The following is a 57,671-nucleotide window of genomic DNA, read 5'->3' as shown; positions in this document are numbered from 1 at the left end:
GCATCCAGGAGGTGACCTCGGAATTGCACTTGCTGGCATTGCACGAACCGCAGCACGGGACGACGTTGGTCACGGTGTAGCGGCCGCCCCGCGAGATCGCCAGCATGCAGTCGCGCTGGAGGGCGACGCCGTCCGCGCCGCAGTACGCGCACCCACCCCAGGCCTCCTGGAGTGCGAGCCACTGGGTGTCGGTGAGGTCGTTGTCGCGGGAGGCGACGCGCTTGCGACGCCGCTTGGCATAGCGGTTGGCGCGGGTGGTGCTGCGAGTGGCCACGGGAGGAGGATACCCCCGACGCCACATGCGTCACTGCAGTCACAGCAGGTGGTTGCCGCGTGTCGTGCGGGCGGCGACGTGTCGGGGGCTTTGCCTAGACTGACACCCGTGAGTACGGCCATCCGCGACATCTCATCGACCGGGACGATCCCCACTCCTTACGAGGACCTGCTGCGCCTCGTGCTCGAGACGGGCACCCCGAAGGCGGATCGCACCGGCACGGGCACAAGAAGTCTCTTCGGGCATCAGCTGCGCTACGACCTCGCCGAGGGCTTTCCGCTGATCACCACCAAGAAGGTGCACCTCAAGTCGATCATCTACGAGCTCCTCTGGTTTCTGCGCGGCGACTCCAACGTCCGCTGGCTCCAGGAGCGCGGCGTGACGATCTGGGACGAGTGGGCCGACACGAACGGTGAGCTCGGACCGGTGTACGGCGTCCAGTGGCGCAGCTGGCCGACTCCGTCAGGGGAGCAGATCGACCAGATCTCCGCAGCTCTCGAGATGCTCAAGACCAATCCGGATTCACGACGCAACATCGTGTCGGCGTGGAACGTGGGGGAGATCCCGCAGATGGCGCTGCCGCCCTGCCACGCGTTCTTCCAGTTCTACGTCGCCGACGGCAAGCTCTCCTGCCAGCTCTACCAGCGCTCGGCCGACCTGTTCCTCGGCGTGCCGTTCAACATCGCGTCGTACGCGCTGCTGACCCACATGATGGCGCAGCAGGCGGGCCTCGAGGTCGGCGAGTTCGTGTGGACCGGCGGCGACTGCCACATCTACGACAACCACCTCGACCAGGTGAACCTGCAGCTCTCGCGCGAACCCTACCCGTATCCGAAACTCGAGCTACGCAAGCGGGATTCGATCTTCGACTACGAGTACGACGACATCGAGATCGTCGGCTACCAGTCGCATCCCGGGATCAAGGCGCCGGTGGCGGTGTGACCCGCCGAGTCCGGCTCGTCTGGGCGCAGGGCCGCGAGGTCACCGGTGAAGGGGCCGCGATCGGACGGGACAACACCATCCCCTGGCGCGTCCCCGAGGACATGGCCCGGTTCAAGGAGAAGACCCTCGGCAACCCGGTCGTCATGGGCCGCAGGACGTGGATTTCCCTGCCACCGAAGTTCCGGCCGTTGCCGGGCCGCACCAACATCGTGGTGACACGCAATCCGGACTGGTCCGCCGACGGTGCGGTGGTGGCCCGATCCGTCGAGGAGGCGTTGGCTCTCGCCGACGGCGACACCGTCGGTGTCATCGGCGGTGGCGAGATCTATCGGGCGGCAATGCAGTTCGCGACCGAACTCTGCCTCACCGAGATCGACGTCGACGTCCCCGGAGCCGACGCGTTCGCGCCGGAGATCGGGCCGGAATGGACGGTGGCCGACAAGGGGGAGTGGCGGACCTCGACCACCGGTACGCCCTACCGCTTCATCGACTACACCCGCTGATGGCGCCGGACCGGCTGTCTCCGGCTCAGGCGCGTCGAACCGCGCTGGCGGCACAGGGTTTCGCCGATCGCGCACCGTCGGGCACCCCGACCATGGCCCACCTCAAGCGCGTCGTCGGCCGGACGGGTCTGCTCCAGATGGACTCGGTCAACATCGTCGCGCGGGCGCACTTCATGCCGCTGTACAGCCGGCTCGGTCCCTATGACCCCGACCTCCTCCATCGCGCCGCGTGGCAGCCGACGAGGGGCCGACGGCTCCTCGTCGAGTACTGGGCTCACGAGGCCGCACTCATCCCGGTCGAGGACTGGCCGCTGTTCCGTTGGCGCATGTACGAATTCGCCGACGGGCGGTACCGACACACGCGTGAGGTCATGCGCCGCAACAAAAGTCTCGCCGCGGACGTCCGCAGCGTGATCGAGGAGACCGGTGCCGCGATGCCGCGGACCATCGAGGAGAAGCTCGGCATCGAACGCGAGCCGGGCACGGCGGGGAGCTGGTGGCAGCGCGGCGAGGTCAAGCACCTGTGCGAGGCGATGTTCGCCGCAGGCGACCTGTCGGCGGTGCGGAACGGCAACTTCATGCGCCACTACGACCTCACCGAACGGGTCGTGGGCGCCGACATCGCCGCGCAGCGTCCGGATCGCGCGCAGGCACACCGGGATCTTCTCGCCCGGGCCGCGCGTTCACTCGGCGTCGCGACCGTCGCCGACCTCGCCGACTACTACCGCATCAAACCTGCCGACGCCCGGCCGGCCGTTGCCGACCTGGTGGATTCGGTTGTGCTGCACGAGGTCTCGGTGGACGGATGGCGCGACCCCGCCTATCTCGCCGACGGTGCGCCGATGCCGCGAAGCATCGACACCTCGGCGATCCTCTCGCCGTTCGACCCGCTCGTGTTCTTCCGGCCGCGAGCCGAGCGCCTCTTCGACTTCCACTACCGCATCGAGATCTACGTCCCCGAGCACAAACGCATCCACGGTTATTACGTGCTGCCCTATCTGCTGGGCACCGACATCGCCGCACGCGTCGACCTCAAGGCCGACCGCAGGTCCCGAACCCTGTTGGTACTCGGTGCCTTCTGTGAGTCCGGGCACGATCGCGGCACCGTCGCCGAACGATTGGCCGCCGACCTGCGGACTTTCGCGCGGTGGCTCGACCTCGACGACGTGTCGGTCGGCACGAAGGGTGACCTCGCGCGCGATCTCCGAGTCGTGATGGGATGCTGAGCACCGGGAGAACGCGAACCAGCGGAACAAACATCCGGGGACCAGAAGGAGAGTAGCGACGATGACCGTGTCGTATGAAGGCAACGACTACCGCTTGGTGATGTTCGACCTCGACGACACACTTGCCCCCTCGAAGAGCCCGCTCGATGACCAGATGGTGGACCTGCTCCATCGAATGCTCGACGTGAGCCTCGGGTGCATCATCTCCGGCGGCAACTTCACCCAGTTCGAGAAGCAGGTCCTCGCGCGCCTCGGCACCTTCGACTCCGTCGGCAACCTCCATCTGATGCCCACCTGCGGCACCCAGTACGTCCGTTGGGCGGGCAGCGAGTGGGAGACCGTCTACGCCGAGTACCTGACCGACGATGAGAAGAAGCGCACGGTCGACGTCCTCGAGACCGGTGCCAAGGCGCTCGGCATCTGGGAGAGCGAGACCTGGGGCGAGATCCTGGAGGACCGCGGCAGCCAGATCACCTTCAGTGCGCTCGGGCAGAAGGCCCCGGTCGACGCCAAGGCCGCCTGGGACCCGGATGGCGCGAAGAAGGAGTCGCTGCGCGCCTACGCTGCCGAACGTCTGCCCGACCTCGAGGTCCGCAGCGGCGGTTCGACGTCGGTCGACGTCACCAAGAAGGGCATCGACAAGGCGTACGGCGCGCTCAAGCTGATGGACATCCTCGGCCTGACCACCTCCGACATCCTGTTCTTCGGCGACCGCCTCGACGAGGGTGGCAACGACTACCCGGTCAAGGCACTCGGCATCACCTCGATCGCCGTGCACGGCTGGCCCGACACCCACGCCAAGCTGTCGGCGATCCTGGATCAGAGCTAGACCGCGGGTCGCCCGACCGGCTGGACCCGCTGCGTTCCGCTGCGCACCCGGAAGGACTTGGCGTAATACTGCCCCGAACGCGGGTTGGTCTTGTCGTTGAGGAAATACCAGTCCATCTGGGTGGCGGACGGCGTGACGGTCAGCACCGAGTATCCATGCGAGTCCAACTCGCAGTAGCGGATGTGGTGATTGGCGGCCCCGAACGCGGCCGCGATCGTCGGACCGGCGGTGTTCTCCGGCACGTTGAACATCTCGTCGATGTTGGTCGACGTCACCGACGTCCCGACCAGTTCTGTCGCGACGGTTCCGGCGCCGGGATAGTTCGCGACGTCGACGGGGATGTCACAGGCCCACGACGAGTGGATGTCGCCGGTGATGAACACGACGTTGTCGACGCCGTTGCTCGTGATCGAGTCGAGCAGACGCCGGCGGTCGGCGGCGTAGCCGTCCCACTGATCGGCGTTGTAGGGGATGCCTTCCCGCGGAACGCCGAGCAGCTCGGTGACCGCGCCGGTGGTCTGCGGGTCGAGCGGCGGGATCAGCACCGGCGTGATCATCACCGGGTTGCCGACGATCCGCCACCGGGTCTCCGACGACGCGAGTCCGTTGGTCAGCCACGACATCTGGGCGCGGCCCATCATCGTGCGGGCGGGATCGTCGATGCGTGACGACACCGCGTCGACCTGGAGGTCGCGGTAGGAACGCAGATCCAGCATCGACAGCTCGAGCAGCTTTCCGAACCTGAGTCGGCGGTACAGATGTCGGCCCTGCGGGTCGACGCCCGGTCGGATCGGCATCCACTCGGAGTAGGCGCGCAGGGCCGCGCTGCGGCGCACGATCCACGAGCCCTCGCCGGGCTGATGGTTCTCCGCGCCGTCCCGCCAGCTGTCGTTCGACGACTCGTGGTCGTCCCAGATGCAGATGAACGGCGTCGACCGGTGCAGTGCGGTGAGGTCGGGATCGGTCTTGTACTGCCCGTGGCGGGTTCGGTAGTCGCGCAGTGTGCGGATCTCGTGGCGCGGGTCGTGGATGCGGACCGCGCCGGTCTTCCCGGTGTACCGGCCGGTTTGGTACTCGTAGTAGTAATCGCCCAGGTGCACCACGGCGTCGAGGTCCGGCTGGTTGTTCAGATGCCGGTAGGCCGAGAAGTACCCGGCCTCCCAGTTGGCGCAGGACACGACGCCGAAGCGGAGCCGCGCGACGTCGGCCCCGGTCGCGGGAGCGGTGCGGGTGTGGCCGACCGGCGAGACGGCCCCGGCGGCCGGTCCGGACGTCACGGTGAACCGGTAGTGGTAGGTCGTCCGCGGACTCAGCCCGGTGGCGTCGACCTTGACGGTGAAGTCCTTCTCGGCCGACGTCTGCTCGACCCCGGAACCGACGATCGCACCGAAACCAGCGTCCCGAGCGATCTCCCAGCGGACCGAACATGGTTGTCCCACACCGGAACCCGGTGTCGATGCGGGGGACTGGGTGATGCGGGTCCACAGGATGACCGCGTCGGGCAGCGGGTCGCCGGAGGCCACGCCGTGAGCGAAAACGTTTCGCGGGGCGGCTTGCGCCGAGCCGGATTCGGCGACGGCGGGCAAGGTGAGGGCGGCGCCGGTGACGACCGCACCGGTTCGCAGGAAAGTCCGTCGGGTGGACTCATGCCGAGTGGACACATAGGGACCTTACCCACCGCGGACCGCGACTTCAGGCCGAATCCACGCCCCGTGGAGCGGTGGGGGACAATCAGGGCACACAAACGTCGAACGGAGGGGACTGCGTGTCCGAGTTGGTGCCACTGAAGGTGCAGATGGTCGCCATGACCCAGTTCACCCCGCCCGAGGACGTGCCGTGGAGCACGGATGCCGAGGGCGGCGAGGCGCTCGTCGAGTTCGCGGGCCGCGCCTGCTACCAGAGCTGGGACAAGCCCAACCCCCGTACCGCCACCAACGCCGGCTACCTCCGACACATCCTGGAGGTCGGGCACCTGTCGCTGCTCGAGCACGCCTCGGTGACCTTCTACATCTCCGGCATCTCGCGCTCGTGCACCCACGAGCTGATCCGCCACCGGCACTTCTCCTACTCGCAGCTGTCGCAGCGGTTCGTGCCCGAACACGACTCCAACGTCGTGGCGCCGCCGGCGATCGTCGGCGACGAGCACCTCGAGGAGCTCTTCACCGCCGCCACCGACGCGAGTCGCGAGGCCTACACCGAACTCCTCGATGCGCTGGAGGCGAAGTTCGCCGACGTGCCGAACGCGATCCTGCGCCGCAAGCAGGCACGTCAGGCGGCACGATCGGTGCTGCCGAACGCCACCGAGACCAAGATCGTCGTGACCGGCAACTACCGGGCGTGGCGGCACTTCGTCGGCATGCGCGCCACCGAGCACGCCGACGTCGAGATCCGGCAGCTCGCCGTCGAATGTTTGAGGCAGTTGATGCAGGTGGCGCCCACGGTTTTCGGCGATTTCGAGATCGGCACGCTCGCCGACGGCACCGAGGTCGCGACCTCACCGTTCGTGCTGGAAGGGTGAGACCCGTCACGGATACGGAGGCGGTAGCCTTTAGCACCATGAACGCAGTCCAGGAACCGCTGCACGAGCATCCCTTCGGGACGAACGTGGTGGCGATGGTGACCCCCTTCCGTCCCGACGGAAGTCTCGATCTGGACAAGGCCGCCGTCCTGGCCGACCACCTCGTGTCGAAGGGTTGCGACGGGCTTGTCGTGTCCGGCACCACCGGCGAATCGCCGACCACCACCGTGCCCGAGAAGCTCGACCTGCTGCGCGTCGTGCTGGACGCCGTGGGCGACCGCGCCCGGATCACCCAGGGTGCCGGTAGCTACGACACCGCCGAGAGCGTGCGGTTCGCCATCGAATCGGAGAAGATCGGCGCCCACGGTCTGCTCGTGGTGACCCCGTACTACTCCAAGCCGCCCCAGGCCGGCCTCCTCGCGCACTTCCGGACCGTCGCCGACGCCACCGCACTTCCCGTGCTGCTCTACGACATCCCGCCGCGCTCGGTCGTGCCCATCGCCAACGAGACGATGCTGGCGCTGGCCGAACACCCGAACATCCGCGGCGTCAAGGACGCCAAGGGCGACCTGCACTCGGCCGCCGGCCTCATCGCCACCACCAAGCTCGAATACCTGTCGGGCGAGGACGCACTCAACCTGCCGTGGCTGTCGATCGGTGCCACCGGTTTCGTCAGCGTGATCGGGCACCTAGTTCCGGATCGCCTGCGCGAGATGCAGATCGCGGTGGAGAAGGGGGATCTCGCCACGGCGCGGACCCTCAACACGTCGATGCTTCCGCTCGTCAACGCCATGGGACGCCTCGGAGGTGTCACGATGGTGAAGGCGGCGCTGCGCATTCTCGGACTCGAGGTGGGCGATCCGCGCCTGCCCCAGGTGCCCGCCTCCGGGCCTCAGATCGAGGAGCTGATCGTGGATCTACGTGCGGCAGGTGTTCTCGCCTGATGTCTGACAACACCGGCACTGACACCAACGGTCCCGAAGCACGGACCACGCGCCCCCGACGCCGTGCCGCCTCCCGTAAGGCCGGACCGCCGAGTACGCCGCCGGTGGAAGCGGTCCCGGTCGACACGGTTCCGGCCACCACCGCGCCCGACGCGGGCCCGGCTCGCCAGGCCCCCGCGAAGACCGAGACCGCACCCAGGCATTCCGCCAAGCAGAAGTCCGGTTCGTCGTCCGGTGGCCGGCGCGGCCGGCACGAACGCGGCGGCGACTCTCGCGGTCGCCGCAACGAGCAGGCGACCCCGGCGCCGGTCGATCGCCTCGGCACCCCGCGCCGCCTGCCCAAGGGTGGACTGCGGATCGTCGCGCTCGGCGGTATCGGCGAGATCGGCCGCAACATGACCGTCTTCGAGTACGACGGACGTCTGCTGATCGTCGACTGCGGTGTGCTGTTCCCCGAGGACCAGCAGCCCGGCGTCGACCTGATCCTGCCGGACTTCCGCTACATCGAAGACCGCATGGACGACGTCGACGCGGTGATCCTCACCCACGGCCACGAGGACCACATCGGCGCGATCCCGTTCCTGCTGCGGCTGCGCAGCGACATCCCCGTCGTCGGTTCGAAATTCACGCTCGCCCTCGTCGAGGCCAAGTGCCGGGAACACCGCCTGCGGCCCAAGCTCGTCGAGGTCGCCGAGGGGGAGCGGACCGACCACGGCCCGTTCGAGTGCGAGTACTTCGCCGTCAACCACTCGATCCCAGACGCCCTCGCGGTCGCGATCCGCACCCCCGCGGGTCTCGCGCTGCACACCGGAGACATCAAGCTCGACCAGCTGCCCCTCGACGGTCGGCTCACCGACCTCGCCGGCTTCAGCCGCCTCGGCGACGAGGGTGTGGACCTGTTCCTCGTCGACTCGACCAACGCCGAGGTCCCCGGCTTCGTCACCCCCGAACGCGAGATCGGCGGCGTGCTCGACCAGGTCATCGGCAAGGCCAGGCAGCGTGTCATCGTCGCGTCCTTCGCCAGCCACGTGCACCGCATCCAGCAGATCATCGACGTCGCGCACACCCACAATCGGCGCGTCTGCTTCGTCGGCCGGTCGATGGTGCGCAACATGCAGATCGCGCAGGACCTGAACTACCTGTCGGTGCCGGACGGTGTCGTCGTCGACCTCGACACCGCCGCGACGCTTCCCGACCACCGCATCGTGCTGATCTCCACCGGTTCGCAGGGCGAGCCGTTGTCGGCGCTGTCGCGGATGGCGCGCGGCGAGCACCGCCAGATCAACATCCGCGCCGACGACCTCGTCGTGCTGGCGTCGTCGCTGATCCCGGGCAACGAGAACTCGGTCTTCGCCGTGGTCAACGGTCTGGCCAAGCGCGGTGCCACCGTGATCACGCAGCAGAGCGCGAAGGTGCACGTGTCCGGCCACGCCTCGGCCGGCGAGTTGCTCTACCTGTACAACGCGGTGCGCCCGTCGAACGTGATGCCGGTGCACGGCGAATGGCGTCATCTGCGCGCGAACGCCGCACTCGCGGTCGCGACCGGCGTGCCGGAGGACCGCGTCGTGCTGGCCGAGGACGGTGTGGTGGTCGACCTCGTCGACGGCCGCGCCGACATCGTCGGCCGCGTCCCGGTCGGACACGTCTACGTCGACGGACTGTCCGTCGGCGACGTCGGCGAGTCGACCCTGTCCGAGCGTCTCGTGCTCGGCGAGGGCGGCTTCATCGCGATCACCGTCGCCATCGATGCCACGACGGGTCGCGCGGTCAGCTCGCCGGAGGTCTCCGGCAGAGGCTTCTCCGACGACCCGGACGCGCTCAAGTCGGCCGCCGACCTGGTCAACCAGGTCCTCGACTCGCTCGCTGCCGAGGGCGTCAACGACGCGCATCGCATCGCGCAGGGAATCCGGCGCGCCGTGGGCCGCTGGGTCTCCGACGTCTACCGTCGCCGGCCGATGATCGTGCCGACGGTGCTCGCCGTGGGCGCCGACTAGTTCTCGCTACTGTGGGCTGGGTGACCGGTGCACAGGAGGAACGAGCGGCTCTCGTCGAGACCATGAAGAAGGTGGGCCCGGACGCGCCCACCCTCTGTGAAGGTTGGACCACCCGCGATCTGTTGGCTCATCTCGTCGTCCGCGAACGACGCCCCGACACCGGGCCGGGCATCCTGATCCCGGCCTTCGCCGGCTACACCGAGAAGGTGAGGACCAAGGCCGCCCGGCGGGACTTCGACGAACTTCTCGACGAACTCGCATCCGGGCCGCCGGTCTACTCGCCGTTCAAACTCGTCGACCGGTTCGCCAATCTCGCCGAGATGTTCGTCCACCACGAGGACGTGCTGCGTGGGGGAGCGGACCCGGCGGGGCGCTGGACGCCGCGGATGCTGTCGCCCGAACTCGAGGCCGAGCTGCGCGGTCCGGCCACGTCGATGGCGAAGATGACCCTCAAGAAGATCCCCGCGCGCGTCACCCTGCGCACGACCGCCGGCGAGGACCTCGTCACCGTCGGCTCCGGGAAAGAAGTCGTGGTCACGGGATCGATCGGCGAACTCGTCCTGTTCGCGTTCGGACGCGCCCCCGTCGCAGTCACCTTCGACGGCGATCCGAGCGCGATCGCCGCGGTTCGTGACAGTTCTCACGGCCTGTAGGGCGTGTCGGCGATGCAGGCGGGTAACAACTTCGACACGTCGCCGTTATCAGTGTTGCCCGTGTGACTGAAGTGAACAGAGCCGACTAGTCTGTCGGTATGGCTTCGAAGGCAAGCACGGGTACGCGCACGTCCGCGTCGAAGGCATCCGGCACACGGTCGGGTGGCACGAGCACCGGACGGTCGACCGGGTCGGCGGCACGTTCCGGCGCGAGCCGGTCAGGCAAGAGCACTGCGAACAGCCGCGGGGCGAGCAAGTCGTCGACCCGTGCCGGTTCCGCACGGTCCGGTGCGGGCAAGTCCGGGGCCTCGCGCACGTCGAGCCGATCCACGAGCACCGGGTCCCGCAGCCGGCAGTCCGCCACCGCGACACCGCGTCGCCGGAACACCTCCGCGTCGGCCGAGTCGGTCGATCTGCACCGCCGTTCGGTGGCCGCCGCCGGCGCCTCCGCGGTGGGGAAGGGGATCGGCGCAGGCTGGTCGCTGTTCGCCCGCGGTGTCGGCAGCGCGGCTCGCGTGGGTTCCGGCGTCGGCCGGGGGCCGCGCACCGAGTCGCGACCGTTCGACGACGATGATCTCGAACTGGATGCCGTCGACGCCGACTACGACGACGAGGTCGACGCCGATGGTGCGCCCGGTCCGCGTGGACCGGCTCCGCGCGGGCAGGGACACAGTCATCGCCGCGACGGTGTTGCTCTGGGACTGCTCGCGCTGGGTCTGTTGTTCGCGGCCAGTGTCTGGTTCGGGGCCGCCGGACCCGTCGGCGCATTCATCGAGGCGCTGATCCGCGCGATCGTCGGCTCGGCGGCGGTCGTGGTGCCGGTGGCGCTCGTCGTGGTCGCGATCATGCTGATGCGACGCCCCGCGGCACCCGAACGACGTGGCCGCTATCTCGGCGGCGGGTCCCTCGTCGTGCTGCCGCTGCTGGGCATCATGCATCTCATCGCCGGTGCACCGCTGGATCTGCCGGGCCGATCGTCGGCGGCGGGTTTCGTCGGTTTCGCCATCGGCACGCCGCTCACCACGGGCGTCACCGCCTGGGTGTCCGTCCCGATCCTGTTGCTGTGCATGGCCTTCGGCGTCCTGATCCTCAGTGGACGCACGGTGCGTGAGGTCGTCGACGCCGCCGCCGGATATCTCGGACTGGGTGTGCCCGGTGCCGACGACGCGCCGTGGGAGAGCGACCTCGACTGGGACGAGGACGCGGAGAACTACGAGGATCCCGACTTCGGCGATCCCGCGGCGGACGACGCCGACGATGACGCCTTCGGCTCCCGCGCGACACGTCGCTCGTACTCGTCGAACCCGTACGACAACTACCCGCCCGACGAGACCCCGTCGCGGCCGGTGAGCCGATCGCGCCGCAAGCCGGCCAAGGTCGCCGAGGAGCCGATCGAGGAAGCGGTCACCGAGAACTTCGCCGACGCCTACACCGAGCCGTTCGGCGACAACGCCGCCGACGAGCAGATGACCGAGGTCATCGAGCCACCGGCCCGCCCGGCCACTGCACGTCGTACGACGCCGGCCGCGCGTCCGGCGCCCAAGCCGGCACCCGCAGCGGAGCCGGAACCAGAGCTCGACGACGAGGCGTTCGCACCCTCGGAACCGGCAGCCGAGGGTGACTACATCCTGCCGCCCCCGCACCTGCTGCTCGAGGGCGATCCGCCGAAGGCCGGCACCAGCGCCAACGACGAGATGATCGACCGGATGACCGGCGTGCTCGAACAGTTCAAGATCGACGCGGCCGTCACCGGCTACACCCGCGGACCGACGGTCACCCGCTACGAGGTCGAGCTCGGACCGGGCGTGAAGGTCGAGAAGATCACCGCGCTCCAGCGCAACATCGCCTACGCCGCGGCGACCGACAACGTCCGCCTGCTCGCGCCGATCCCGGGCAAGTCCGCGGTCGGTATCGAGGTGCCCAACGCCGACCGCGAGATGGTCCGCCTGGCCGACGTCCTCAGCGCGCCGTCGACCCGCAAGGACAAGCATCCGCTCGTCATCGGTCTCGGCAAGGACATCGAGGGTGACTTCGTCAGCGCGAACCTGGCGAAGATGCCGCACCTGCTCGTCGCCGGTTCGACCGGCTCGGGTAAGTCGAGCTTCGTCAACTCGATGCTGGTGTCGCTGCTCAGCCGCGCCACTCCCGAGCAGGTCCGGATGATCCTCATCGACCCGAAGATGGTGGAGCTCACCCCGTACGAGGGCATCCCACACCTGATCACCCCCATCATCACGCAGCCCAAGAAGGCTGCCGCCGCCCTCGCGTGGCTGGTGGAGGAGATGGAACAGCGCTACCAGGACATGAAGGCCTCGCGGGTTCGCCACATCGACGACTTCAACACGAAGGTGCGTTCCGGCGAGATCACCACCCCGCTCGGCAGCGAGCGGGTGTACAAGCCGTACCCGTACATCCTCGCGATCGTCGACGAGCTGGCCGACCTGATGATGACCGCACCGCGCGACGTCGAAGAGGCGATCGTGCGCATCACCCAGAAGGCGCGCGCGGCCGGCATCCACCTGGTCCTCGCGACCCAGCGTCCGTCGGTCGACGTGGTCACCGGTCTGATCAAGACCAACGTGCCGTCTCGCCTCGCCTTCGCCACGTCGTCGCTGACCGACTCGCGAGTCATCCTCGACCAGCCCGGCGCCGAGAAACTCATCGGCATGGGCGACGGACTGTTCCTGCCGATGGGCGCCAACAAGCCCATCCGCATGCAGGGCGCCTACATCTCCGACGAGGAGATCGCGGCCGTCGTCGACTTCGCCAAGGAGCAGGCCGAGCCCGAGTACACCGAGGGCGTCACCGCGGCGAAGGCCGGCGAGAAGAAGGACATCGACAGCGACATCGGCAACGACCTCGACGACCTGCTGCAGGCGATCGAACTCGTCGTCTCCAGCCAGTTCGGTTCGACGTCGATGCTGCAGCGCAAGCTACGCGTCGGCTTCGCCAAGGCCGGCCGCCTGATGGATCTCATGGAAACCCGCGGCGTCGTCGGACCGAGTGAGGGCTCCAAGGCGCGCGAGGTGCTCGTGAAGCCCGACGACCTCGCCGGGGTCATCGCCTCCATCACCGGCGGCGGGGACGACGAGTCGGCCGAGAGCTGAGGAAGTGGCTGAACAGGGATTTCCGTGGCCGCCTACCGGCATCCGGTAGGCTGGCCGCCAGATCCATGAGGGGAGTATCCCCGACGCGGCGTCTCCGTCAGTACGGTGCCGATCCGCGGTGATGCCGATCATCACCGCCTCGGTGACCCGGAGCGTCGGCCCCCGAATCCCGGGTGGGAGAGACCTCTGGCTCATCAGCTGATGCTGCCTGCTGGAGGACTACTGTGGACGTTTCTTTATCCCTATGGCTGATCACCGTTGCGGTGATCCTCGGATTGTTCGTGTTCGACTTCTTCTCACACGTGCGCGTGCCCCATGCACCGTCACTCAAGGAGTCGGGCACCTGGTCGGCGGTTTACATCTCGCTCGCCATTGCCTTCGGTGTCTTCGTCTGGTGGAAGTGGGGCGGAACGTTCGGTGGCGAGTACTTCGCCGGGTACGTCACCGAGAAGGCGCTCTCGGTGGACAACCTGTTCGTCTTCGTCATCATCATGGCGAAGTTCGCGGTGCCGCCGGAGTACCAACAGAAGGTGCTGCTGCTCGGCATCGTGATGGCGCTCGGCATGCGCGCCGTCTTCATCGCCGTCGGTGCGGCCGCCATCAACGCCTACAGCTGGGTGTTCTACCTGTTCGGGGCCTTCCTGATCTTCACCGCGGTCAAGCTGCTCCGCGAGAGCGACGACCCCGTCGAACACGAGGAGCAGCGGGAGACCAGGCTCGAACGCTTCGTCAAGCGGTTCCTGCGCACGCATGACTCCTACGACCGCGACAAGCTCTTCACCCGCGTCAACGGCAAGCGGCTCGCGACGCCGATGCTGATGGTGCTCATTGTCATCGGCTTCACCGACTTGCTGTTCGCACTCGACTCGATCCCGGCGATCTACGGCCTGACCTCCGAGCCGTACCTGGTGTTCACCGCCAACGCCTTCGCGCTCATGGGCCTGCGCCAGCTGTACTTCCTGCTCGGCGGACTGCTCGACCGGCTGGTGTACCTCTCGATCGGCCTGTCGATCATCCTGGCGTTCATCGGCACCAAGCTGGTCCTGCACGCCCTGCACGAGAACACGCTGCCCTTCGTCAACGGCGGCGAGCACGTGAGCGTCCCGGAGATCTCGACGCCGCTGTCGCTGTCGGTGATCCTGGGTGTCCTCGTCGTCACCACCGTCGCGAGTCTGGTGAAGAGCAGGTCAGGGGCTGACAAGGATCAGGCGCAGACCTGACGCGACCCGTCAGAACGGTCCGAAGACCTGGTTCCACTCGTCGATCCGCACGGCGTCGACGGCCTCGTGAGCCTGGAACGGGTCGTTGGCGAGGAAGGCCTCGGCGGCCTCGAGGTCGGCCGCGCTGATGATGATCAGCGCGCCCGACCCGTCCGGGTACGGCCCGGCGAGGAGCACGTTGCCCGCCTTGTTCTCCTCGCCGAGCCACTCCCGATGCAGCGGACGGTGCTGGTCGCGGAGTGCGGCCTTGGCCGGACGGTAGGTGTACTGGACGGCGAAAAAGGGCATCTGCTCACTCCTCGGAGATGGTGGCCAGCATCCTGGTGTTCCCCAGGGTGTTGGGTTTGACGTAACTCAGGTCCAGGAACTCGGCGACACCGGTGTCGTAGGAGCGGCACATCTCCTCGAACACCTCACGCGTGACCGGGGTGCCCTGGATCTCGCTGAACCCGTGCTTGGCGAAGAAGCTCGTCTCGAAGGTCAGCACGAAGACGCGGGACAGTTCGAGTTCGCGGGCGATCTCCATCAACCGGCCGACGATCTTGTGACCGATCCCGCGACCGGAGAACGTGGGGTCGACCGCGACCGTGCGGACCTCACCGAGATCGGCCCACAGCACGTGAAGGGCCCCGCAGCCCACGACCTCCCCGTCGAGTTCGCCGACCCAGAACTCCTGCACCGACTCGTACAGGGTGACGAGGTTCTTCTCCAGGAGGATCTTGCCCGCGTACTCGTCGATCAGTTCCTTGATGCGCGGCACGTCCGAGGCACGCGCGCGTCGCACCACGACATCGCCAGTAGTCGATTCGGGCGCAACGGGATCCGCCGTGGATTCGGGTTCGGCGGGCTCCGGGGAGACGGGGGACATGGGACATCACCTTAGTCCTGTGCGGACATGCGCATCGGCCCGGTTTACCTTCTGCGCGGCGTGGGCCGATACCCTGTTGAGCGTGCGTATGAGAATTCCCGTGTATCGCGGAACCCGTCCGCGCCCGGGGGTGTGCTCATGACCGATCGCATTCGGCGGGCCGTCGACGAAAAAGGTATCGCGAATGTGGGCCGCGGGCCGGATCACATCACCGATCCGGTCGACCCGGTCCCGGTGGTCAACATCGCGAACGCACTGACTGTCTTCCGGATCCTCCTGGTCCCGGTGTTCCTGGCGGCCCTGTTCATGGAGTCCGGTGAATCCACGCTGTGGCGCACGGTGGCCACGGTCGTCTTTGCGGTCGCGGCCCTCACCGATCGGTACGACGGGCGCATCGCCCGGCAGCGCGGCCTGATCACCGACTTCGGCAAGATGGCCGACCCGATCGCCGACAAGGCCCTCATCGGCGGTGCGCTCGTCGGGCTCTCGATCCTCGGCATCCTGCCCTGGTGGGTCACCGCGGTCATCATCGCGCGCGAACTGTGGGTCACGGCGCTGCGCTTCTGGGTGCTGCGCCACAAGGTGATCCCCGCCAGCCGCGGCGGGAAACTCAAAACCCTGCTGCAGGCGGTCGCGATCGGTCTGTACCTCGCGCCGCTCGGCGGGGGATGGCAGATCGCCGCCGGGATCCTGATGGGTCTCGCGGTGGTCGTGACCATCTACACCGGGCTCGACTACACCTGGCAGGCGATCAAGGTCCGCTCCGGCGGGTCCGGCACCGGCACCCCCGATCCGGGGTCGGCGCCGCAGGCGCGACGGGCCGTCGGAGGAACCGGCGCGGGCCGCTGAGTTCGACTACTGTCGGGGGAACCGCGGCCGGGGAACGATCCGGCCGCGTGAGGCGTTGGCTGAGGAGTGAACAGGGAGAGGAGACTCGATGGCGATGCTCTTACGTGAGGCGCTCGGCGACAGCCTTCGTCGGGTCCGCACGCAGCAGGGTCGGACCCTTCGTGAGGTGTCCACCGGTGCACGCGTGAGTCTCGGTTACCTCTCCGAGGTCGAGCGCGGTCAGAAGGAGGCCTCGAGCGAACTGCTCGCGGCCATCTGCGACGCACTCGACGTGGAGATCGCCGACCTCCTCCTCGACGTCGGGCACGCGATGCGTCCCGCCGAGACGGTGGCCCCCGAGGTCGCCGAGGCCGGTCTCACCGCGACCAAGGTGGTCATCCCCGCGCCTGCCGGACGCCGCGACGCGACCGCGCTGGCCGCGGCCTGAACGCGCAGCCACTAGATTGGTCTGCACAGTCCTCAAACCCTTGAATGGAGTGACGTAGAGCATGGCGAACCCGTTCGTGAAGTTGTGGCGCTACCTGACGGCACTCGGTAACGCGAAGATCGACGAACACGCCGACCCGAAGGTCCAGATCCAGCAGGCGATCGAAGATGCTCAGCGTCAGCATCAGGCGTTGTCGCAGCAGGCCGCCTCGGTCATCGGCAACCAGCGACAGCTCGAGATGAAGCTGAACCGGCAGCTCGAGGACATCGAACGCCTGCAGGCCAACACCCGTCAGGCGCTGACGCTCGCCGATCAGGCCGCGGCCGCCGGGGACACCCACAAGGCCACCGAGTACACGAACGCCGCCGAGGCGTTCGCAGCCCAGCTGGTGACCGCGGAGCAGAGCGTCGAGGACCTCAAGTCGCTGCACGATCAGTCGCTTCAGGCTGCCGGCCAGGCCAAGAAGGCCGTCGAGCGCAATGCGATGATCCTCCAGCAGAAGCTCGCCGAGCGCTCCAAGCTGCTCAGCCAGCTCGAGCAGGCGAAGATGCAGGAGCAGGTCAGCGCGTCGCTCAACCAGATGAGCGAGCTGTCGGTGCCCGGCAACACCCCGAGCCTCGACCAGGTGCGCGACAAGATCGAGCGCCGCTACGCCAATGCCCTCGGCTCGGCCGAACTGGCGAAGAACTCGGTCCAGGGCCGGATGCAGGAGGTCGAGCAGGCCGGCATCCAGATGGCCGGTCACTCCCGCCTCGAGCAGATCCGCGCCAGCATGCGCGGCGACGCCCTGCCGTCCGCCGGAGCGACCGCACCGCCGCTGCAGAAGGGTCAGCCGGCGACGCAGGCCACCCCGCCGACCACCGAGCCGCCCGCGCAGAACTGATCCGCGGCACGTGCATGTCGCACTTGTCGCGGGTTCTGATGCAGGACATGCCTTTCCGGCCTTCGCCCTCGCCGAGCGTTTTGTCTCGGCGGGGCACCGGGCGACGGTCTACACCGGACTGAACTGGTCGGATGCCGCGCGTCGTCGCGGCATCGACATCGCCGAACTCCCGGGTCTCGCGGCCACGGATGTCGACGACGACGCCGACGCCGGGGACAAACTCGGCGCCCGTGCGGCGCGGATGGCGCAGCTGCTGGCACCCGTGCTGTCCGAGTCCGGCGCCGAACTCGTCGTCTCCGATGTCATCACCGTCTGCGGGGGATGGGCGGCGCAGCTGAACGGCCTGCCGTGGATCGAGCTCTCGCCACATCCGCTGTACCTGCCGTCCCGCGGACTACCGCCGATCGGTTCGGGTCTCGCCCCGGGAACCGGGTTTCGTGGTCGCGTCCGGGACGCGCTGATGCGTGCCGCGACCGCGACCTCCATCCGCAAGGGCGAACGGCAGCGTGCCGCTGCGCGGGTGTCGATCGGTCTGCCCGCCGCCGACGACGGCCCGAGTGCGCGGTTCGTGGCGACCCTGCCCGGCCTCGAGGTGGCACGGCCCGACTGGCCCGCCGACACCCATCTGATCGGCCCACTCCTGTGGGAACCCACCGACGACCTCTTCGACCGCCCCGCCGGTGACGAGCCGCTGGTGGTACTCGCGCCGTCCACGGCCGAGACCGGCGCCGCCGACATGGTCGGTGTGGTGCTCGAGGCGCTGTCCGAGCCGGTTCTCGGACGGCGTGTCCGGGTGGTGGTCTCCGGGCTGCACCGGCCGACGGCCGAGGACCTGGCCCGCTTCGGCGGCGGCGTACCCGCCCCGATCACCGCGGGACTGGGACGGCAGGACGAGGTGCTGGCCCATGCCCGGGTACTCATCTGCGGCTCCGGGCACGGCATCCTCGCCAAGGCGATGACCGCCGGGGTGCCGGTGGTCGCGGTACCCGGCGGCGGCGATCAGTGGGAGCTGGCGAACCGTCTCCAGCGCGCGGGTGCGGGCCGGTGGGTCCGCCCGCTCACCGTCGACGCCGTCGCCGACGCCGTCCGCGCGGTCCTCGACGACACCGGACACGCCCGCTGCGCCGAGCGGATCGGGGAGAGCGGCACCGACACCGTCGACCCGGTGGTGGTGGCCGAACGTAGGGTGGGGCTGTGCGCCTGACCGAGTTCAACGAACTGATGAGCACCGAATTCGGTGTGACACGGGCGGATTCGATCCTCGTCGACCATGTGCTCACCGAGTTCGCCGGCCGCACCGGTGCGCAGGCGATCGACGACGGGATCGACCCCCGCGATGTCTGGGTGGCGATCTGCCGCGACTTCGACGTGCCGCGACAGCGGTGGTGACACGCCCCGCGTGTCGCACTTGCCATCGAACACCTGTTCGTTCATTCTGGTGATCAGACGGAACCGAACGGGCCGCCGCCGCGTCTGAAGTATCGGGACCGAGGAGAAGAATGGGTCGCCGGGAGCGCCGCCAAGACTTGTCGGACCCACGCGATACCTTTCAGACATGAACGCCCGGACCGCACCGACCACCCGCCGGAAATCCGGCTCACAACCGAGGAGAACTCCGATGGCATCTGCGCCTCAAGACCGTGAGAAGGCCCTCGATCTGGCCCTCGCCCAGATCGACAAGAACTTCGGCAAGGGTTCGGTCATGCGTCTCGGTGAGGAGACTCGTCAGCCGATCGAGGTCATCCCGACCGGCTCGATCGCACTCGACGTCGCCCTCGGTATCGGTGGTCTGCCCCGCGGCCGCGTCGTCGAGATCTACGGTCCGGAATCCTCGGGTAAGACCACGGTGGCGCTGCACGCCGTCGCGAATGCCCAGGCCCAGGGCGGCATCGCCGCCTTCATCGACGCCGAGCACGCTCTCGACCCCGACTACGCCGCCAAGCTCGGTGTCGACACCGACGCGCTGCTGGTGTCCCAGCCCGACACCGGTGAGCAGGCTCTCGAGATCGCCGACATGCTGATCCGTTCGGGCGCTCTGGACATCCTGGTCATCGACTCGGTGGCCGCACTGGTGCCCAAGGCCGAGATCGAGGGCGAGATGGGCGACAGCCACGTCGGCCTGCAGGCCCGCCTGATGAGCCAGGCGCTGCGCAAGATGACCGGTGCGCTCAGCCAGTCCAAGACCACCGCGATCTTCATCAACCAGCTGCGTGAGAAGATCGGCGTCATGTTCGGTACGCCCGAGACCACCACGGGCGGTAAGGCTCTCAAGTTCTACTCGTCGGTGCGCCTCGACGTCCGGCGCATCGAGACCCTCAAGGACGGGACCGATGCCGTCGGTAACCGCACCCGCGTGAAGGTCGTCAAGAACAAGGTCGCGCCGCCGTTCAAGCAGGCCGAGTTCGACATCCTCTACGGTCACGGCATCAGCAAGGAGGGCTCGCTGATCGACATGGGTGTCGCCGAGGGCTTCATCCGCAAGTCCGGCTCGTGGTTCACCTACGAGGGCGATCAGCTCGGCCAGGGCAAGGAGAACGCCCGCAAGTTCCTGCTCGAGAACCTCGACATCCGCGACGAAATCGAGAAGAAGATCAAGGAGAAGCTCGGCGTCGGCGCCACCGTCGACGCCGACGACGTCGCCCCGGCGCCAGTCGAATTCTGATCGGTCCCGCCTGATCCGATATGAACGAGGCATCAAGCCCCGAACGGACGGACCCCGAGCGGACGCAGAAAAAGGGACCCAGTGCATGGGACTCCGCACTGCGGCTGCTCGGGGTCCGTGCGCGTTCACGGCACGAGATGCGGGAGAGGTTGACCCGCAAGGGATTCGACGCCGACACCGTCGACGAGGTGATGGCACGGCTCGACAAGCACCAGCTGCTCGACGACACCGATTTCGCCGCGGAGTGGGTGCGTTCCCGACACCTGAACTCGGGTAAGGGACGTGTGGCGCTCCGTCACGAACTGCGCACCAAGGGGATCTCGGAGTCGATCATCGCCGAGACCCTGGCCGACATCGATCCCGATGACGAACGCGGGGTCGCGGCGGGACTCGTCGAGCGAAAACTGACGCCGTCGGTCGTCGAACGCGTCGTCGCCGATCGTGCCGAGCGCGAGAAGACGCTGCGCCGGCTGGTCGCATTCCTTGTGCGGCGCGGTTATTCGCAGTCGCTGGCCTTCGACGTGGTGGGGGAGGCGCTCGGCGCGTTGGACGACGCCTGACGCCTCCCCGTCACGGGATCACTCGGATCAGAGCAGGTTCTCCGACGCGGCCTGCTCGGTCTTCTCCGGGTCCGCGGGCTCGGTCGCCCGACGCCCCTGACGCAGCCGTCGTTCGACGTAGGTCGCCAGGTTCGACAGCCCGAAGTTGATGAGGATCATGATGATCGCCACCACGATCAGCGCCGGGATGTAGTTGCCGTAGCGCGAGGCCGACAGCAGACCGCTGCGTACGACCTCCGAGTAGCCGATGATGTAGCCCAGCGCGCTGTCCTTCAGGGCCACCACCATCTGCGAGATCAGTGCCGGCATCATCGCGGTGATCGCCTGGGGGAGCAGCACGATCCTCATCATCTGGCTCTTCCGCAGACCCAGCGCCATCGACGCCTCGGTCTGGCCCTTCGGCAGCGAGTTGATGCCCGAGCGCAGGATCTCGGCCATCACCGACCCGTTGTAGAGCGTGAGGCCGGTGACCACGGCGGCGAACGCCAGCATCGACGACGGGAAGATGCCGTAGATGGCGAACAAGAACCAGGTGAACACCATCAGGATCAGCACCGGGATCGCGCGGAACACCTCGACGAATACGCTCGAGACGGCACGCACCCAGAGATGATCCGACAGCCGGCCGATGCCGAGGACGGCACCGAGGATCAGCGACAGCACGATCGAGACGGCGGCCGCCGCGAGCGTGCGCCACAGGCCGGGCAGGATGTAGCCGGTCCAGGTGGACCAGGTGACGAACGGGCTCCACTTCTCGCCGGTGAACTGCTCGTTGGCAGCGAGCACGGTGATCACGTAGATCGCGATCGCCGCGAGGATCGCGATGAACAGGATCGCTGTCAGGCGGTTCCGGGTTCGTGCGCGTGGGCCGGGGGCGTCGTACAGGACAGTCGATTCGGCGCTCATCGTTTCACCGCCAGTCGCTTGGCGAGGTAGCCGAAGACGGCTCCCTCGGTGAGGGTGATGATCATGAAGCCCACGGCGATGACGCCGAAGATCACGAACAGCTGGTCGGAGAAGGTCTCGATCTCGGTCTTCATGAGGGCCGCGGCCTCGGCGACGCCGATGACCGAGGCGACCGTGGTGTTCTTCGTCAGCGCGATCAGCACGCTGCCCATCGGACCGATGACGGCTCGAATGGCCTGCGGCAGCACGATGATCCCGAACACCTGGGTGAAGGGCATGCCCAGCGACCGCGCTGCCTCCGCCTGCCCGAGGGGCACGGTGTTGAAGCCGGAGCGCAGCGTCTCACAGACGAACGTCGACGTGTAGAGGACGAACGCGAGCACCGCGAGCCAGAAATTGTTGGACTTGATCGTCGGCGCGAAGGTCAGCCCCAGGTTCTGGTACAGGCCGATCGCGCAGAACAGCACGACGAGCGTCAACGGGGTGTTGCGGACGACGTTGACGTAGACCCCGGCGAAGGCGCGCATCACCGGGACGGGGGACACCCGCATCGCGGCGAGGATCGTGCCCCAGACCAGCGAGCCGATCGCCGAATAGAAGGTCAACTGGATGGTCACCCAGAAGGCGGGCCACAGCTGGGGGCCCATGCTCTCCCACAGAGAGGCGTCATTCATCGATTACTCCTCTCACTCGAGTCCGGGCGGGCACGGCGTGGACGGTGAATCGAGGAACTCGAGGTCACCGGGGTCCGGCAGGTAGGGGAACTTCGAACCGGGACGGTCCGCGCGGGCGATGATCTCGTCCACGTACTCGTTGCCGAGTGCTTCGCGGAGGTCGGCGTTCCAGGGCGACTCGATGCCCTCGGCCGGGGTCAGCATGGTGTCGAGGGCCTTGTTGATCGCCTCGACCGCGGCGGTGTCGCCGAGTGCGACACCCACGCCGTAGCGTTCGGTCGAGAACGGGCTGCCCGCCGTCTTCAGCGCGTCCTTGACGCACGCGTCCTTGAGGTACGTCATCTCGACGAGCTTGAACTCGTCCTTCCAGAAGTTGGAGTAGCCGGCGAGGATCGCCTCGTCGGTCGTCAGCGCGTCGACCTTGCCGCGGCGGAGCGCCTCGACGCAGGCCGAGTAGGAGTCGTACTCCTGCAGCTGCACGGTCGGCAGCTGCGCCTTCACGTTCTGCGCCGACGTCGAGCCGGTGACCGAACAGAGCTTCTTTCCGTTGTCGAGGTCGGCCAGCTCGGAGATCGAGTTGTCGTCGTCACGCACCATCAGGCCCTGGTAGGTCTGCAGGTAGGGGCCGCCGAACGACACCTTCTTGGAACGGCTGGCGTTGATCGAGTAGGTGGCGGCGATCAGGTCGACCTCGCCGTTGTCGATCATCGCCTCGCGGCGGGCCGACGGCGTCTCGCGCCAGGTGATCTCCGGGTGATCGACGCCGAGGTCGTCCGCGATGGAGTTGACCACGTAGGTGGCGACCGACGCGTCGAAGCCGGTGACGTTGCCGTCCGGCTCGTACAGGCCGAGGCCGGGCTGGTCGAACTTGACGCCCAGGACGACCGCTCCGTCACGGATCGAGCTGAGCAGGTTGCGGGGTTCGGTGCTGCCACATCCCGACAGCAGTCCGGCGAGCAGTGCCCCGACCGCGACGACCAGTCCGGCGCCACGCCATCGGGACACCTGCGGGCGTACTCGGTGTGTTTCCTGACTCATCCGCATCTCAGTGCCCCAGGATCTTGCCGAGGAAATCGCGTGCTCGGTCGGTCTTGGGGTCGGTGAAGAAGGTGTCGGGTTCGGCGTCCTCGATGATCGCGCCGTCGGCCATGAAGATCACCCGGTCGGCGGCCTTGCGGGCGAAGCCCATCTCGTGGGTGACCACGAGCATCGTCATGCCCTCTTTGGCCAGGGCGACCATGACGTCGAGGACCTCGTTGACCATCTCGGGGTCGAGCGCCGAGGTCGGCTCGTCGAACAACATGACCTTCGGATCCATGGCGAGGGAGCGGGCGATGGCGACGCGCTGTTGCTGGCCGCCGGACAGCTGGGCGGGGTACTTGTCCTTCTGGCTGGCGATGCCGACCCGCTCGAGCAGTTCCAGCGCCCGCTTGCCGGCGTCGGCCTTGGACTTCTTGCGCACCTTCGTCGGTGCGAGGGTGACGTTCTCGAGGATCGTCTTGTGGGAGAACAGATTGAAGGACTGGAACACCATGCCGACGTCGGCACGGAGTCGAGCGAGGTCCTTGCCCTCGGCGGGCAGGAGCTGACCCTCGACCCGGATCTCACCCTCGTCGATCGGTTCGAGGCGGTTGATCGTCCGGCAGAGAGTGGACTTGCCCGATCCGGACGGACCGAGGACCACGACCACCTGTCCGGCGGGAACCTCGAGGTCGATGTCCTTGAGGACGTGCAGCGACCCGAAGTGCTTCTGCACCCCGCGCATCGCGATCATCGGCTGGGACCCGGGGTCCGCGGACTTGCTCGGCGAAACGGTCATTGGAGAACCCTAACCAAATTCGTGCCGAGGAGCGGTACCGGTCACGCAACGTCGGCGATTTGCGTCGGCACCGTACCCTGGTAGGAGTGAGTATCGAGTTGTCGGATCGGCCTGACCAGGCTGCATCAGCCCCAGGCCCCCTCGGCGATCAAGCACCCCGCAGCTACCAGGTTCGAACCTACGGCTGCCAGATGAACGTCCACGACTCCGAACGCATCTCCGGGCTCCTCGAGGACGCGGGTTATGTGCGTGCCGGCGAGGACGACGACGCCGATCTGGTCGTGTTCAACACGTGTGCCATCCGCGAGAACGCCGACAACAAGCTCTACGGCAACCTGTCGCACCTGGCGCCGGTGAAATCCCAGCGGCCCGGCATGCAGATCGCCGTCGGCGGTTGCCTCGCGCAGAAGGACAAGGACACCGTCATCGCCAAGGCGCCGTGGGTCGACGTCGTGTTCGGCACCCACAACATCGGCTCGCTGCCGGCGCTGCTCGACCGTGCCCGTCACAACGAGGAGGCGCAGGTCGAGATCCTCGACTCCCTGGAGCGCTTCCCGTCGACGCTGCCCGCCAAGCGCGACTCGGCCTACTCCGGTTGGGTGTCGGTGTCGGTGGGCTGCAACAACACATGCACCTTCTGCATCGTGCCGTCGCTGCGCGGCAAGGAGGTCGACCGCCGACCCGGTGACGTGCTCGCCGAGGTCCGGGCACTCGTCGACCAGGGTGTCGTCGAGGTGACGCTGCTCGGTCAGAACGTCAACGCCTATGGCATGTCCTTCGCCGATCCGGACCAGCCGCGCAACCGCGGCGCCTTCGCCGAACTGCTGCGTGCCTGCGGCGACATCGAAGGACTCGAACGGGTCCGGTTCACCTCGCCGCATCCCGCCGAGTTCACCGACGACGTCATCGAGGCGATGGCCGAGACCCCCAACGTGTGCCCGCAGCTGCACATGCCGCTGCAGTCCGGCTCCGACCGCATCCTGAAGGCGATGCGACGCAGCTACCGCCAGACCAGGTTCCTCGGCATCCTCGACAAGGTCCGCGCGGCGATGCCTCATGCGGCGATCACCACCGACATCATCGTCGGGTTCCCGGGGGAGACCGAGGAGGACTTCCAAGCGACCCTCGACGTCGTGGAACGCGCCCGGTTCTCCAGCGCCTTCACCTTCCAGTACTCGCCGCGCCCGGGAACCCCGGCCGCGACGATGCCCGACCAGGTGCCCGCCGACGTCGTCGGTGAGCGCTACCAGCGACTCATCGCGCTGCAGGAACGAATCTGCCTGTCCGAGAACGAATCCCTGACCGGCACCGAGGTGGAACTGCTCGTCGTCGCCGACGAGGGACGCAAGTCCGCCGAGACCCGGCGGATGACCGGTCGCGCGCGGGACGGACGCCTGGTGCACTTCGCGCCCGGCGACACCGCGGGCATCCGACCCGGCGACGTGATCCACACCGTGGTCACCGCGGCCGCGCCGCACCACCTGATCGCCGACGCCGGGGTGCTCTCGCACCGCCGCACGCGCGCCGGCGACGCCCACGAGCAGAGCCGCACGCCCACGACCGCCCCCGTCGGAGTCGGCCTCGGCCTGCCGACGATTGGTCCCCCCGTACCCACCCCCGCCACCGCCGCTGCACCCGCGTCCGCCGGATGCGGCTCCTGCGGCTAGAGCGCGCGCCACACCAGACCCACTCGTGAGAAGAGGCGATGACATGTCCGAGAACCCGGACCGCACACCCGGCGCTTCCGACCGGGACGCGTTGAAGGAATACGAACAGGACCTGAGGAAGGCCGAGCGCAAGGTCGCCGGTGAGATCGACCCCGGCGCACGCGCGGTGGTCGTGGCCATCGCCGTATTGCTGGCCATGGTGTCGCTGGTCCTGCCGCACACCGGCTCGGTCACCGGCCTCGAGGTGCTGTCCTTCGCGCCGGAGGCCGCAGCCGAACGAGTCACCATCGTGTCGAAGATCTTCGTCTACCTGGTGGCGATCTTCGGCATCGTGGTCTCGATGCTCGCGCTGCTGACCCGCCGGTGGATTCTGGCGTGGATCGCCTTGTGCGGCTGTGCGATCGCCTGCGTGGCCGGAATGCTCGCCTGGTGGTCGCGCAACACCCCCGGCGTCGGTGGCGTGGAGCCTCCGTCGGGTGTGGGCATCGGACTGGTCCTCGGCTGGATCTCGGTCTTCGTCCTGACCTTCCACTGGTCACGCGTGGTGTGGGCGCGCTCGTCCTACCAACTGGCGATGGAGGCCGAGCGTCGCCGCCAGGCTGCCGAGCAGGAAGCCTATGCCTCGGCGCTCTACCACAAGGACCCCGAACAGCCGAAGTAGTCGGCGGCCCGGGGTCCTCGGGTCGTTGTAGCGGGTTCGCTCAGCGGTCGGTGACGGCGCTGTGGGCGGCCTCGGCCCACTCGCGCCACTGCGCGGCCTGCTCGCGCAGCGACGCCGCCTCACGGTCCTTGCCCTTCTCCACAGCCTTGCGGGCCTGCTCCTCGAACTGCGCGGCGCGGTCGGCGAACTGGGCGGCACGCGCCTGGGCCTCCGGGTCGGTGCGCTGCCACTGGGCGTCCTCGGCGTCGCGGATGCGCTTCTCGATCGCTCGTGCGCGTCCCTCCAGCGAGTGCATCTGATCGCGCGGGACCTTGCCGATCTCGTCCCACTTGTGGCGGAACGCCCGGAACTCACGACGCGCCGCGTCGAGGTCGGCGGCCGGGTCGATGGCCTTCTCGGCGGCCTCGAGCAGCGCGATCTTGGCGGTCGCGTTGGCCGCGAACTCGGCGTCGCGTTCGGAGGTCGCGGCGTTGCGGGCGTTGAAGAAGACGTCCTGAGCGGCCTTGAACCGCTGCCAGAGTGCCTCGTCGGTGTCGCGGGGCGCGCGGCCGGCGGCCTTCCACTCACCCAGGAGTTCGCGGAACCTGGCCGAGGTGGGACCCCAGTCGGTCGACGAGGACAGTTCCTCGGCGCGGGCGATCAGCGCTTCCTTGCGTTCCTTGGCCCCGGCGCGCTCGCGGTCGAGCTCGGCGAAGTGGGCACCACGGCGGCGGTTGAAGGCATCGCGTGCCTTCGCGTAGCGCTTCCACAGGGCGTCATCGGTCTTGCGATCGATACCCTTGATGGTCTTCCACTCGTCGAGGATCTCGCGGAGTCGATCGCCGGCACCCTTCCAGTTGGTGGCCTCGGCGCCGATCTGTTCGGCCTCGGTGGCAAGGGTCTCCTTGCGGGCGATGGCGGTGGCGCGGGTCTTCTCACGCTCGGCGCGCAGCGACTCGGCGACCTCGTCGGCGGAACCGACGATGGCCTCCAGTCGACGCTGTAGCGCGGCGACATCGCCGATGACGTGGGCGTCGGGCAGGTCGTCGAGCAGGTGCTTGGCGGCTGCCTGGGCCTTGCGCGGGTCACCGGACCGTGCACTGAGACGTTCCTCGAGGATCTCGACCTCGGTGGCGAGGTCGTCGAAGCGGCGCGCGAAGTGGGCCAGACCCTCTTCGACGGTGCCGGCCTGCCACTGGCCGATCTCGCGCTCGCCGTCGGCGGTCTTGAGCCACACCACACCGGAGGAGTCGATGCGACCGTATCGGTGCGGGTCGCCGGCACTGATGTGCGTGATGACGGGTTCGTGCGGACCGGGTCGTGGGCCCGGCTTGGGACGCGGACCGGGTTTGGGGCGGGGCGTCGGGACCGGAGTGCTCGTCTGCGGCGCCTCGGTGGCCGTGGAGGGATCGGTCGGGTGGGTCATCTGCACATGTCCTGCCGCTCAGTGGTGCCGCGCGTCACGGCTGCCGGTCGCTGGGTCGGTTCTCGCGGGGCATCGTAACGCCCCGTCGACAGCCGACAGTACGGATCCATTCAAGCAGTTCAGGCGCGTGCATGTGGCGTGCGCGGCGAGTTGTCGGAATCCGTGTCGGGGTTCGGGCGTCGGTCGCGATGTCTGGTTCGACTAGCGTCGTGGTGTGCTTGCGGCCGTCGTCTTCGTACCGAGTGCCCCGTTGCTGGTACCCGAATTGGCCGGTCCGTCGGCGTTCGACACCGAACCCGTGCGATCGGCGGTGCGGGATGCCCTTGCCGACGCGGCGTCGACCGGGATCGATCGCTGGGTCGTGGTCGGCGCCTCCGACGACCCGGTGACCGGACCGGTGGAGGAGTCGGGGTCGGGCGGTTTCGCCCGGTACGGGGTCGACGTCCGGGTGAGCGTGAGCGATCGGACCGGTCGTCGGATGAGTCTGTCCGCCCTGATCGGAGCCTGGCTGCGTGAGTGGGCGGCGCTGGGACCGACGAGCATGTCGATCGTCGGCCGGGCGACGACGCCCGCCGAGTGCGCGGTCATCGGTGCGGATCTCGGCGCACGGCTGAGGAAGTCGCCGGAGCGGATCGGACTCCTGGTCGTCGGCGACGGCTCGACCGCGCTGACCCCCAAGGCGCCGGGCGGTGGCCGACGGGATTCCGCGGTTGCCCTCAACGACTCGATCGTCGCGGCGATCGCCGCCGCCGACACCGCTGCCCTCCTGGACCTCGACGACGCGCCCTGCGACACGGAGGGAGTCGGCGGCCGGGTCGCATGGCAGGTCGCCGCCGCCGCGGTCGACCACTCCGGTTCCGGCGTCGTCGCGAAGACGAGGTACGCCGAAGCCCCGTTCGGGGTCGGCTACGTCGTCGGCACGTGGACCGTCACCGGTGACCGTTCATGAGCGACCAACCGGCCCTGCGGCCGATCATGGTCGTCGGCCCGACCGCGTGCGGGAAGTCCGACCTCGCCCTCGACCTGGCCGAGCGGCTGGGCGGGGAGATCGTCAACATCGACGCGATGCAGCAGTACCGCGGCATGGACATCGGCACGGCCAAGGTCCCGGTCGCCGAACGCCGCGGCATCCCGCACCACCAGATCGACGTCCTCGACGTGACCGAGGTGGCCACCGTCGCCCGGTACCAGCAGGCCGCGGCCGCCGACGTGGAGCGACTCCTCGCCGCAGGTCGCGTCCCGGTCATCGTCGGCGGTTCGATGATGTACGTCCAGGGGCTGCTCGACAACTGGCAGTTCCCGGCGACCGACCCCGAGGTCCGCGGCCGGTACGAGGAGATGCTCGCCGAACGCGGCGTCGCCGAGATGCACCGGCTGCTGGCGTCGGTCGACCCCGCCGCGGCCGCAACGATTCTCGACACCGACGGCCGGCGCATCGTCCGCGCACTGGAGGTCGTAGAACTGACCGGGCAACCGTTCGCGGCGTCGCAGCCGACGATCGGCGAACCCCGGTGGGGGACCGTGATCCTCGCGCTCGACCGGGAGACCGCCGAACTCGACGACCGGATCGCGCGTCGTACCCGGCTGATGTTCGAGACCGGGCTGCCCGACGAGGTCGAGACCCTGTGCGCCGGCGGACTGCGGGAGGGGCGCACGGCCTCGCAGGCGATCGGCTACAAGCAGGTGCTCGCCGCCCTCGACGGTGAGTACGACATGGCCCAGGCCGAGGAACTCACCTTCATCGGCACCCGCCGGTACGTGCGCAGGCAGCGGTCGTGGTTCCGCCGCGATCACCGCGCCGTCTGGCTCGACGCCGCCGCCCCCGACCTCGCCGACCGCGCCCTCGCCGCCGCCGCTGTCTGAGGTCACCGGCGCCTGACGCTCTGCGCGAGAAGTAGTCTGGTGCGCGTGAGTTCTCATCAGACGGGTCTGCGCTTCGTCAAGGGCCACGGCACCCAGAACGACTTCGTCGTGCTCGCCGATCCGGCCGCCGAGCTGTCGCTCGACGCCGAGATGGTCGCGGCACTGTGCGACCGGCAGCGGGGCATCGGTGCCGACGGTCTGCTGCGCGTGGCGCGCACGGGTGCGCTCGTCGAACGCGGCGTCCTCGACGCACTGCCGGACGGCGTCGCGGCCGACGACTGGTTCATGGACTACCGCAACGGCGACGGCTCGATCGCCGAGATGTGCGGCAACGGCGTCCGGGTCTTCGCCCACTTCGTCCGCGCGACCGGACTCACCGACACCGACACCTTCACCGTGGGCTCGCGTGCCGGAGCCCGGCCCGTGACCATCCACTCCTTCGACGACGTGCACGCCGAGGTCACCGTGGAGATGGGTGTCGCCCGCCTCGACGGCACCTCGGTCGTGCGCATCGGCGACGACATCTATCCGGGTGTCAAGGTCGACGTCGGGAACCCGCACCTGGCGTGCGTGGTCGCCGACCTCACCGCCGACGGCCTCGCGGCTGTCGACTTCACCGCCGGCGTGGTCATCGAGGCCGACGACTTCCCGAACGGGGCCAACGTCGAGCTGCTCACCCCGCCGGTCGAGGACGTCGACGGACGTCTGTACGCGCGGATGCGGGTCTTCGAACGCGGCGTCGGAGAGACGCGTAGCTGCGGAACGGGCCTGGTCGCGGCCACGCGCGCCGCCCTCGACGCGCGCGGCCAGGACACCGGCGAGCTGCGCATCGGCATCCCGGGCGGCGAGGTCACCGTGACGATCCGGACCGACGGCTCGACCCTGCGTGGCCCGTCGATGCTGGTCGCCGACGGCGTCCTGCGACCGGGCTGGGACCGCTGAGCCGATAATCACGTGCTCGGCGGGGGCGGGGCGTGAGACCATGGATCCCGTATGACCGAATCATCAGCACAGATCCTGTCCGACGCGGACCTCGACGATCGCCCCGGTGACCCCCACCGCGACGACGATCCGACCGTCGGCGAACTCCAACTCTCCGAGCGTGCGTCACTCCAGCGCGTCGCCGGGCTCTCCACCGAACTCACCGACGTCACCGAGGTCGAGTACCGGCAGCTCCGCCTCGAGAAGGTGGTCCTCGTCGGTGTCTGGACCGAGGGCAGCGCCGCGTCGGCCGAGGCCAACATGGCCGAGCTCGCCGCCCTGGCGGAGACCGCCGGTTCGCAGGTGCTCGACGCGTTGATACAGCGCCGTTCGAAGCCGGACTCGGCGACCTACATCGGTAGCGGCAAGGCCGAGGAACTCCGCGAGATCGTCCTGGCGACCGGGGCCGACACCGTCATCTGCGACGGTGAGCTCACGCCCGCCCAGCTGACCGCGCTGGAGAAGGTCGTCAAGGTCAAGGTCATCGACCGGACCGCCCTGATCCTCGACATCTTCGCCCAGCACGCCACGTCCCGAGAGGGCAAGGCGCAGGTCTCGCTGGCGCAGATGGAATACATGCTCCCGCGCCTGCGTGGTTGGGGTGAGTCGATGTCCCGGCAGGCCGGTGGCCGTGCCGGCAGCAACGGCGGTGTGGGTCTGCGTGGGCCCGGTGAGACCAAGATCGAGACCGACCGCCGGCGCATCCGTGAGCGGATGGCCAAGCTGCGCCGCGAGATCCGCGACATGAAGAAGGCGCGCACCACCAAGCGTGCGGCGCGCAACCGTTCGGCCATCCCGTCGATCACCGTCGCCGGCTACACCAACGCCGGCAAGTCGAGCCTGGTCAACGCGATGACCGGCGCCGGTGTGCTCGTCCAGGACGCGCTGTTCGCGACCCTCGACCCGACGACGCGCCGGGCCACCCTCGACGACGGGCGGGCCGTGGTCTTCACCGACACGGTCGGTTTCGTCCGCCACCTGCCGACCCAGCTCGTCGAGGCGTTCCGGTCGACGCTGGAGGAGGTCGTCGACGCCGATCTGCTCCTGCACGTGGTCGACGGATCGGATCCGTTCCCGATGGAACAGATCTCGGCGGTACGTCAGGTCATCAGCGAGGTCGTCGCCGAGGAGAAGGCGGAGGCGCCGCCGGAACTGCTGGTGATCAACAAGATCGACGCGATCGACGGTAACCGGCTCACCGAGCTGCGCGGCGCGGTCGGCGCCGACGCGGTGTTCGTCTCGGCACGCACCGGCGAGGGACTGCCCGAACTGTTCGACCGGGTCCGCGAGTTCGTGGGCCGCGAAGACGTCGAGCTCACCATCGAGGTGCCGTTCTCCCGCGGCGACATCGTCTCCCGGATCCACAGCGAGGGCGAGGTCCTCACCTCCGAGCACACCGAGTCGGGTACCACCATGAAGGTCCGCGTCCCGGCCGCTTTCGCGGGCGAGATCGCGGACCTCGAGGTCTAGCTGTCAGTCGGCATCCAGGTCGGTTTCGACGAGGGTGACGATCTTGTCGAGCGCCGCCTGGTCCTCGGCGGTCACCACGACCCGGGTGCCCTTCTCGGCGCCGAGCGTCATGATCATCAGCGCGGAACCGGCGTCGACCGGGTCGCCGCCCTCGAGTCCGAGGGTCACGGTGCTGCCGGTGTCGGCGACGGCCTCGGCGATGATCGTGGCCGGCCGGGCGTGCAGGCCGACTGCCGATCCGACGGTGACGGTGGTGCTGGGCATGGTGCCTCCTGTGTTGGCGATTGCTTGTCGGTTGGTGGTTGTGCGTGGCGATGTGGTCGCGCGTCGGGGTCTGGACTTCAGGCTGCCACGGCCTCGAGATCGGCCGCGGCGATCTCGCGGGTCCGGCCGAACTGCTTCGCCGCGATCACCACGACCGCGCTCAGGACGGTGCCGGCGAGCAGGGCCACGAGGAACAGCACCCAGCTGTTCATGGCGAAGAAGACGAAGATGCCGCCGTGCGGGGCGCGGAGCTCGACACCGAATGCCATGATCAGTGCGCCGGAAAGGGCGCCGCCGGCCATCATCGACGGGATGACTCGGAACGGGTCGGCCGCGGCGAACGGGATGGCGCCCTCGGAGATGAACGACGCCCCGAGAAGCCATGCGGCCTTGCCGTTCTCGCGTTCGGGTTCGGTGAACAGGCCGGGACGCAACACCGTTGCGAGCGCCAGGGCGAGCGGCGGGACCATGCCGGCACACATGACGGCGGCCATGATCTGGAACTGTGCGGGACCGGCGGTCGCGGCATCGGCGATACCGGCGGTGGCGAACAGGTAGGCGGTCTTGTTGACCGGGCCGCCGAGGTCGAAGCACATCATCAGACCGAGCACGATGCCCAGGACGACGGCCGATCCGCCGGACATGCTCTCGAGTCCGGAGTTCATCTGCTCGGTCAGCCAGGCGAGCGGCTTGCCGAGAACCAGGTAGAGCAGACCGCCGACGATCAGGCTGCCGAACAACGGGATGACCACGACCGGCATCAGTCCACGGGCCCACTGCGGCACGGGGAGTCGCGAGATCCACAGGCACGCGGCACCGGCGATGAGGCCGCCGATGAGTGCGCCGATGAAGCTCGCGCCGACTGCGAGGGACACGATGCCCGCGACGAAACCGGGTGCGATGCCGGGACGATCGGCGATCGCAAAGGAGATGTACCCGGCCAGGACCGGGACGGCGAGTCCCATCACCCCCGACCCGATCGCGAAACTGACCGCGCCGAGGTACTGGAGGAGACCCCCGGAGGGGAGATCCCAGAGGCTGTTGTTCAGGGCGATGAAGGCGGCGTCGTTGAGGGAACCGCCGGCATCGAGCGTACTGTTGGCGATCTCGTAGCCCGCGAGCAGGAAGCCCAGCGCGATGAGCAGACCGCCCGCCGCGACGAACGGGATCATGTAGCTGACACCGGTCATGAGTGCCTGACGGGTGCGCCCGGCCAGTCCGACGCCGGATGAACCCGCCTCGGCGGACTCGGTGCCGCCGTCGTCGGTCACGCGAGCCGCATCCGGATTCCGTCCGGCCGCAACGGCTTCGGCGATCATCGTGTCGGGTTCGTTGATGGCGCGCTTGACGCCCGAGGCGATCACCGGCTTGCCGTGGAAGCGGCCCTTGCCCTTGACCCCGATGTCGGTGGCGAAGATGACGGCGTCGGCGGACGCGATGACCTCGGGATCGAACGGTGTGGTGGCCGAGGAGCCCTGCGTCTCCACCGCGAAGTCGACCCCGGCCCGTTCGGCAGCGTACTTCAGTGCGTCCGCGGCCATGTAGGTGTGCGCGATCCCGGTGGGGCAGGCGGTGATCGCGAGGATGCGCGGCCGGTTCTCGGAGACCGTCTCGCTGCGCTTCTCGGTGGCGGCCGGGGTCTCCCTCGCCGCCGGGGCTGCCGGGGGAGTGGCGGCCTTCCCGGCGTCGGGATCGATGGCCGCGGTGACCAGTTCGATGACGCGGTCGTCGGTCTCGGCCTCGCGGAGGCTCGCCACGAAGTCGGGGCGGACGAGCGAGCGCGCCAGGGAACTCAGCAGTTTCATGTGCGCGGCCGCACCGCCCTCGGGGGCGGCGATGAGGAAGACGAGATCCGCCGGACCGTCGGGTGCGCCGAAGTCGACCTTGCGGGACAGGCGCGCCATGGCGAGGCTCGCCGACGTCACCGATGCGGTGCGGGCGTGCGGGATCGCGATGCCACCGGGTAGTCCGGTGGCGGACTTGGCCTCTCGCTCGAGTGCCGCCCGGGCCAGGTCGGCGGGATCGGTGGTCCGTCCGGCCGCGGCCAGAGCATCGGCGAGAGTGGTGATGACGGCGGCGGGGTCGGCGCCGGCGTCGACGTCGAGACTCACCGTCTGCGCGGTGATGATCTGCTCGGTCATGGGATGTCCTTCGGCAATGTGGGTCGGGGGTTTGTGGGGGTCCTGTGGGCGCGGGATCGGCTTCATCTCATCGGCCGGCCCCGGAGAGTTCCGTGATCGTGACCCCGGACAGGTCGAGATGATCGGGAGTGGGGGAGGCGGTGCCGGCGAGCGCGGCGGCCGCCGAACCGTAGGCGACGGCGGAGCGGAGACATTCCGGAGCCGACGCACCGCGCGTCTGGGCGATGAGGAAGCCGGCCAGGGACGAGTCGCCCGCGCCGACGGTGCTGCGCGGGACGATCGGCGGTGGGGTCGCGCACCAAGTGCCCGCAGCGGTGACGAGGACGGCGCCCCGCGCCCCCAGCGTCGCCAGGACGCTGCCGCCGATCTGCTCGACAAGGGCCTGCGAGGCGGTCACGACCGGCCGGAGATCGTTGCGCGACAGGGAATCACGGAGCTCGGCGGCATCGGCGCCGGTGAGTTCGGCGAGTTCGTCCTCGTTGGGTTTGATCAGGTCGACACGTCCTGCCGCGGCTGCGCGCAACGGTGCTCCCGAGGTGTCCACGGCCACGCGGCATCCGGCGGTGACCAGCGCGTCGGCGACCGTCCGGTACCAGTCCTCCGGCACGCCGGGTGGAAGTGATCCACACAGCGTGACCCACTCCGCGCCGTTCGCGTGGGTGCGGATCAGAGTGGACAGCGACTCGAGCTGAGCTGCTGTCAGGGTCACGCCCGGGGCGTTGATCTTCGTGGTGGTGCCGTCGGATTCGGCGATGGTGACGTTGGAACGGACCTCGCCGTCGACGGGGACGGCGTCGTAGGGGAGTCCGAGGTCGTCGAGCGCGGCGAGCAGGGGGTCGCCGGTGCGAGCGGGCAGCAGGGCCCGTGTCGAGAGACCGGCGGCGGCGACGGTGCGGGCGACGTTGACGCCCTTGCCGCCCGGTTCGGCGCGGACGACGCCGGCCCGCTGGACCTCGCCGCGTCGCAGCGGGGTGGCGAGTTCGAGGGTGCGGTCGACGCTGGGATTGGCGGAGACGGTGAGGATCACGCGATCACGACCTCGACGCCGCGGGCGGACAGTGCGGCCGAGAACTGCGGATCGACGCCGGAATCGGTGATGAGAACGTCGATGTCGTCGATGCCGGCGAAACCGGACAGCTCCTCGCGCTCCATCTTCGAACTGTCGGCGAGGACGACGACGCGGCGGGCTGCGGCGACCATCGCCGCCTTCACCGCCGCCTCGTCGGGATCGGGGGTGGACAGACCGTGCGCCTCGCTCAGGCCGTTGGTGCCGATGAACGCGGTCGTCACGCGGAGTCGGCCGAGCGCGGCGACCGTTTCGGCGCCGACCGTCGCCTGCGTGAGTCCGCGGACGCGACCGCCGAGGGAGTGGAGACCGTCGGCATGGCGTCCGGCGAGCAGCCCGGCGATCGGGAGGCTGTTGGTGATCAGTGTGAGATCGCGGTCGCGCGGCATGGCCTCGGCGGCCCGGAAGGTGGTGGTGCCGGCGTCGAAGAGCACCGATCCGCCGTCGGGCGGGAGGAAACGAAGCGCGGCACGGCCGATCGCGGCCTTCTCCTCGGTCTGTTCCGTCTCGCGCTCGTCGATGCCGAGTTCACCGATCACGCGCAGGACCTCGGGGCGGACGGCACCGCCGTGGACTCGCTGCAGGTGCCCGGCACGTTCGAGCACCGCGAGGTCGCGGCGGACCGTCTCACTGGTCACGTCGAACTTCGCGGCGAGCTCGGCGACCGAGGCGCGTCCTGCGACGCGTACCTCCTCGGCGATGGCCTGCTGTCTCTCCTCGGCGTACACACCGGCTCCGTTCTGATCGTTCCCGTGGCGCTGATCGGGCCGTCCAATGTGGGAACATGTGGCTTTGCGTGTTGTAGTAATTGTGTTTACGCCTGTTTATGTTGACAAGTCAAGAAGAATTTGTAACCGTGGTCACATGACGCAGATTCTGACGGGGACGCCGGTTGTCGGTGGTGTGGCTCTCGGGCCCGCACTCTGGCCGGGACGCCGACCCGACCACTCCGCAGAGGCACTGGGCGCAGGCGTCGAGATCGCCGAGGACCGTCGCGCCGACGAGGCCGAACGGTTCACCGCCGCGGCGGCCGCGGTCGCCGCGCGCCTACGTGAGCGTGCATCGCAGAACACCGGCGTCGCCGCCGAGGTGCTCACCGCAACGGCCGGACTCGCGGAGGACCGCGGCTGGATCGGTGCCGCCTCGGGTCTGATCGCCAAGGGCGCCTCGGCGCCGTCGGCCGCCGTCGCCGCCACTGAACAGTTCGCCGCCGTGTTCACCAAGCTCGGTGGGCTCATGGCCGAGCGCGTCACCGATCTCAACGACGTCCGCGACCGCGTCCTCGCCGAACTCCTGGGCCTCCCCGAGCCCGGCGTGCCCACGCCGGACGTGCCCTCGGTCCTCCTCGCCGACGACCTCGCGCCCGCCGACACCGCGGGGCTCGATCCCGCCACCACCATCGCGCTGGTCACCCGCCTGGGCGGGCCCACCAGCCACACCGCGATCATCGCCCGGCAGCTCGGCATCCCGTGTGTCGTCGCGGTCCCCGGTCTCGCCGGGATCGACTCGGGCACGGTGATACTCGTGGACGGCACGACAGGCGAGATCGTCGTGCAACCCGACAACGCCGCCGCGCGGGCCCGTGTCGACGAGTACACGCGTCAGGCCGCACGGGTCGCCGGCTGGTCGGGCCCGGGTCGCACCGCCGACGGTGTGGAGGTGGCGATCCTGGCCAACGTCGCCGACGGATCGTCGGCCCGTGCGGCCACCGATCATCCGGTGGAGGGCGTCGGACTGTTCCGCACCGAACTGGCCTTCCTCGAACGCGCCGACGAGCCGTCGGTGGAGGAACAGGCGGACATCTATCGCGAGGTGCTCGACGCGTTCGGCGGCCGCAGGGTCGTCATCCGTACGCTCGACGCCGGCTCGGACAAGCCGCTGCGCTTCGTGCACCAGCCCGAGGAGGCCAACCCGGCGCTCGGTGTGCGCGGCGACCGGATCGCCTTGGCACACCCCGAGATCCGTGCCCATCAGCTCGACGCGATCACACGCGCCGCGGAGGGTTCCGAGACGAGCCCCTGGGTCATGGCGCCGATGATCGCCTCACCGGCCGAGGCGGCCGCCTTCGCCGCTCAGGTACGGGAACGCGGACTGGTCGCCGGGGTGATGATCGAGGTCCCCGCCGCCGCGATCCTCGCGCCGGCGATCCTGGCCGAGGTCGACTTCGTCTCGATCGGCACCAACGACCTCACGCAGTACACGATGGCCGCCGACCGGATGTCGGCCGATCTCGCATCGCTGACCGATCCGTGGCAGCCGGCGGTCCTGCACCTCATCGCGACGGTCGCGCGGGCCGGACGGGATCAGGGGAAACCGGTGGGCGTGTGCGGCGAGGCCGCGGCGGACCCGATCCTCGCCTGTGTGCTCGTCGGGTTGGGTGTCACCTCGCTGTCGAGTGCTCCGGTGGCGGCCGCCGCGGTCGGTGCCCGCCTCGGCGGCGTCTCACGGTCGACCTGCGAAAACGCGGCGACAGCCGCGCTCGCCACCACCGATCCGGCTGCGGCGCGCGAGGCTGCCGCCGCGGTTCTCGAGAACGAAGAGGTCAGATACGCCGCATCACGGTGACGACCTTGCCGAGGATCACGGCCTCGTCGCCCGGGATCGGGTCGAACAGCTCGTTGTGCGGCATCAGCCAGACATGACCCTTCTGGCGTTTGAAGGTCTTGACCGTGGCCTCGCCGTCGATCATCGCGGCCACGATGTCGCCGTTGTCGGCCACGTTCTGCTGGCGGACGACCACCCAGTCGCCGTCGCAGATCGCGGCGTCGATCATCGACTCACCGACGACCTTCAGCAGGAACAGCGAACCCTCGCCGACGAGCTCGCGGGGGAGCGGGAAGACGTCCTCGACGGCTTCTTCCGCGAGGATCGGGCCGCCTGCGGCGATCCGGCCGAGCACCGGCACGAAGGTGGGCTCGGGTAGCGCACCACCGGTCGGTGAGGTGGGCGTCGGCGGCTCGCTCGGTGCGATGTTGACCGCTCGCGGACGATTCGCGTCGCGCTTGAGGAGGCCCTTGCGTTCGAGCGTCCGCAGTTGGTGGGCGACGGAGGAGGTCGACGTGAGACCCACCTCGTCACCGATCTCGCGGATGCTCGGCGGGTAACCGCGCTCGCGCACGGATTTGCGGATCACCTCGAGAACTCCGCGCTGCCGCGGCGTCAGCGAGGCCTCGGCCGCCGCCATGTCTGCCGGGGCGACGGGCTCGTCGGCGCCCCGCGCTCCGGTGCGCTTACCGCCGTCATCGCTCATGATCGGGTTCCTCTCGATTCCGAACGTGCTGGTAGATCGCTTGTCTGACGACGACCCTAGCCGAGAATGCCGACCGCATCAAACATTTGTTCGACGTGTTGCGAGACAAGTGTCGGAGTGCCGTGCTACAAATCGAACATCAGTTCATCGAACAGATGATCGACAATCGAACAGTTCGAACGCCGACGACGCAGTCGGAGCACGGACAAGCGTTCGACCGGAAACACGGAGGGCATCATGCGCACCGCCACTCTCATCGACCCCGACCGCTCCACCGATTCGGTCCGTGGTGACGTCCTGGAGCGTCCGCGCCCGATGCGCCGCGGCGACGGCCGCCGGCCCGTCGACGGGCGTCCGGTGCCGGAGTCGGCGGTCCGGGTCCGCCGGGTCGCCTCCACCCGGTGCGCCTCGCCGGTCGGTATGCGGGGTCGTGCACCGGTCGTACCCGTCTCGCGTGTTGCGCATACCGCGCCCTCGGCCGTCATCCGGCGGCGTCGGCGCACGGCGACGGCAATTCTCGCCGGCGTCGGGCTCGCTCTGGCCGTGTGGGTCATCGCGGTCGTCGGTCAGAACTACGCCGCGACGGTCACACCTTCTTCGGTCGGCACCGAGGTCGTACACGTGCGGTCGGGCGACTCGCTGAGCACCATCGCATCGCGCGTCGCCCCCGAGATGCCGCGTGAGGCGGTCGTCGACGAGATCATCCAGCTGAACGACCTCCCGTCGAGCGGGCTGCGCGTCGGTCAGCCGCTGCTCGCCCCCCGGTACCACTGAGCACGGGCGGTATCCTCGATGTCACAGGGACCGGCCGACTACCGGCCTGGCATGCGGCGCGGCTGCACCAGAGTGTCCCGTGACCTGCGTGAGGATACGATGCGCTGCCCCTTCTGCAAGAACGACGACACCAAGGTCATCGACTCGCGTGTCGCTGATGAGGGGCAGGCCATCCGGCGCCGCCGCTCCTGCGTGGAGTGCGGGCGACGCTTCTCGACCGTGGAGAGCGCGGTGCTCGCGGTGGTCAAACGCAACGGCGTCACCGAACCGTTCAGTCGCGAGAAGGTGATGAGGGGCGTCCGGCGCGCATGCCAGGGACGCCACGTCGCCGAGGACGCATTGGCGCAGCTCGCCCAGCAGGTCGAGGACACCGTACGTGCCAGTGGATCGGCCGAGATCCCCAGCAACGAGGTCGGTCTCGCGATCCTCAAGCCGCTGCGCGACCTCGACGAGGTCGCCTACCTGCGGTTCGCGTCGGTCTATCGCTCGTTCGACTCCGTCGAGGACTTCCAGCGCGAGATCGACGACCTCCGAGCCGCCTCAGCCGAGTCGGTCAAGAGTTCGTAGGACCCGCTTCTCCGACACCGGGTACGCGGTGCCGAGCCGTTCGGCGAACAATCCCACCCGCAGCTCCTCGACGAGCCACTGGGCCTCGTCGTTGACGTGCGCCTTCCGGTGGTCGGGCACCTGAGTCAGTCGTTGCGCCCACCGCTCGGTCACCCGGTCGACGACGGCTACTCCGGCCTGATCCCGGGCCGCCGATGCAGGGAGCGCCGACAGGCGGGCCTCGGCGGCCGCGAGGTAGCGCGGCACATTCTCCAGATGTCGTCGTGCGGTGGCGGCGACGAATCCGTCGAAGACGAGATTGTCCAGCTGTTCGGCGACGTCATCGGCCGCGAGTGAACCGGCATGTCGGTCGATCGCGGCACGGACCGGTGCCACCCAACCGAGGGATTCGACGGCGAGAGAGAAGTAGTCCGGTGCCGACTCGGTGATCCGTGGACGCAACTTCTCGGTGAGCACGCGGAATGTCTCGGGAGAGCGCACCGCCGACAGGGTGCCGGCGTCGAGGCCCGCCACGACATCGCGGATGGCGCGACGTGTGCAGTCGGCCAGCAACGCATCGAGATCCGGGTAGGGGCTCTGGCTCAGCGCGAGTCGACCCGCGGCCCCGAGGGAACCGGCCACGCGGCGGTGCAGGGGCGGGATCGCCAGGTCGAGGAGCGCGACGATTCCTCTCGCCGCCAATCGATCACGGGTCTGCTCCGACGCGGCGTCGATCACGACCACCCCGCGCGTGCGTCCGGCGTCGTCGGTGATCGCGTCGATGGTCGGGTAACGGGTGAGGCGTTGTCCGGCGATGTCGACGGTCCGCTGTGCGGCGAGAGTGCCGATGCCCTCGTCGGTCCAGGCGCGATACAGGGTGCGCTTCACCGTCTTCGACGCTGCCGGGGTGGCCGCGCGCTGCAGTTCGGCGATGGAATCGGCTCGCGCGGTGATCTCCCCGGCGTCGTCGGCGACCGCGAAATGCATCCGTAGGTGGGCCGGAATCCGGTCGACGTCGAAATCGCCTGCGGTGACCGTCATCTGCGTGATCGTGGTGAGCTCGCGAGCGAGCCCGACCGTGAGCGGCTCGCTCCGTGGGGTGAGGCGGGCCAGTGCCAGTTCGGCGAAACGCTGTGCCGGCGACATCGACTTGCGTAGCTGCTTCGGCAACGACTTCACCAGTGCGGTGGCCAGTTCCGTCCGCATGCCGGGCACCGACCAGTCGAAACCCGCCGGGCGCACGTGGGGGAGCAGTGCGCGCGGGATGATCACGGTGACACCGTCATCGGGGGCGCCGGGCTCGAACCGGTAGCGGAGTTCGAGTCGGGTGTCGCCCTGCTGCCAGGCGCCCGGATAGTCGGTGGGGGCGGCTTCGGTACTCGCCGCGACGTCCTCCGGCTTGAGATCGAGCAGAGCCGCATCGGAGCGTCGGGCCTTCTTCCACCACGTGTCGAAGTGCCGTGCGGAGGTGACCTCGGCGCCCACCCTCTTGTCGTAGAACTCGAACAGCTGGTCCTCGGTGATCACTAGTCCGCGTGTGCGCATACGGTTCTCGACGTCGGAGGCGGCCTCGAGCAGTGCGCGGTTGCGTTCGAAGAACGGGTGCTGCGTACGCCAGTCGCCCTCGACGAGGACATGGCGGATGAACAGTTCGCGTGAGACGACCGGGTCGATGGGGCCGTAGTCGACACGACGACGCGCGACGAGGGTGACCCCGTAGAGGGTGACCCGCTCGTAGGCCATCGCGGCACCGCGCTTGGACGACCAGTGCGGTTCGCTGTGCGTGCGCTTGACCAGATCGCCGGCCAGCTTCTCCGCCCACAGCGGGTCGATGCCGGCGACCGTGTGCGCGAACAGTCGCGAGGTCTCGAGGACCTCGGCGGCCATGATGAACGGCGGCGGCTTCTTGGCGAGCGGGGACGCCGGGAAGATCATCAGCGTCGTGTTGCGCGCCCCGGTGAACTCGCGGCCCTCGGTGTTGCGGGCGGCGATGTTGGACAGCAGTCCTGACAGGATCGCGCGATGGACGGCGTCGGCGTCGACCTCGGGCAGGTCGGAACCGGCCGGACTCACCGGCCAGTCGAGGTCCTTGACGATCTCGGTGAGCTGGCGATGCAGGTCCCGCCATTCCCGGATTCGCAGGAAGTGCAGGAACTCCCGTTCGCACATCCGACGGAACTTGCTGCTGGACAACTCCTTGCGCTGTTCGTCGAGGTAGCGCCACAGCTCGACGTAGGACAGGAAGTCCGACTGCGGCACGACGAAGCGCCGGTGCGAGGCGTCGGCGGCCTCGCGATGTTCGGCCGGACGCTCGCGGGGGTCGGGCAGGGACATCGCGGAGGCGATGACCAGCAGGTGGTCGAGGCAGCCGAGTTCGCGACCCGCGATCAGCATCCGTGCGATCCGCGGATCCACCGGGATCCGGGACATCGAGCGCCCGACGGGGGTGAGGCGCGGCGGGCCGCCCTCACGGCTCACGGTGATCGCCCCGAGTTCGGTGAGCACACCCATGCCGTCGCGGATGGCGCGCTCGTCGGGCGGCTGCACGAACGGGAAGTCCGCGATCTCACCGAGTTTCAGCGAGGTCATCTGGAGGATGACGGCGGCGAGGTTGGTACGCAGGATCTCCGGGTCGGTGAACGCGGGCCGGGCGTCGAAGTCGTTCTCGCTGTAGAGCCGAATGCACACACCGGGGGCGACGCGACCGCACCGCCCGGCGCGCTGGCGGGCGCTGGCCTGCGAAACCGGTTCGATGGGAAGGCGATTGACCTTGGTGCGGGTCGAGTACCGGCTGATACGAGCGGTGCCGGTGTCGATGACGTAGCGGATGCCGGGGACAGTCACCGACGTCTCGGCGACGTTGGTGGCCAGCACGATGCGGCGACCGTTCGACGGGGCGAAGACCTTCTGCTGGTCGGCGATCGACAACCGCGCGAACAGCGGGACGATCTCCGCGCCGCCGTTGCGGCCCGTTCCCGTCCGGCGCTTCAACGCATCCGCGGTCTCGCGGATGTCGCGTTCGGTGGGGAGGAAGACCAGGATGTCGCCGCGGCCGCCGGCCCACAGTTCGTCGATCGCGGCGTCGATGCCCTGGATCTGGTCGAGGTCGGCGTGTTCGCCGCCGCCGGTGTCGTCGCCGCTGTCGGGGCGCTCCTGCAGACTCAACGGCCGGTAACGGACCTCGACGGGGTAGGTGCGACCCGACACCTCGATGACCGGGACCGACATCTCGGGTGTGCTGAAATGCCGTGCGAAGCGGGCGGGTTCGATCGTCGCCGAGGTGATGATCACCTTCAGGTCCGGTCGTTGCGGTAGCAGCCGTCGCAGATAGCCGAGGATGAAATCGATGTTGAGGCTGCGCTCGTGGGCCTCGTCGATGATGAGGGTGTCGTAGCGCCGCAGCATCGGATCGGTGGCGATCTCGCGGAGCAGGATGCCGTCGGTCATCACGCGGATCAGGGTGTCGGCGCCCGAGCGGTCGGTGAACCGGACCGAATAGCCGACCGCGTCACCGAGTTCGGTGTCGGTCTCGTCGGCGATGCGCTTGGCCACCGAGCTCGCCGCGATACGACGCGGCTGCGTGTGGCCGATGGTGCCGCGGATGCCCCGGCCGAGTTCGAGGCAGATCTTCGGCAGCTGCGTGGTCTTGCCGGAACCGGTCTCACCGGCCACGACCACGACCTGGTGGTCCCGGATCGCGGCGGCGATCTCCTCGCGGGCGGCCGAGACGGGGAGTTCGTCGGGGAAGCGCAGCACCGGCACCGTGGCCCGGCGACGGTCGAGGCGGTGCCGGGCCTTCTCGACGTCGGCGACGAGCTGTTCCCATCTGTGCGGATCGGGGGTGCGGCCGAGTTTGTCGACCCGGCGGCGCAGACGGTGGGCGTCGACGATCGCGACCGCGTCGAGCGACCGCAGCAGTTCGGAACGGGAGATGCCGGGCTGAGGATCTCGCGGGGCTGGATCTGAGGACTCGACCGACATGATGACTCCAGGATATGGGTCGATGCCGGGGGCGCTCACCTCGCCCGGCATCATGGTGGGCATGTCTGAAACTTCTGGTGCTCTGTGGCACGGCTTCGCCGACATGGGTGCGGTGACCGCGAGTGGCCCCTTCGTCGTGACCAAGGGTGAGGGGACCCGTATCTGGGACCGCGAGGGCAAGGAATACATCGACGCGACCGCCGGTCTGTGGTTCACCAACGTGGGCCACGGGCGTACCGAGATCGCCGACGCGGTGTCGCGTCAGCTCGGCACCATCGCGCACTACTCCAACTTCGGGGACATCGCGAGCGACGTCACGCTGCAGCTCGCCGACGAGCTCGCCGCGATCGCGCCGGTGCCCGGGTCGAAGATCTTCTTCACCTCGGGCGGCAGCGACTCGATCGACACCGCGGTCAAGCTGGCCCGCCGCTACTGGGTGGAGCAGGGCAAGCCCGCCAAGCGCGTCGTCATCAGCCGCACCAAGGCCTATCACGGCATGCACGCCGCCGGTACGTCGCTGGCGGGCATCCCGCTCAACCACGACGGCTACGGCGAACTCATGCACGACGTGCAGAACGTCGACTGGGATGACGCGAAGAGCCTGCTCGGTCTGATCGAGCGGGTCGGCGCCGAGAACATCGCCGCGTTCTTCTGCGAGCCGATCATCGGCGCCGGTGGCATCTACCTGCCGCCGGCCGGATACCTGGACGAGGTCCGTGCGATCTGCCGGGACCACGACATCCTGTTCGTCGTCGACGAGGTCGTCACCGGCTTCGGCCGTATCGCCGGCAACTCGTGGTTCGCCTCGGCACGTTTCGACCTGCAGCCGGACATGATCACCACCGCCAAGGGGCTCACCTCGGGCTACGTGCCGATGGGTGCGGTCTTCATCGCGCCGCGCCTCGCCGAACCGTTCTTCGCCGGCGGCGTCTGGTGGCGCCACGGCTACACCTACGGCGGTCATGCCGCGGCCGCGGCCGCCGCACTGGCCAACCTCGAGATCATCCGCCGGGAGAACCTGCTCGCGGAGGCCACCCGACTCGAGGGCGACCTTGCGGCGGCCCTGTCCCCGCTGGCCGACCTCGACGCGGTGGCCGAGGTGCGCACCGGGCTCGGTGCGGTCACCGCGGTGCAGCTCGCCGATCCGGCGACGGCGCCGGCCACGGTGGTGAAGCTGCGTGAGCACGGCGTCAGCACACGCGCCGCCGGGCAGGGTGCGCTGCAGATCTCGCCCTCGTTCGTCATGACGACCGACGAGGTCGGCGAGATGGCCGACCGCATCCGTGCCGCGCTGAGCTGACGGCCCGAACACTGTCGAACACCACGAAGCCCGGCTGCCGAAAGGCAGCCGGGCTTCGTCGTGTTGCCTGGATCAGGCGTTCGCGAGCACCTCGGTGGTGGCGATGGCCTGGGCCACACCGGTCACGATCGAGGCGACCTTGAGGGCCTCGAAGATGGCCTCGCGGTCGACGCCGGCCTCACGCAGGGTGTTCTCGTGGGCGGCGACGCAGTGTCCGCAGCCGTTGATCGAGGACACGGCGAACGACCACAGCTCGAACGCGGCCTTGTCGACACCCGGGTTGCCGATGATGTTCATCCGCAGGCCGGGACGCAGGTCGTCGTACTTGCCGTCGAGGAAGCCGCGACCGCGGTAGAACACGTTGTTCATACCCATGATCGACGCGGCACCGAGTGCGGCGTTGTAGGCCTCGGCCGACAGGTTGTCAGCGGCCTCGTCGGCGATCTCGCTGAGCACCTTGGCGCTCTTGGTGGCAGCGGCGGTCGACAGCAGGGTTCCCCACAGCTGCTCCTCGTTCAGCGCGGTGGTGCGGCTGATCGAACCGAGGTTGAGCTTGAGGTCCTTCGCGTACTCCGGAAGGGCTTCCTTGAGATTGTCGATGCTCATCTTGATCTCCTTCTCTAGACGCCCGAGGACATGAGCTCGCCGGCGTCGATCGTCGGGTCACCCTTCTTCCAGTTGCAGGCGCACAGCTCGTCGGACTGCAGGGCGTCGAGGACGCGCAGCACCTCGTCGACGTTGCGGCCCACGGAACCGGCGGTGACCGACACGAACTGGATCTCGTTGTTCGGGTCGATGATGAAGGTGGCGCGATCGGCGACCCCGTCGGCGTTGAGAACGCCTGCAGCGGTGGCCAGCTCACGCTTCAGATCGCTCATCATCGGGAACGGCAGGGTCTTCAGGTCCTCGTGCTGTGCACGCCACTGGAAGTGGACGAACTCGTTGTCGACCGAGGCGCCGAGCACCTGGGTGTCACGATCGGCGAACTCGTCGTTCAGCTTGCCGAACGCGGCGATCTCGGTCGGGCACACGAAGGTGAAGTCCTTCGGCCAGAAGAAGACGACGCGCCACTGGCCGGGGTGGTCGTCGGAGGTGACGGTGGTGAAGTAGTCATCGGGCTGCTGGGCGTTGACCTTGCTGAGGTCGCCACCGATCACGGCGGTGAGGTTGTAGGCGGGGAACTGGTCACCGATGGTGAGCAGGGCCATGTATCGCTCCTTCAGCTGAGGGGGTGTACCGGAATTGCGCGCGAAAGACTTTCGCGACGTACGAGTACTATCGTGCCGGAAATTCGACAAAAGCGAAACGTGATTAGTAGCACTACACTGATAGCCATGCCCGATAAAACTTATCAGCCCACCATCGCCGGTCTGCGCGCGTTCGTGGCGCTCGCCCAGCGCAGACACTTCGGGTCCGCCGCCGCGGACCTGGGAGTGAGCCAGCCGTCGCTGTCGCAGGCCCTGTCGGCGCTCGAGACGGGTCTCGGGGTGACGCTCGTCGAACGGACGACGCGCCGGGTGCTGCTGACCCAGGACGGCGAGGAACTGCTGCCGCGGGCGATCGCGGCCGTGGACGCCGTCGACGAGTTCACCGCGGCGGCCGCGGGTGCCGGTCAGCCGCTGCACGGGGCGATCCGGCTGGGAGTCATCCCGACGGTCGCGCCCTACGTGCTGCCCGCGGTGCTGCGCGGACTCGCCGAGAGGCTTCCGGACCTGCGGCCCCGCGTCGTCGAGGAACAGACCGGGCGGCTCGTCGAACAGCTGCGGGGCGGCACGCTCGACGTGGCGCTCCTGGCGCTGCCGCTCGACGTGCCCGGAATCGCCGAGATACCGCTCTACCGTGAGGATTTCGTCCTCGCCCTGCCGGCCGGGCACGCTCTTGCCGGCAAACGACGGGTGGACCCGAGCGCATTGGCCGACCTGCCGTTGCTGCTGCTCGACGAGGGGCACTGCCTGCGGGACCAGGCGCTGGAGGTGTGTGCTCTCGCTGGGGTCCGGCCCGACCTGGGGCAGACGCGCGCGGCATCGCTGACGACGGCCGTGCACTGCGTCGTGGGCGGGCTCGGGGTGACCCTCATCCCGCAGACCGCGGTCGCGTCGGAGACGGCTTCGGGGGACCTGGCGATCGCCACCTTCGCCTCGCCGCGACCGGGGCGGCGGATCGGGGTCGTCTTCCGCCGGTCCGCACGCCACGACGACGCGTATCGACAGCTCGCGACGATCATCGGGGAGATCGTCGCCGACACCGGCGCCGTCACGCCGGTGTGAGGGTCAGACCTCCGCGGCCTGGGCGGCGAGTGCCTCCCACTCGTCGACGAGACTCGAGTCGACCTCGCGGACCATGGTGCCGAGATCGGCCACGATCTGTTCGATCTCCGGCGTCACCGCACTGGTCGGAACGCCCTGGCGGAGAACCCGATAGCAGTCGGACAGGTAGCGCAGCACCACGCCCTCGCTGCGGGCGAGACCGTAGGCGGAGATCAGCTCGGTGAAGGTCATCGCCTTCTCCAGCATCTCGCGGAGCACCGACTTCGGGTTGGGTGGGAACGACGCCACCCAGGGGTGACCGCGCCGGTAGATCTCGAAGGCGCCGAAGATCTCCTCGAAGAGCGGCTGCGGCCAGGTGATGTCCTCCAGCCGCGTCATCCGTTCCTCGTACTCGATGCCGTCGGCCTTCATCTCGGCGATCGCGGCGTCCCGGGCGACCTTGCGCTGGGCGAGCAGCAACGGTCGCGGGTTCTCCAGCGTCGACTCGAGAACGGAGATGACATCGAGGGCGTACGTGGAGGATTCGGGGTCGAGGATCTCGAACGTGGCCATCGCGAACGCGGACAGCGGGTTGGTCAGCGCGAAGTTCTCCGGCATGTCCACGCTGAGCGCGATGTGCCGGCCGGTCTCGTCCGGTTGGTCGAGCTGCACGACGATGCCGGCATCGCGCAGGCCGCGATAGAGCTCGATGGTGTGCTTGATGTGGCGCAGCTGCCGATCTCGCGGTTCGTGGTTGTCCTCGAGCAGGTGCCGGATGGCGGCGAAACAGTCGCCGGGACGGCCGAGGACCTCGAGCAGCATCGCGGTGGTCATCTGGAAGTGCGACCGCAGCGGCTCGTCGGGCGCGTCGATCAGCTGGGTGAAGGTCTTCTCTCCCCACGACACGAAACCCTCGGGAGGCTTGCGGCGCACCAGTTTCCGCAGCTTCTTCGGATCGTCGCCGGCCTTGGCGACGGCGCGGGCGTTCTCCACGTCGTGCTCGGGTGCCTGAGCCACGACGTACCCGACGGTGTCGAAGCCGGCGCGGCCGGCGCGGCCCGCGATCTGATGGAACTCCCGCGCCCGGAGGCGACGGACGCGGCGACCGTCGTACTTGCTCAACCCGGCGAACAGCACCGTGCGGATCGGCACGTTGATGCCCACGCCCAGCGTGTCGGTGCCGGCGATCACCTTCAGGAGTCCCTGCTGCGCAAGACGTTCGACGAGGCGACGGTAGCGGGGGAGCATCCCGGCGTGGTGGACGCCGACACCCGAACGCAGCAGCTTCGACAGGGTGTTGCCGAAGCCGGTGGAGAAGCGGAAGTCGCCGATCGCCTCGGCGATGGCGGCCTTCTCCTCCTTGTCGCAGATCTTGACGCTCAGGAGAGCCTGGGCGCGTTCGACCGCGGCGGCCTGGGTGAAGTGCACCACGTAGACCGGGGCGCGACCGCGGTCGACGAGATCGGCGATGGTCTCGTGGATCGGGGTCATCGCATAGTCGTGGACGAGCGGCACGGGCCGCTGGGCGCCGGTGACCTCGACCGTGTCGCGGCCGGTGCGGCGCGCGAGATCGTCGACGAAGAACGAGACGTCACCGAGCGTTGCCGACATCAGCAGGAACTGCGTGGAGGGCAGCTCGATGAGCGGGACCTGCCACGCCCAGCCGCGGTCGGGTTCGCCGTAGTAGTGGAACTCGTCGGCGACGAGCGTGCCGATGTCGCTGTCGCCACCGGCGGCGAGGGCCAGGTTCGCGACGATCTCGGCGGTGGCGCAGACGATCGGCGCATCCGGGTTGACCGACGCGTCACCGGTCAGCAGACCGACCTGGTCGGCGCCGAACATCCCGCACAGTTCGAAGAACTTCTCGCTGACGAGGGCCTTGATCGGCGCGGTGTAGAAGGCCCGCTCGCCCCGGCAGCGCGCGAAATACAGTGCGCCGGCGGCCACGAGCGACTTGCCCGAACCGGTCGGGGTCGCCAGGATGACGTGGCTGCCGGCGAGCAGCTCGAGCAGGGCCTCTTCCTGGTGTTCGTACAGGTCGAGGCCACGATCGGTCCACCACTGTGTGTAGGTGTCGAGCGCCTGGTCCTCATCGTCGACGGGCACCAGGGCCGTCGGGCTCGCGGTCAGATCGACGATCGCGGTCCCTCGTCTCCGGGCTCATCGTCCTTCGGGGTCTGCTCGGCTGCCTGCTCGGCGAGGAACCGTTCGAGTTCGGCGCCCAGTTCGTCGCCGCTGGGCAGCGACTCCTCGGCGGCGAGCAGCGACGCGCGCTCCTCGGCGGCCTGGGTGAAGGTGTCGTACTGCGTCTCCAATGCGGCGACGACCGACTCGATCTCGGAGTTGCCCTCGACCTCGGTGTCGACCTGGGCGCGCACCTTCTCGGCGGCGCTCTCGAGCGCGGCGAGCGGCAGGTCGAGACCGGCCAGTTCGGCGACCGCGGACAACAGTCGCGCAGAGGCCGCCGGGTAGTTGGTCTGCGCCAGGTAGTGCGGCACGTGGACCGACAGGCCGGAGGCCCGGTAGTCGTGCTCACCCATCCGCAGTTCGAGCAGCATCGAGGCGCTCGCGGGCAGCTTCATCGCCGAACCCCAGCGCGGGAGGTCGCCAAGGGCGTCGGGGTCGCTCCCGTGCGCGGTGATCGACGGCGGACGCGTGTGCGGCACGGCCATCGGGATGGCGTTGAGTCCGATCACATCGGTGACGCCCAGCCGGTCGGACAGGCGGCGCACCGCGTCGACGAACTGCTCCCAGCGCAGATCGGGTTCGGCGCCGGCCAGCAGCAGGAAGCCCTTCCCCGAGTTGTCGCGGATCGCGTGCAGGGTCAGCGCCGGCATCTCGACCTCCGTGAAGGTCTCACCGCTGAACGAGATCGTCGGGCGGCGGGAGCGGTAGTCCATCAGCTCGTCGGACGAGAACGTCGCGACCAGTTCCGACTCCAGGCTGTCCCGGAGGTGGGCGGCCGCGAGAGCGACGGCGTGGCCGGCGTCGGCGAACCCCTCGAGAGCATGGATCAGAACGGGGCCCGTGCCGTCGGCGCGGGTGACCTTCGGAGCGGGAAAGGCGAGTTCGTACAGCGCGTCGTTCCGCGCGGGTTGCTCGTCCACGTCATCCCTCCTTGTACGTGGCGGCCGTGGCACAGCACGGCCGGATTCTCGTCATATGTCTCATTGTCTCGCACCTCCGGTCGCGGTTGGGCACCGGCGTCCGGCGAGACACCGAATATGTAACGACATAGCCGCGCCAGGGATTCCCTCGTCGGGTGTGTCACCCGCACGGGCGGGCTCTCGCGGTGGCACAGTAGATCGCTGTGACCCCGGCAACCGCTGCACCCCGTACGTCCTCCGGACGCCGCCTGCCCGTGCTCGTGCTGGCCGCCGCCTGCGTCTTTTTCGCCGGTGGTGTCCTCTCGGCGTGTTCGATCGCGGGTGACGCCCAGTCGGCGAACCCGGACCTCTCGTCGAGGTCGGTGCTGGCCTCGGACTTCCCGGGTGGACCGGCGAGCCCGATCCCGCCCCAGGCGGTGGCCAACGCACTGGCCGACGTGACCGGCAGCCCGGCGCCGGGGCAGGGGGCCGACACCGAGGTCTCACCGGCCGACTGCGCACCTGCCCCGGTCTCCGCCGACGGCGCCGTCGCCTTCCTCGGCCCCGGCACCGCGGAACGCTCGACCCTGACCACCGTCGTCGCCCACGTCGACACCCCGCTCGCCGAGGTCGTGCAGCGCGCCGAGAGGTGCCCGGAACTGACAACGACCACCTTCGGGGCGTCGTCGACGGTGACCACCGAGGTCCTGCCCGCCCCGCCCGCACGGGACGGCGTCGAGACCGCGACCATCCGCCGCACCATCGTCACCGGCGGTGGTACCGCACCGGTCACCACCAGCTCGCTCGCATTGACAGGCCAGCGCGACGGGGTCCGTGTGTACGCCGAATATCGTTGGCCCGCAGCAGGTCCGGTGCCCGCCGAGGATTCGGCTGCGCTCGACGAGCTGTTCACCAAGGCGGTGTCGGCCGCCTTCGGCTGAGAAGACCACGGCCTGTGGACGGGCCGCCGCGGTTGTCCACAGGTCAGCCGGCGCGCCGTCGAGGCGCCCTCACGCGGCCGATGCTTCGTGCATGCCCGCCTTCGCGTCCTCCCGTTCCGTCCGTGACCCCATCGACCCGACGACGCTGCTGACGGCGATACCGGCGTTGCTCGGCTTCATCCCGGAACGCTCGATCATCGTGGTCGCCTTCGCGCCCGACCGGGGGATCTCGGCCACCATGCGCCACGATCTCGCCCTCGACGACGCCGGCGAACCGACATCCGAGCTGTCCACTGTGCTCGCGGGACTCGGGGCGATCACCCACTCCTACGGCGCCGACGAGGTGGTGGCGATCATCGCCGACAACCGCTATCCGGCCGACAGTCCTCGGTATCGACGGGTGCTCGCGATCGCCGACCGCCACTTCGACGCCATCGGGGGTGTCGCCGCCGGATTCGCTCTGTCCGCCTTCGATGCCGGGGCGGCGTGGTCGGTGATCTGGTGTCCCGACGGGCAAGCGTGGTCGGTCGACGTCCTCGACGACCGCGAGGGCGTCCTCGACGATCCGCAGACCTGTCCGACCGCCATCGCCGAGGCGGTGAAATCCGGCCGGCGCATCCTGCCGCGCCGGTCGGAGATGCGGGCCATGCTCGAACCGGTCGCCGGGGAGTGCAGCGCCGGACGGCCCTGCCCGGACTGCACCCGCGGCGTCGTTCCACTCGGGCGGGCGATGTCCGACGCGCAGCTGCTGGACCTCACGATCGGATCGGTCGCCGACGGCGGGGGACCGCTGGACTGCGCGGAGGTCGCCGTGCTGGAACAGGCCGTCCGACGACCTCAGGTCCGCGACGCCGCGCTGGCGCTCGCCGTCACCGACCTACGAGAAGACGCCGAATCGGTGTGGCGAGAACTCACACGCCGCCTGGCCGGACCCGGCCGTGCAGGAGCGGCCACCCTCCTGGCACATCTGCACTACATCGGCGGGGAAGGGGCGTACGCCGGAGTCGCACTCGACGTCGCCCTCGAAGCCGACCCGGACGCGAACCTGGCCCGACTCCTCGACACCGCCCTGCGGGCCGGCGTCCGGCCGACGATGCTGTGGGAGATGATCGACGGTTCCTACGGCACCGCCCGGGAACTCGGGGTCCAGATGCCAGAGATCACCCGGCGCGCCGCCGGGTGATCTCCGAGATTTTGTGGTGCCGGCCTCGTTGGGCCAGACCGCTGCCGCGTCAGACCTTCTCCACGACCTTCTCGACGAAGACCGAATGCGCCATGTCGGCGGAGAGCTCCAGGCCCTCGTGTCCGGGGGTGTTGATCGTGATGGTGCCGGCGACGTTGGTCACGGTCACGCGGGCGTTCGGAACCACGCCGGCCTCCCGCAGATGCGAGATGAGACCCACGTCGGACTGTGCGTGCTCGGACAGTCGCCGCACGATGACCGCCACGGTGTCGCCTGCGGGCAGATCCGCGATCCGGGTCGCACCGTCGTCGGTCGAGGACACCTCGACGCCGAGCAGATCCAGACCCGGGATCGGGTTGCCGTAGGGCGAGGTCGTCGGGTACTCGAGCACGGCGAGCAGACGACGCTCGACGTTCTCGCTCATCACGTGCTCCCAGCGGCAGGCCTCCTCGTGGACCTGGTCCCAGGGCATGCCGATGACGTCGACCAGGAGCCGCTCGGCCAGGCGGTGCTTGCGCATGACCGCGACGGCCAGCGACCGGCCGCGCTCGGTCAGTTCGAGATGGCGGTCGCCCGCGACGCGCAGAAGTCCGTCGCGTTCCATCCGGGCGACGGTCTGGGAGACGGTCGGGCCGCTTTGGTCCAGGCGCTCGGCGATACGCGCCCGCAGCGGCATGATCCCCTCTTCCTCGAGGTCGTAGATCGTCCGCAGATACATCTCGGTGGTGTCAACCAGATCGTTCACTGTGCCCAATCCCTTTCGTCCCCGCCAAGATTACCCTGTTCGCCCACGGTGACAGCCCTCTCACGAGGCCGCGGCACATGGCGACGACCCCGACCGTACCCACATGTGGTCGAACCGACATCGTCCAGCCGCCCGCCAGGTGAACCACTAGCCTGAACCTGTGACCGACACTTCCACGACGGCCGTCATCTGGAGCGAGGACTTCCTGTCCTACCGGTGGGCCCACACCCACCCGATGAATCCCGTGAGGCTCGCGCTGACGATGACCCTCGCCCAGAGCCTCGGGGTGCTCGACGACGTCGAGACGGTGCCGCCGCAGGCCATCGACGACGACGCCCTCACCGCGGTGCACACCCGCGACTACATCGACGCCGTCCGCGCGGTGGGTTCCGGCACCGCGTCGCTGTCGGGTCCGCTGCTCGAGCGGCTGTTCGGACTGGGCGACGCGGACAACCCGGTGTTCGCCGGGATGCACGAGGCCGCCCGGCTCCTCGTCGGCGGCACCCTCGCCGCCGCGCAGACCGTGGCGTCGGGTGCCGCGACCCGCGCGGTCAACATCGGCGGTGGCATGCACCACGCGATGAAGGCCCGGGCCGCCGGGTTCTGCATCTACAACGACTGCGCGATCGCGATCCGATACCTGCTGGACAAAGGCTTCGACCGGATCGCCTACATCGACGTCGACGCCCACCACGGCGACGGCGTCCAGGTGGAGTTCGCGGCGGACCCGCGCGTGATGACCGTCTCGCTGCACCAGCATCCCGCGACGCTGTGGCCGGGGACGGGCTGGCCGACCGAGGTCGGCGACGGCGACGCGCAGGGGAGTGCGGTCAACCTCGCGCTGATGCCCAACACCGAGGATCGCCTGTGGCTGCGGGCATTCCATGCCGTCGTGCCGTCACTGATCGCCGGGTTCAAACCGCAGATCATCGTCAGTCAGTGCGGCGCCGACAGTCATCGCGCCGATCCCCTCACCGACCTGTCGCTCACCGTCGAGGGGCAGCGCGCGGCGATGATCGCGATGCGTGATCTCGCCGACAAATACTGTGAGGGACGGTGGATCGCGGTCGGCGGTGGTGGCTACGGCGTCGTCAACGTGGTGCCGCGCAGCTGGACCCACCTGCTCGGCGTCGCTCTCGACCGGGAGATCGACCCGACCACGACCATCGACGAATCCTGGTGCGCCACAGCCGAACAGATCTCCACCCAGGTGCACTCCGACTATGCCCGGCCGCCGGTCGGGGTGATGGGCGACGGCGGCGACGTCGACTATCAGCCGTGGGACGGCGATGCGGGTCAGGAGCCATTCGAGGGGGTGAGTGCAACGGCACAGCGACAGACCGATCGCGCGATCCTGGCGACCCGCCGCGCGGTGTACCCTCTGCACGGTCTCGACCCGGAGGATCCCCGTGACTGATCAGGACGTGTCGTCCACCCCAGAGCAAACGCCGACCACGCCGGAAACACTGGCCGATCAGCCCGAACCCCGTGGCGCGTGGGACTATCCGCGACACTGGATCGCCGACGTGCTGGCCTCCGACGGCGGGGTCGTGCACCTGCGTCCGATCGTCCCCGACGACGCCGAGCGGATCGTCGCCTTCCATTCCAAGCTCTCCGAACGCACCCGCTACATGCGGTACTTCGGCCCGACACCGACGCTGCCGCCCCGCGAGGTCGCCCGGATGACGACCGTCGACCATCAGCAGCGCGTGGCGATCGTGGCGGTGCTCGGCGGCGAGATCATCGCCGTCGGCATCTACGAGGGACTCGCCTTCGACGGCAAGCCGGAATCGGCCGAGGTCGCCTTCGTCGTGGCCGACGAACACCAGGGCCGCGGTCTCGGACCGATCCTGCTCGAACACCTCGCGGGCGCCGCGGCCGAGAACGGTTTCACCCGCTTCGAGGCCGAGGTGCTCAGCGAGAACCCGAACATGGTCGCCGTGTTCCGCGACGCCGGCTACCAACTCGCCCGCAGCTTCGACGGCTCGACGGTGCACGTGGAGTTCCTGATCGACCCGACCGAGGCGCTCCTGTCGGTGCGCAACGCCCGCGAGAACGCGTCGGAGGCCCGCAGCGTCGCGAACCTGCTGCGCCCCACCTCGGTCGCGGTCATCGGTGCGTCGACCGATCCGAACAAGGTCGGCAACGCGTTGCTGGCCAACATCATCGCCGGCGGGTTCACCGGTCCGGTCTTCCCGGTGAACGGACCGGCCCGCGTCGAGGAGGAGCCCGGTAGCGACGCGCAGCGGCTCGGTCGCATGACGAGCCCGAGCCGGAAGCGAACCCGCGAACGGCCGCCGTCGGTCCGCGGCATCCGTGCCTACGAGACGGTGCGTGACATCCCGGACCCGGTGGATCTCGCGGTGGTCGCGGTCCCGGCGTCCCGGGTCGACGACGTCCTCGACGACTGTCTGGTGAAGGGTGTGCGGACGCTGGTCGTCGTGTCGGCGGGTTTCGGTGACTCCGGCGAGGAGGAGGGCCTCGAGAACGAGCGTCGCCTCGTCGCGCAGGTCCGCGAACACGGCATGCGGCTCGTCGGGCCGAACGCGCTCGGCGTGGCCAACAACGACGCCGGGATCGCGCTCAACGCCACACTTGCACCGCGGATCCCGGCTGCCGGCCGGGTCGGGTTCTTCTGCCAGTCCGGTGCGCTGGGCATCGCGATCCTCGACACCGCTGCCCGGCGGCAGATCGGGTTGTCGACCTTCGTCTCGGCGGGCAACCGTGCCGACGTCTCCGGCAACGACCTGCTGCAGTACTGGGACAGCGACGCCTCGACCGACGTGATCCTGCTCTACCTGGAGAGCTTCGGTAACCCGCGCAAGTTCTCGCGCATCTCGCGGCGGGTGTCGCGGGCCAAGCCGATCGTCGCGGTGAAGTCGGGCAGGGGAGCGATGAGCCCGGTCCGTGCGGCCCGGTCGACGGCCAACTTCGACGACCAGATCGCGCGCATGATGCTCGAACAGGCCGGTGTCATCCAGGTCGAGACGATCCCCGAGTTGTTCGACTGCGCGGCGTTGTTCGCCTATCAGCCGCTACCGCGCGGACCCCGCGTTCGGATCATCGGCAACTCGTCGGTGCTGGGCAGTCTCGCCGCCGACCAGGCACGCAACGGCGGCCTCGAGGTCGTCGACAACATCGACCTCGGTGCGGGGGCGTCGGAGGAACTGTTCGAAGATGCCGTCTCGGCGGCCATGACCGACACCGGCGTGGACGCGATCATCGTCGTCTTCGTGCCGCCGGTGGCGGTGGACGCCGACTGGCACGCCCGCGCACTGATGGCCGCGGCCAACACGCCGGGTGCCGATGGCGAGAAGCCGATCGTCACGACGTTCCTCGCCGTCGACGGCATCCCGCCGGGTCTCACCAAACCCGGCCCGAACGGTATGCCCGAACGCGGGTCCATCCCGTCATATGCCAGCCCGGAGCGCGCCGCGGCGTCATTGGCCCGTGCGTGGCAGTACGCGAAGTGGAAGTTGCGGCCGGAGTCGGCGATCCACCGGGCCGAGGGCACCGACCCCGAGGCGGCCCGTATGTACGTCCGCGAGGCGATGGACTCGGACGGGCAGTCGTCGGACCGTCTCCTCGGCCAGGTCGAGTCGGCGAGACTGCTGCGCTGGTACGGCGTCTCGGTCGTCCCGTTCCGTGAGGTCAGGACGATGCACGAGGCGTCGGCCGCAGCGCGGGAACTCGGCTTCCCGGTGGCGGTGAAGGCCACCTCGCCCAAGTGGCGGGGTCGTCTCGACCGTGAGGGTGCCCGGCTCGACCTGCCCGACGCGACGGCGGTCGTCAACGCGTTCGCCGAGCTGAGCGAACTCACCGGCGATCACGTCCTGCATGTCCAGAAGATGGCCCCGAAGGGCGTCGGCACGGTCATCCGCGTCCGCGACGACGAGTCGTTCGGGTCGGTGATCTCGTTCGGGTTGTCCGGGCGGACCTTCGACCTGCTCGGGGACCACGGCTACCGGGCGATCCCGCTCACCGAACCCGACGCCCGTGAACTGATCGACGAACCGCGTTCGGCGCCGCTCCTCTCCGGGTATCGAGGTGAGGAACCGGCCGACAAGGAGGCACTCGTCGACCTGTTGCTGCGGATCTCCACACTCGTCGACGACATCCCCGAGGTGCGCGACGTGCTCTGCGACCCGATCCTCGTGTCGGTCGAGGGCGCCTCGGTGCTCAACGCCCAGATACGAGTCGGCCCGGTGCCCGGAAGACGGGACACCGGACCGAGACGGCTCAG

Annotated in this window: 52 protein-coding genes (1 of these 52 running past the window's edge); 32 read left to right on the top strand and 20 right to left on the bottom strand. The window is 68.9% G+C overall.

Annotation, left to right across the window (positions count from 1 at the left end; genetic code table 11):
- Positions 1-301, bottom strand: partial view of an HNH endonuclease gene (locus GOALK_RS14345; protein WP_187346503.1) — the 5' portion only. It extends 77 nt beyond the left edge of the window; only the first 301 of its 378 coding nucleotides appear in the window; its start codon is at positions 299-301; its stop codon lies beyond the left edge, outside the window.
- An 81-nt stretch (positions 302-382) separates the two neighbouring features.
- Between GOALK_RS14345 and GOALK_RS14340 the strand changes: the two genes are divergently transcribed.
- From GOALK_RS14340 to GOALK_RS14325, 4 genes are all read left to right on the top strand, one after another.
- Positions 383-1,216 (top strand): thymidylate synthase, encoded by an 834-nt coding sequence (locus GOALK_RS14340; protein WP_040004223.1) that lies wholly within the window; start codon positions 383-385, stop codon positions 1,214-1,216.
- Positions 1,213-1,719: a dihydrofolate reductase gene (locus tag GOALK_RS14335; RefSeq protein WP_006359546.1), complete on the top strand. Its 507-nt coding sequence runs from the start codon at positions 1,213-1,215 to the stop codon at positions 1,717-1,719. Before GOALK_RS14340 ends, GOALK_RS14335 begins: the two co-directional genes overlap by 4 nt.
- Entirely contained in the window at positions 1,719-2,945 is a 1,227-nt protein-coding gene (locus GOALK_RS14330) for a winged helix-turn-helix domain-containing protein (RefSeq protein ID WP_040004222.1), read from the top strand. Before GOALK_RS14335 ends, GOALK_RS14330 begins: the two co-directional genes overlap by 1 nt.
- Before the next feature lie 61 nt (positions 2,946-3,006).
- Positions 3,007-3,774, top strand: a complete 768-nt coding sequence (locus tag GOALK_RS14325) for an HAD-IIB family hydrolase (protein ID WP_006359544.1) — start codon at positions 3,007-3,009, stop codon at positions 3,772-3,774.
- On the opposite strand, the gene GOALK_RS14320 is transcribed toward GOALK_RS14325, so the two are convergent.
- The gene (locus GOALK_RS14320) at positions 3,771-5,435 is read right to left on the bottom strand and encodes an alkaline phosphatase D family protein (protein WP_006359543.1); all 1,665 of its coding nucleotides are present in this window, start codon (positions 5,433-5,435) and stop codon (positions 3,771-3,773) included. The genes GOALK_RS14325 and GOALK_RS14320 overlap by 4 nt on opposite strands.
- Positions 5,436-5,539: 104 nt before the next feature.
- Here GOALK_RS14320 and thyX point away from each other — a divergent pair, with 104 nt between their 5' ends.
- The 6 genes from thyX (at position 5,540) to GOALK_RS14285 (ending at position 14,210) form a co-directional block, all read left to right on the top strand.
- Complete coding sequence (gene thyX, locus GOALK_RS14315; protein WP_006359542.1) at positions 5,540-6,292, top strand: FAD-dependent thymidylate synthase; 753 nt, start codon at positions 5,540-5,542, stop codon at positions 6,290-6,292.
- A gap of 38 nt (positions 6,293-6,330) precedes the next feature.
- Positions 6,331-7,236, top strand: coding sequence for a 4-hydroxy-tetrahydrodipicolinate synthase (gene dapA / locus GOALK_RS14310; protein ID WP_005197420.1), 906 nt, complete (start codon positions 6,331-6,333; stop codon positions 7,234-7,236).
- Positions 7,236-9,230, top strand: a complete 1,995-nt coding sequence (locus GOALK_RS14305; RefSeq protein WP_006359541.1) for a ribonuclease J — start codon at positions 7,236-7,238, stop codon at positions 9,228-9,230. The genes dapA and GOALK_RS14305 overlap by 1 nt, the downstream gene beginning before the upstream one ends.
- Before the next feature lie 20 nt (positions 9,231-9,250).
- Positions 9,251-9,883: a TIGR03085 family metal-binding protein gene (locus GOALK_RS14300; RefSeq protein WP_035754172.1), complete on the top strand. Its 633-nt coding sequence runs from the start codon at positions 9,251-9,253 to the stop codon at positions 9,881-9,883.
- Positions 9,884-9,981: 98 nt separating this feature from the next.
- On the top strand, positions 9,982-12,990 hold the full coding sequence (locus tag GOALK_RS14290; RefSeq protein ID WP_196222005.1) for a DNA translocase FtsK: 3,009 nt from the start codon (positions 9,982-9,984) through the stop codon (positions 12,988-12,990).
- 224 nt (positions 12,991-13,214) lie between these two features.
- The gene (locus GOALK_RS14285; protein WP_006359537.1) at positions 13,215-14,210 is read left to right on the top strand and encodes a TerC family protein; all 996 of its coding nucleotides are present in this window, start codon (positions 13,215-13,217) and stop codon (positions 14,208-14,210) included.
- Positions 14,211-14,219: 9 nt separating this feature from the next.
- Here the strand turns inward: GOALK_RS14285 and GOALK_RS14280 are convergent, their stop codons facing one another.
- Both GOALK_RS14280 and GOALK_RS14275 read right to left on the bottom strand, forming a co-directional pair.
- Positions 14,220-14,498, bottom strand: a complete 279-nt coding sequence (locus GOALK_RS14280) for a YciI family protein (RefSeq protein WP_006359536.1) — start codon at positions 14,496-14,498, stop codon at positions 14,220-14,222.
- Between the two features lie 4 nt (positions 14,499-14,502).
- Entirely contained in the window at positions 14,503-15,078 is a 576-nt protein-coding gene (locus GOALK_RS14275; RefSeq protein WP_006359535.1) for an amino-acid N-acetyltransferase, read from the bottom strand.
- Between the two features lie 138 nt (positions 15,079-15,216).
- Between GOALK_RS14275 and pgsA the strand changes: the two genes are divergently transcribed.
- From pgsA to GOALK_RS14240, 7 genes are all read left to right on the top strand, one after another.
- A complete protein-coding gene (pgsA, locus tag GOALK_RS14270) occupies positions 15,217-15,927 on the top strand; it encodes a CDP-diacylglycerol--glycerol-3-phosphate 3-phosphatidyltransferase (RefSeq protein ID WP_006359534.1) in 711 nt (236 codons plus the stop codon).
- 88 nt (positions 15,928-16,015) lie between these two features.
- Positions 16,016-16,354, top strand: a complete 339-nt coding sequence (locus tag GOALK_RS14265; protein WP_005197401.1) for a helix-turn-helix domain-containing protein — start codon at positions 16,016-16,018, stop codon at positions 16,352-16,354.
- Between the two features lie 61 nt (positions 16,355-16,415).
- Positions 16,416-17,237 carry a phage shock protein PspA gene (pspA, locus tag GOALK_RS14260; protein ID WP_006359533.1) on the top strand — a complete coding sequence of 274 codons (822 nt, stop codon included), beginning with the start codon at positions 16,416-16,418 and terminating at the stop codon, positions 17,235-17,237.
- Between the two features lie 10 nt (positions 17,238-17,247).
- Positions 17,248-18,441: a glycosyltransferase gene (locus GOALK_RS14255; RefSeq protein ID WP_006359532.1), complete on the top strand. Its 1,194-nt coding sequence runs from the start codon at positions 17,248-17,250 to the stop codon at positions 18,439-18,441.
- Positions 18,432-18,626, top strand: coding sequence for a DUF3046 domain-containing protein (locus tag GOALK_RS14250; protein WP_006359531.1), 195 nt, complete (start codon positions 18,432-18,434; stop codon positions 18,624-18,626). The genes GOALK_RS14255 and GOALK_RS14250 overlap by 10 nt, the downstream gene beginning before the upstream one ends.
- Positions 18,627-18,855: 229 nt before the next feature.
- On the top strand, positions 18,856-19,899 hold the full coding sequence (gene recA / locus GOALK_RS14245) for a recombinase RecA (RefSeq protein ID WP_006359530.1): 1,044 nt from the start codon (positions 18,856-18,858) through the stop codon (positions 19,897-19,899).
- Positions 19,900-19,919: 20 nt separating this feature from the next.
- Positions 19,920-20,459, top strand: a complete 540-nt coding sequence (locus tag GOALK_RS14240) for a regulatory protein RecX (RefSeq protein ID WP_006359529.1) — start codon at positions 19,920-19,922, stop codon at positions 20,457-20,459.
- Between the two features lie 27 nt (positions 20,460-20,486).
- Here the strand turns inward: GOALK_RS14240 and GOALK_RS14235 are convergent, their stop codons facing one another.
- The 4 genes from GOALK_RS14235 to GOALK_RS14220 are packed head-to-tail and all read right to left on the bottom strand — an operon-like array spanning position 20,487 to position 23,813.
- Positions 20,487-21,365: an amino acid ABC transporter permease gene (locus tag GOALK_RS14235; RefSeq protein WP_006359528.1), complete on the bottom strand. Its 879-nt coding sequence runs from the start codon at positions 21,363-21,365 to the stop codon at positions 20,487-20,489.
- Positions 21,362-22,039 (bottom strand): amino acid ABC transporter permease, encoded by a 678-nt coding sequence (locus GOALK_RS14230; protein ID WP_006359527.1) that lies wholly within the window; start codon positions 22,037-22,039, stop codon positions 21,362-21,364. The genes GOALK_RS14235 and GOALK_RS14230 overlap by 4 nt, the downstream gene beginning before the upstream one ends.
- A 12-nt stretch (positions 22,040-22,051) precedes the next feature.
- A complete protein-coding gene (locus GOALK_RS14225) occupies positions 22,052-23,077 on the bottom strand; it encodes a glutamate ABC transporter substrate-binding protein (protein WP_502876394.1) in 1,026 nt (341 codons plus the stop codon).
- 7 nt (positions 23,078-23,084) lie between these two features.
- Entirely contained in the window at positions 23,085-23,813 is a 729-nt protein-coding gene (locus tag GOALK_RS14220; RefSeq protein WP_196222048.1) for an amino acid ABC transporter ATP-binding protein, read from the bottom strand.
- A gap of 131 nt (positions 23,814-23,944) precedes the next feature.
- On the opposite strand from GOALK_RS14220, the gene miaB reads away from it, so the two are divergent.
- Together miaB and GOALK_RS14210 are read left to right on the top strand one after the other, a co-directional pair.
- A complete protein-coding gene (miaB, locus tag GOALK_RS14215; RefSeq protein ID WP_372512871.1) occupies positions 23,945-25,525 on the top strand; it encodes a tRNA (N6-isopentenyl adenosine(37)-C2)-methylthiotransferase MiaB in 1,581 nt (526 codons plus the stop codon).
- Positions 25,526-25,568: 43 nt separating this feature from the next.
- Positions 25,569-26,186 (top strand): Rv2732c family membrane protein, encoded by a 618-nt coding sequence (locus GOALK_RS14210; RefSeq protein WP_006359523.1) that lies wholly within the window; start codon positions 25,569-25,571, stop codon positions 26,184-26,186.
- A gap of 40 nt (positions 26,187-26,226) precedes the next feature.
- On the opposite strand, the gene GOALK_RS14205 is transcribed toward GOALK_RS14210, so the two are convergent.
- A complete protein-coding gene (locus GOALK_RS14205; protein ID WP_187346502.1) occupies positions 26,227-27,591 on the bottom strand; it encodes a DUF349 domain-containing protein in 1,365 nt (454 codons plus the stop codon).
- A gap of 214 nt (positions 27,592-27,805) precedes the next feature.
- On the opposite strand from GOALK_RS14205, the gene GOALK_RS14200 reads away from it, so the two are divergent.
- From GOALK_RS14200 to hflX, 4 genes are read left to right on the top strand one after another with little or no spacing between them, the layout of a single operon-like run.
- Positions 27,806-28,540: a class III extradiol ring-cleavage dioxygenase family protein gene (locus tag GOALK_RS14200; RefSeq protein WP_006359521.1), complete on the top strand. Its 735-nt coding sequence runs from the start codon at positions 27,806-27,808 to the stop codon at positions 28,538-28,540.
- Positions 28,537-29,454 (top strand): tRNA (adenosine(37)-N6)-dimethylallyltransferase MiaA, encoded by a 918-nt coding sequence (gene miaA / locus GOALK_RS14195; RefSeq protein ID WP_006359520.1) that lies wholly within the window; start codon positions 28,537-28,539, stop codon positions 29,452-29,454. The genes GOALK_RS14200 and miaA overlap by 4 nt, the downstream gene beginning before the upstream one ends.
- A gap of 39 nt (positions 29,455-29,493) precedes the next feature.
- Entirely contained in the window at positions 29,494-30,396 is a 903-nt protein-coding gene (gene dapF / locus GOALK_RS14190) for a diaminopimelate epimerase (protein WP_006359519.1), read from the top strand.
- A 51-nt stretch (positions 30,397-30,447) separates the two neighbouring features.
- Positions 30,448-31,905 (top strand): GTPase HflX, encoded by a 1,458-nt coding sequence (hflX, locus tag GOALK_RS14185; protein WP_006359518.1) that lies wholly within the window; start codon positions 30,448-30,450, stop codon positions 31,903-31,905.
- A gap of 3 nt (positions 31,906-31,908) precedes the next feature.
- Here hflX and GOALK_RS14180 read toward each other — a convergent pair whose 3' ends face one another.
- The 4 genes from GOALK_RS14180 to GOALK_RS14165 form a co-directional block, all read right to left on the bottom strand.
- Positions 31,909-32,169 (bottom strand): HPr family phosphocarrier protein, encoded by a 261-nt coding sequence (locus GOALK_RS14180; protein ID WP_006359517.1) that lies wholly within the window; start codon positions 32,167-32,169, stop codon positions 31,909-31,911.
- 77 nt (positions 32,170-32,246) lie between these two features.
- Entirely contained in the window at positions 32,247-34,310 is a 2,064-nt protein-coding gene (locus GOALK_RS14175) for a PTS fructose transporter subunit IIABC (RefSeq protein WP_006359516.1), read from the bottom strand.
- 67 nt (positions 34,311-34,377) lie between these two features.
- Positions 34,378-35,337: a 1-phosphofructokinase gene (gene pfkB / locus GOALK_RS14170; protein WP_006359515.1), complete on the bottom strand. Its 960-nt coding sequence runs from the start codon at positions 35,335-35,337 to the stop codon at positions 34,378-34,380.
- Entirely contained in the window at positions 35,334-36,104 is a 771-nt protein-coding gene (locus GOALK_RS14165; protein ID WP_006359514.1) for a DeoR/GlpR family DNA-binding transcription regulator, read from the bottom strand. The genes pfkB and GOALK_RS14165 overlap by 4 nt, the downstream gene beginning before the upstream one ends.
- Before the next feature lie 136 nt (positions 36,105-36,240).
- On the opposite strand from GOALK_RS14165, the gene GOALK_RS14160 reads away from it, so the two are divergent.
- Positions 36,241-37,941, top strand: coding sequence for a putative PEP-binding protein (locus GOALK_RS14160; protein WP_006359513.1), 1,701 nt, complete (start codon positions 36,241-36,243; stop codon positions 37,939-37,941).
- Here the strand turns inward: GOALK_RS14160 and lexA are convergent.
- A complete protein-coding gene (gene lexA, locus GOALK_RS14155) occupies positions 37,919-38,626 on the bottom strand; it encodes a transcriptional repressor LexA (RefSeq protein WP_006359512.1) in 708 nt (235 codons plus the stop codon). The genes GOALK_RS14160 and lexA overlap by 23 nt on opposite strands.
- Before the next feature lie 237 nt (positions 38,627-38,863).
- Here lexA and GOALK_RS14150 point away from each other — a divergent pair, with 237 nt between their 5' ends.
- Together GOALK_RS14150 and nrdR are read left to right on the top strand one after the other, a co-directional pair.
- A complete protein-coding gene (locus GOALK_RS14150; protein ID WP_006359511.1) occupies positions 38,864-39,400 on the top strand; it encodes a LysM peptidoglycan-binding domain-containing protein in 537 nt (178 codons plus the stop codon).
- A 99-nt stretch (positions 39,401-39,499) separates the two neighbouring features.
- The gene (nrdR, locus tag GOALK_RS14145) at positions 39,500-39,967 is read left to right on the top strand and encodes a transcriptional regulator NrdR (protein WP_035754175.1); all 468 of its coding nucleotides are present in this window, start codon (positions 39,500-39,502) and stop codon (positions 39,965-39,967) included.
- On the opposite strand, the gene hrpA is transcribed toward nrdR, so the two are convergent.
- Positions 39,941-43,927, bottom strand: coding sequence for an ATP-dependent RNA helicase HrpA (gene hrpA / locus GOALK_RS14140; RefSeq protein ID WP_006359509.1), 3,987 nt, complete (start codon positions 43,925-43,927; stop codon positions 39,941-39,943). The genes nrdR and hrpA overlap by 27 nt on opposite strands.
- A gap of 22 nt (positions 43,928-43,949) precedes the next feature.
- Between hrpA and GOALK_RS14135 the strand changes: the two genes are divergently transcribed.
- A complete protein-coding gene (locus GOALK_RS14135) occupies positions 43,950-45,227 on the top strand; it encodes an aminotransferase family protein (protein WP_006359508.1) in 1,278 nt (425 codons plus the stop codon).
- A gap of 72 nt (positions 45,228-45,299) precedes the next feature.
- Here the strand turns inward: GOALK_RS14135 and GOALK_RS14130 are convergent, their stop codons facing one another.
- Together GOALK_RS14130 and GOALK_RS14125 are read right to left on the bottom strand one after the other, a co-directional pair.
- The gene (locus tag GOALK_RS14130) at positions 45,300-45,833 is read right to left on the bottom strand and encodes an alkyl hydroperoxide reductase (RefSeq protein ID WP_006359507.1); all 534 of its coding nucleotides are present in this window, start codon (positions 45,831-45,833) and stop codon (positions 45,300-45,302) included.
- A gap of 14 nt (positions 45,834-45,847) precedes the next feature.
- Positions 45,848-46,435 (bottom strand): peroxiredoxin, encoded by a 588-nt coding sequence (locus GOALK_RS14125; protein WP_006359506.1) that lies wholly within the window; start codon positions 46,433-46,435, stop codon positions 45,848-45,850.
- A 126-nt stretch (positions 46,436-46,561) separates the two neighbouring features.
- Between GOALK_RS14125 and GOALK_RS14120 the strand changes: the two genes are divergently transcribed.
- Entirely contained in the window at positions 46,562-47,494 is a 933-nt protein-coding gene (locus tag GOALK_RS14120) for a hydrogen peroxide-inducible genes activator (RefSeq protein ID WP_006359505.1), read from the top strand.
- A 3-nt stretch (positions 47,495-47,497) separates the two neighbouring features.
- Here GOALK_RS14120 and GOALK_RS14115 read toward each other — a convergent pair whose 3' ends face one another.
- Both GOALK_RS14115 and GOALK_RS14110 read right to left on the bottom strand, forming a co-directional pair.
- On the bottom strand, positions 47,498-49,579 hold the full coding sequence (locus GOALK_RS14115; protein ID WP_006359504.1) for a DEAD/DEAH box helicase: 2,082 nt from the start codon (positions 49,577-49,579) through the stop codon (positions 47,498-47,500).
- A 20-nt stretch (positions 49,580-49,599) separates the two neighbouring features.
- Positions 49,600-50,580 carry a PAC2 family protein gene (locus GOALK_RS14110; protein ID WP_006359503.1) on the bottom strand — a complete coding sequence of 327 codons (981 nt, stop codon included), beginning with the start codon at positions 50,578-50,580 and terminating at the stop codon, positions 49,600-49,602.
- 254 nt (positions 50,581-50,834) lie between these two features.
- Here GOALK_RS14110 and GOALK_RS14105 point away from each other — a divergent pair, with 254 nt between their 5' ends.
- Together GOALK_RS14105 and GOALK_RS14100 are read left to right on the top strand one after the other, a co-directional pair.
- Positions 50,835-51,500: a hypothetical protein gene (locus tag GOALK_RS14105; RefSeq protein ID WP_006359502.1), complete on the top strand. Its 666-nt coding sequence runs from the start codon at positions 50,835-50,837 to the stop codon at positions 51,498-51,500.
- 91 nt (positions 51,501-51,591) lie between these two features.
- Positions 51,592-52,683, top strand: a complete 1,092-nt coding sequence (locus GOALK_RS14100) for a DUF4192 domain-containing protein (RefSeq protein ID WP_006359501.1) — start codon at positions 51,592-51,594, stop codon at positions 52,681-52,683.
- Positions 52,684-52,732: 49 nt separating this feature from the next.
- On the opposite strand, the gene GOALK_RS14095 is transcribed toward GOALK_RS14100, so the two are convergent.
- On the bottom strand, positions 52,733-53,428 hold the full coding sequence (locus GOALK_RS14095; RefSeq protein WP_006359500.1) for an iron-dependent transcriptional repressor DtxR: 696 nt from the start codon (positions 53,426-53,428) through the stop codon (positions 52,733-52,735).
- A gap of 160 nt (positions 53,429-53,588) precedes the next feature.
- On the opposite strand from GOALK_RS14095, the gene GOALK_RS14090 reads away from it, so the two are divergent.
- Together GOALK_RS14090 and GOALK_RS14085 are read left to right on the top strand one after the other, a co-directional pair.
- Positions 53,589-54,845, top strand: coding sequence for an acetoin utilization protein AcuC (locus tag GOALK_RS14090; protein WP_006359499.1), 1,257 nt, complete (start codon positions 53,589-53,591; stop codon positions 54,843-54,845).
- A partial coding sequence (locus GOALK_RS14085; protein ID WP_006359498.1) for a bifunctional acetate--CoA ligase family protein/GNAT family N-acetyltransferase occupies positions 54,838-57,671 on the top strand: 2,834 nt, incomplete at its 3' end. The genes GOALK_RS14090 and GOALK_RS14085, both read left to right, overlap by 8 nt.

The organism is Gordonia alkanivorans NBRC 16433 (genome assembly GCF_000225505.1).
Taxonomy (GTDB): domain Bacteria; phylum Actinomycetota; class Actinomycetes; order Mycobacteriales; family Mycobacteriaceae; genus Gordonia; species Gordonia alkanivorans.
The sequence above is the reverse complement of the archived record's forward strand: the minus strand, read 5'-3'. Positions and strand labels throughout refer to the sequence as shown.

Bases quoted from the DNA above. Each gene is read 5' to 3' on its own strand.
- lexA (WP_006359512.1), bottom strand. From the start codon at position 38,626: ATGAGCGATGACGGCGGTAAGCGCACCGGAGCGCGGGGCGCCGACGAG.
- hflX (WP_006359518.1), top strand. From the start codon at position 30,448: ATGACCGAATCATCAGCACAGATCCTGTCCGACGCGGACCTCGACGAT.
- GOALK_RS14120 (WP_006359505.1), top strand. From the start codon at position 46,562: ATGCCCGATAAAACTTATCAGCCCACCATCGCCGGTCTGCGCGCGTTC.
- GOALK_RS14230 (WP_006359527.1), bottom strand. From the start codon at position 22,039: ATGAATGACGCCTCTCTGTGGGAGAGCATGGGCCCCCAGCTGTGGCCC.
- GOALK_RS14305 (WP_006359541.1), top strand. From the start codon at position 7,236: ATGTCTGACAACACCGGCACTGACACCAACGGTCCCGAAGCACGGACC.
- GOALK_RS14325 (WP_006359544.1), top strand. From the start codon at position 3,007: ATGACCGTGTCGTATGAAGGCAACGACTACCGCTTGGTGATGTTCGAC.
- miaA (WP_006359520.1), top strand. From the start codon at position 28,537: ATGAGCGACCAACCGGCCCTGCGGCCGATCATGGTCGTCGGCCCGACC.
- GOALK_RS14130 (WP_006359507.1), bottom strand. From the start codon at position 45,833: ATGAGCATCGACAATCTCAAGGAAGCCCTTCCGGAGTACGCGAAGGAC.
- GOALK_RS14280 (WP_006359536.1), bottom strand. From the start codon at position 14,498: ATGCCCTTTTTCGCCGTCCAGTACACCTACCGTCCGGCCAAGGCCGCA.
- GOALK_RS14150 (WP_006359511.1), top strand. From the start codon at position 38,864: ATGCGCACCGCCACTCTCATCGACCCCGACCGCTCCACCGATTCGGTC.
- dapA (WP_005197420.1), top strand. From the start codon at position 6,331: ATGAACGCAGTCCAGGAACCGCTGCACGAGCATCCCTTCGGGACGAAC.
- GOALK_RS14210 (WP_006359523.1), top strand. From the start codon at position 25,569: ATGTCCGAGAACCCGGACCGCACACCCGGCGCTTCCGACCGGGACGCG.
- GOALK_RS14135 (WP_006359508.1), top strand. From the start codon at position 43,950: ATGCCGGGGGCGCTCACCTCGCCCGGCATCATGGTGGGCATGTCTGAA.
- recA (WP_006359530.1), top strand. From the start codon at position 18,856: ATGGCATCTGCGCCTCAAGACCGTGAGAAGGCCCTCGATCTGGCCCTC.
- GOALK_RS14175 (WP_006359516.1), bottom strand. From the start codon at position 34,310: ATGACCGAGCAGATCATCACCGCGCAGACGGTGAGTCTCGACGTCGAC.
- pgsA (WP_006359534.1), top strand. From the start codon at position 15,217: ATGACCGATCGCATTCGGCGGGCCGTCGACGAAAAAGGTATCGCGAAT.
- GOALK_RS14290 (WP_196222005.1), top strand. From the start codon at position 9,982: ATGGCTTCGAAGGCAAGCACGGGTACGCGCACGTCCGCGTCGAAGGCA.
- GOALK_RS14235 (WP_006359528.1), bottom strand. From the start codon at position 21,365: ATGAGCGCCGAATCGACTGTCCTGTACGACGCCCCCGGCCCACGCGCA.
- GOALK_RS14330 (WP_040004222.1), top strand. From the start codon at position 1,719: ATGGCGCCGGACCGGCTGTCTCCGGCTCAGGCGCGTCGAACCGCGCTG.
- GOALK_RS14180 (WP_006359517.1), bottom strand. From the start codon at position 32,169: ATGCCCAGCACCACCGTCACCGTCGGATCGGCAGTCGGCCTGCACGCC.
- GOALK_RS14160 (WP_006359513.1), top strand. From the start codon at position 36,241: ATGACGCAGATTCTGACGGGGACGCCGGTTGTCGGTGGTGTGGCTCTC.
- GOALK_RS14240 (WP_006359529.1), top strand. From the start codon at position 19,920: ATGAACGAGGCATCAAGCCCCGAACGGACGGACCCCGAGCGGACGCAG.
- GOALK_RS14125 (WP_006359506.1), bottom strand. From the start codon at position 46,435: ATGGCCCTGCTCACCATCGGTGACCAGTTCCCCGCCTACAACCTCACC.
- GOALK_RS14275 (WP_006359535.1), bottom strand. From the start codon at position 15,078: ATGTCCCCCGTCTCCCCGGAGCCCGCCGAACCCGAATCCACGGCGGAT.
- GOALK_RS14205 (WP_187346502.1), bottom strand. From the start codon at position 27,591: ATGACCCACCCGACCGATCCCTCCACGGCCACCGAGGCGCCGCAGACG.
- nrdR (WP_035754175.1), top strand. From the start codon at position 39,500: ATGCGCTGCCCCTTCTGCAAGAACGACGACACCAAGGTCATCGACTCG.
- hrpA (WP_006359509.1), bottom strand. From the start codon at position 43,927: ATGTCGGTCGAGTCCTCAGATCCAGCCCCGCGAGATCCTCAGCCCGGC.
- GOALK_RS14265 (WP_005197401.1), top strand. From the start codon at position 16,016: ATGGCGATGCTCTTACGTGAGGCGCTCGGCGACAGCCTTCGTCGGGTC.
- pspA (WP_006359533.1), top strand. From the start codon at position 16,416: ATGGCGAACCCGTTCGTGAAGTTGTGGCGCTACCTGACGGCACTCGGT.
- GOALK_RS14220 (WP_196222048.1), bottom strand. From the start codon at position 23,813: ATGATCGCGATGCGCGGGGTGCAGAAGCACTTCGGGTCGCTGCACGTC.
- GOALK_RS14100 (WP_006359501.1), top strand. From the start codon at position 51,592: ATGCCCGCCTTCGCGTCCTCCCGTTCCGTCCGTGACCCCATCGACCCG.
- GOALK_RS14225 (WP_502876394.1), bottom strand. From the start codon at position 23,077: ATGAGTCAGGAAACACACCGAGTACGCCCGCAGGTGTCCCGATGGCGT.